This is a genomic window from Rhizobium sp. Leaf311 (assembly GCF_001423445.1).
Classification (GTDB): domain Bacteria; phylum Pseudomonadota; class Alphaproteobacteria; order Rhizobiales; family Rhizobiaceae; genus Agrobacterium.
Window position 1 is genome coordinate 346,258 of sequence record NZ_LMNZ01000001.1, and the last position, 56,848, is coordinate 403,105.

57 protein-coding genes and 1 pseudogene (1 of these 58 cut by a window edge) are annotated in these 56,848 nt (G+C 54.5%); 29 read left to right on the top strand and 29 right to left on the bottom strand.

What is annotated here, in order from left to right:
* Positions 1-516: 516 nt before the first annotated feature.
* A complete protein-coding gene (locus ASF69_RS01610) occupies positions 517-1,035 on the top strand; it encodes a GIY-YIG nuclease family protein (protein ID WP_082469592.1) in 519 nt (172 codons plus the stop codon).
* A 325-nt stretch (positions 1,036-1,360) separates the two neighbouring features.
* Positions 1,361-2,875 carry a Shedu immune nuclease family protein gene (locus ASF69_RS01615; protein WP_062584658.1) on the top strand — a complete coding sequence of 505 codons (1,515 nt, stop codon included), beginning with the start codon at positions 1,361-1,363 and terminating at the stop codon, positions 2,873-2,875.
* 689 nt (positions 2,876-3,564) lie between these two features.
* Here ASF69_RS01615 and ASF69_RS01625 read toward each other — a convergent pair.
* The gene (locus ASF69_RS01625; RefSeq protein ID WP_062584663.1) at positions 3,565-4,446 is read right to left on the bottom strand and encodes a hypothetical protein; all 882 of its coding nucleotides are present in this window, start codon (positions 4,444-4,446) and stop codon (positions 3,565-3,567) included.
* Between the two features lie 394 nt (positions 4,447-4,840).
* Here ASF69_RS01625 and ASF69_RS01630 point away from each other — a divergent pair, with 394 nt between their 5' ends.
* Positions 4,841-5,488: a hypothetical protein gene (locus ASF69_RS01630; protein WP_062584665.1), complete on the top strand. Its 648-nt coding sequence runs from the start codon at positions 4,841-4,843 to the stop codon at positions 5,486-5,488.
* A gap of 232 nt (positions 5,489-5,720) precedes the next feature.
* Here ASF69_RS01630 and ASF69_RS01635 read toward each other — a convergent pair whose 3' ends face one another.
* Complete coding sequence (locus ASF69_RS01635; RefSeq protein WP_156461954.1) at positions 5,721-6,548, bottom strand: hypothetical protein; 828 nt, start codon at positions 6,546-6,548, stop codon at positions 5,721-5,723.
* Between the two features lie 214 nt (positions 6,549-6,762).
* The gene (locus ASF69_RS01645; protein WP_062584670.1) at positions 6,763-7,935 is read right to left on the bottom strand and encodes a hypothetical protein; all 1,173 of its coding nucleotides are present in this window, start codon (positions 7,933-7,935) and stop codon (positions 6,763-6,765) included.
* Positions 7,936-8,324: 389 nt separating this feature from the next.
* On the opposite strand from ASF69_RS01645, the gene ASF69_RS01650 reads away from it, so the two are divergent.
* Both ASF69_RS01650 and ASF69_RS01655 read left to right on the top strand, forming a co-directional pair.
* Positions 8,325-9,449 (top strand): DNA cytosine methyltransferase, encoded by a 1,125-nt coding sequence (locus ASF69_RS01650; protein ID WP_062584672.1) that lies wholly within the window; start codon positions 8,325-8,327, stop codon positions 9,447-9,449.
* Positions 9,450-9,523: 74 nt separating this feature from the next.
* Positions 9,524-10,456 carry a NotI family restriction endonuclease gene (locus tag ASF69_RS01655; protein WP_244475380.1) on the top strand — a complete coding sequence of 311 codons (933 nt, stop codon included), beginning with the start codon at positions 9,524-9,526 and terminating at the stop codon, positions 10,454-10,456.
* 29 nt (positions 10,457-10,485) lie between these two features.
* On the opposite strand, the gene ASF69_RS01660 is transcribed toward ASF69_RS01655, so the two are convergent.
* The 4 genes from ASF69_RS01660 to ASF69_RS01675 all read right to left on the bottom strand — a co-directional run bounded on the left by ASF69_RS01660 (position 10,486) and on the right by ASF69_RS01675 (position 12,987).
* A complete protein-coding gene (locus tag ASF69_RS01660; protein ID WP_062584675.1) occupies positions 10,486-10,986 on the bottom strand; it encodes a hypothetical protein in 501 nt (166 codons plus the stop codon).
* A 406-nt stretch (positions 10,987-11,392) separates the two neighbouring features.
* A complete protein-coding gene (locus ASF69_RS01665; protein WP_156461955.1) occupies positions 11,393-11,863 on the bottom strand; it encodes a hypothetical protein in 471 nt (156 codons plus the stop codon).
* A gap of 157 nt (positions 11,864-12,020) precedes the next feature.
* Positions 12,021-12,161, bottom strand: a complete 141-nt coding sequence (locus tag ASF69_RS22660) for a DUF982 domain-containing protein (RefSeq protein ID WP_082469593.1) — start codon at positions 12,159-12,161, stop codon at positions 12,021-12,023.
* Positions 12,162-12,423: 262 nt separating this feature from the next.
* A complete protein-coding gene (locus tag ASF69_RS01675) occupies positions 12,424-12,987 on the bottom strand; it encodes a hypothetical protein (protein ID WP_062584679.1) in 564 nt (187 codons plus the stop codon).
* 123 nt (positions 12,988-13,110) lie between these two features.
* Between ASF69_RS01675 and ASF69_RS01680 the strand changes: the two genes are divergently transcribed.
* From ASF69_RS01680 to ASF69_RS01700, 4 genes are all read left to right on the top strand, one after another.
* Positions 13,111-13,443, top strand: coding sequence for a DUF3768 domain-containing protein (locus ASF69_RS01680; protein ID WP_244475361.1), 333 nt, complete (start codon positions 13,111-13,113; stop codon positions 13,441-13,443).
* Positions 13,443-13,919 carry a thermonuclease family protein gene (locus ASF69_RS01685; RefSeq protein WP_062584683.1) on the top strand — a complete coding sequence of 159 codons (477 nt, stop codon included), beginning with the start codon at positions 13,443-13,445 and terminating at the stop codon, positions 13,917-13,919. Before ASF69_RS01680 ends, ASF69_RS01685 begins: the two co-directional genes overlap by 1 nt.
* Positions 13,919-14,578: an abortive infection system antitoxin AbiGi family protein gene (locus ASF69_RS01690; RefSeq protein WP_062584685.1), complete on the top strand. Its 660-nt coding sequence runs from the start codon at positions 13,919-13,921 to the stop codon at positions 14,576-14,578. The genes ASF69_RS01685 and ASF69_RS01690 overlap by 1 nt, the downstream gene beginning before the upstream one ends.
* A 247-nt stretch (positions 14,579-14,825) precedes the next feature.
* Positions 14,826-15,356, top strand: a complete 531-nt coding sequence (locus ASF69_RS01700) for a hypothetical protein (RefSeq protein WP_062584689.1) — start codon at positions 14,826-14,828, stop codon at positions 15,354-15,356.
* Here ASF69_RS01700 and ligD (ASF69_RS01705) read toward each other — a convergent pair.
* Together ligD (ASF69_RS01705) and ASF69_RS01710 are read right to left on the bottom strand one after the other, a co-directional pair.
* The gene (ligD, locus tag ASF69_RS01705; RefSeq protein WP_062584691.1) at positions 15,342-16,421 is read right to left on the bottom strand and encodes a non-homologous end-joining DNA ligase; all 1,080 of its coding nucleotides are present in this window, start codon (positions 16,419-16,421) and stop codon (positions 15,342-15,344) included. The two genes, ASF69_RS01700 and ligD (ASF69_RS01705), sit on opposite strands and share 15 nt — an antisense overlap.
* A 242-nt stretch (positions 16,422-16,663) precedes the next feature.
* Positions 16,664-17,602, bottom strand: coding sequence for an SIR2 family protein (locus ASF69_RS01710; RefSeq protein WP_062584693.1), 939 nt, complete (start codon positions 17,600-17,602; stop codon positions 16,664-16,666).
* Positions 17,603-18,644: 1,042 nt separating this feature from the next.
* On the opposite strand from ASF69_RS01710, the gene ASF69_RS01715 reads away from it, so the two are divergent.
* From ASF69_RS01715 to ASF69_RS01740, 6 genes are all read left to right on the top strand, one after another.
* On the top strand, positions 18,645-19,094 hold the full coding sequence (locus ASF69_RS01715; RefSeq protein ID WP_062584695.1) for a hypothetical protein: 450 nt from the start codon (positions 18,645-18,647) through the stop codon (positions 19,092-19,094).
* Positions 19,095-19,329: 235 nt separating this feature from the next.
* The gene (locus tag ASF69_RS01720; protein ID WP_062584697.1) at positions 19,330-19,632 is read left to right on the top strand and encodes a hypothetical protein; all 303 of its coding nucleotides are present in this window, start codon (positions 19,330-19,332) and stop codon (positions 19,630-19,632) included.
* Positions 19,629-20,156 carry a hypothetical protein gene (locus ASF69_RS23015; protein ID WP_156461956.1) on the top strand — a complete coding sequence of 176 codons (528 nt, stop codon included), beginning with the start codon at positions 19,629-19,631 and terminating at the stop codon, positions 20,154-20,156. The genes ASF69_RS01720 and ASF69_RS23015 overlap by 4 nt, the downstream gene beginning before the upstream one ends.
* A 348-nt stretch (positions 20,157-20,504) precedes the next feature.
* A complete protein-coding gene (locus ASF69_RS01730; RefSeq protein WP_062584701.1) occupies positions 20,505-21,023 on the top strand; it encodes a hypothetical protein in 519 nt (172 codons plus the stop codon).
* Positions 21,020-21,223 (top strand): hypothetical protein, encoded by a 204-nt coding sequence (locus ASF69_RS01735; protein ID WP_062584703.1) that lies wholly within the window; start codon positions 21,020-21,022, stop codon positions 21,221-21,223. Before ASF69_RS01730 ends, ASF69_RS01735 begins: the two co-directional genes overlap by 4 nt.
* On the top strand, positions 21,223-21,516 hold the full coding sequence (locus tag ASF69_RS01740; protein ID WP_062584705.1) for a hypothetical protein: 294 nt from the start codon (positions 21,223-21,225) through the stop codon (positions 21,514-21,516). The genes ASF69_RS01735 and ASF69_RS01740 overlap by 1 nt, the downstream gene beginning before the upstream one ends.
* 560 nt (positions 21,517-22,076) lie before the next feature.
* Here the strand turns inward: ASF69_RS01740 and ASF69_RS01745 are convergent.
* Entirely contained in the window at positions 22,077-22,505 is a 429-nt protein-coding gene (locus ASF69_RS01745; RefSeq protein WP_062584707.1) for a hypothetical protein, read from the bottom strand.
* A gap of 239 nt (positions 22,506-22,744) precedes the next feature.
* Between ASF69_RS01745 and ASF69_RS01750 the strand changes: the two genes are divergently transcribed.
* Complete coding sequence (locus ASF69_RS01750) at positions 22,745-22,963, top strand: hypothetical protein (protein WP_156461958.1); 219 nt, start codon at positions 22,745-22,747, stop codon at positions 22,961-22,963.
* 7 nt (positions 22,964-22,970) lie between these two features.
* Here ASF69_RS01750 and ASF69_RS01755 read toward each other — a convergent pair whose 3' ends face one another.
* The gene (locus ASF69_RS01755) at positions 22,971-24,809 is read right to left on the bottom strand and encodes a hypothetical protein (RefSeq protein WP_062584711.1); all 1,839 of its coding nucleotides are present in this window, start codon (positions 24,807-24,809) and stop codon (positions 22,971-22,973) included.
* A 348-nt stretch (positions 24,810-25,157) separates the two neighbouring features.
* Between ASF69_RS01755 and ASF69_RS01760 the strand changes: the two genes are divergently transcribed.
* From ASF69_RS01760 to ASF69_RS01795, 8 genes are all read left to right on the top strand, one after another.
* A complete protein-coding gene (locus ASF69_RS01760) occupies positions 25,158-25,700 on the top strand; it encodes a metallophosphoesterase (protein WP_062584712.1) in 543 nt (180 codons plus the stop codon).
* Complete coding sequence (locus ASF69_RS01765) at positions 25,697-26,086, top strand: hypothetical protein (RefSeq protein ID WP_062584713.1); 390 nt, start codon at positions 25,697-25,699, stop codon at positions 26,084-26,086. Before ASF69_RS01760 ends, ASF69_RS01765 begins: the two co-directional genes overlap by 4 nt.
* The gene (locus tag ASF69_RS01770) at positions 26,076-26,897 is read left to right on the top strand and encodes a hypothetical protein (RefSeq protein WP_062584714.1); all 822 of its coding nucleotides are present in this window, start codon (positions 26,076-26,078) and stop codon (positions 26,895-26,897) included. Before ASF69_RS01765 ends, ASF69_RS01770 begins: the two co-directional genes overlap by 11 nt.
* Positions 26,887-27,360, top strand: coding sequence for a hypothetical protein (locus tag ASF69_RS01775; RefSeq protein ID WP_062584716.1), 474 nt, complete (start codon positions 26,887-26,889; stop codon positions 27,358-27,360). The genes ASF69_RS01770 and ASF69_RS01775 overlap by 11 nt, the downstream gene beginning before the upstream one ends.
* Positions 27,357-27,749, top strand: a complete 393-nt coding sequence (locus ASF69_RS01780) for a hypothetical protein (RefSeq protein WP_156461959.1) — start codon at positions 27,357-27,359, stop codon at positions 27,747-27,749. Before ASF69_RS01775 ends, ASF69_RS01780 begins: the two co-directional genes overlap by 4 nt.
* Positions 27,746-28,546, top strand: a complete 801-nt coding sequence (locus tag ASF69_RS01785) for a hypothetical protein (protein ID WP_062584723.1) — start codon at positions 27,746-27,748, stop codon at positions 28,544-28,546. The genes ASF69_RS01780 and ASF69_RS01785 overlap by 4 nt, the downstream gene beginning before the upstream one ends.
* Complete coding sequence (locus ASF69_RS01790; RefSeq protein WP_062584725.1) at positions 28,543-28,962, top strand: hypothetical protein; 420 nt, start codon at positions 28,543-28,545, stop codon at positions 28,960-28,962. The genes ASF69_RS01785 and ASF69_RS01790 overlap by 4 nt, the downstream gene beginning before the upstream one ends.
* A gap of 181 nt (positions 28,963-29,143) precedes the next feature.
* On the top strand, positions 29,144-29,440 hold the full coding sequence (locus tag ASF69_RS01795; RefSeq protein ID WP_062584727.1) for a hypothetical protein: 297 nt from the start codon (positions 29,144-29,146) through the stop codon (positions 29,438-29,440).
* Between the two features lie 45 nt (positions 29,441-29,485).
* Here ASF69_RS01795 and ASF69_RS01800 read toward each other — a convergent pair whose 3' ends face one another.
* On the bottom strand, positions 29,486-31,108 hold the full coding sequence (locus ASF69_RS01800; protein WP_062584729.1) for a hypothetical protein: 1,623 nt from the start codon (positions 31,106-31,108) through the stop codon (positions 29,486-29,488).
* A gap of 767 nt (positions 31,109-31,875) precedes the next feature.
* Between ASF69_RS01800 and ASF69_RS01805 the strand changes: the two genes are divergently transcribed.
* Positions 31,876-32,898, top strand: coding sequence for an acyltransferase family protein (locus ASF69_RS01805; protein WP_156461960.1), 1,023 nt, complete (start codon positions 31,876-31,878; stop codon positions 32,896-32,898).
* Positions 32,899-32,972: 74 nt separating this feature from the next.
* Here the strand turns inward: ASF69_RS01805 and ASF69_RS01810 are convergent, their stop codons facing one another.
* The 8 genes and pseudogenes from ASF69_RS01810 to ASF69_RS01850 form a co-directional block, all read right to left on the bottom strand.
* Entirely contained in the window at positions 32,973-35,225 is a 2,253-nt protein-coding gene (locus ASF69_RS01810; protein WP_062584733.1) for a glycosyltransferase family 4 protein, read from the bottom strand.
* Positions 35,222-38,464 carry a glycosyltransferase gene (locus ASF69_RS01815; protein ID WP_062584734.1) on the bottom strand — a complete coding sequence of 1,081 codons (3,243 nt, stop codon included), beginning with the start codon at positions 38,462-38,464 and terminating at the stop codon, positions 35,222-35,224. Before ASF69_RS01815 ends, ASF69_RS01810 begins: the two co-directional genes overlap by 4 nt.
* Positions 38,465-38,529: 65 nt before the next feature.
* Positions 38,530-39,597, bottom strand: a pseudogene (locus ASF69_RS01820) (glycosyltransferase); the annotation flags it as partial.
* A 189-nt stretch (positions 39,598-39,786) separates the two neighbouring features.
* Positions 39,787-40,953 (bottom strand): glycosyltransferase, encoded by a 1,167-nt coding sequence (locus tag ASF69_RS01825; protein WP_156461961.1) that lies wholly within the window; start codon positions 40,951-40,953, stop codon positions 39,787-39,789.
* A gap of 69 nt (positions 40,954-41,022) precedes the next feature.
* The gene (gene catE / locus ASF69_RS01835; protein ID WP_062584738.1) at positions 41,023-43,173 is read right to left on the bottom strand and encodes a catalase C; all 2,151 of its coding nucleotides are present in this window, start codon (positions 43,171-43,173) and stop codon (positions 41,023-41,025) included.
* Between the two features lie 191 nt (positions 43,174-43,364).
* Positions 43,365-43,973, bottom strand: a complete 609-nt coding sequence (locus tag ASF69_RS01840) for a general stress protein (RefSeq protein WP_062584740.1) — start codon at positions 43,971-43,973, stop codon at positions 43,365-43,367.
* A gap of 60 nt (positions 43,974-44,033) precedes the next feature.
* Positions 44,034-44,384, bottom strand: coding sequence for a PepSY domain-containing protein (locus tag ASF69_RS01845; protein ID WP_062584742.1), 351 nt, complete (start codon positions 44,382-44,384; stop codon positions 44,034-44,036).
* Positions 44,385-44,576: 192 nt separating this feature from the next.
* Positions 44,577-45,653: a catalase family protein gene (locus ASF69_RS01850; protein ID WP_062584745.1), complete on the bottom strand. Its 1,077-nt coding sequence runs from the start codon at positions 45,651-45,653 to the stop codon at positions 44,577-44,579.
* Between the two features lie 217 nt (positions 45,654-45,870).
* Here ASF69_RS01850 and ASF69_RS01855 point away from each other — a divergent pair, with 217 nt between their 5' ends.
* On the top strand, positions 45,871-46,665 hold the full coding sequence (locus ASF69_RS01855) for a Ku protein (RefSeq protein ID WP_062584747.1): 795 nt from the start codon (positions 45,871-45,873) through the stop codon (positions 46,663-46,665).
* A 13-nt stretch (positions 46,666-46,678) separates the two neighbouring features.
* Here the strand turns inward: ASF69_RS01855 and ligD (ASF69_RS01860) are convergent, their stop codons facing one another.
* Genes ligD (ASF69_RS01860) through ASF69_RS01870 form a run of 3 tightly spaced genes read right to left on the bottom strand, consistent with a single transcriptional unit; the run spans position 46,679 to position 50,264 of the window.
* Positions 46,679-49,159: a DNA ligase D gene (gene ligD / locus ASF69_RS01860; protein ID WP_062584749.1), complete on the bottom strand. Its 2,481-nt coding sequence runs from the start codon at positions 49,157-49,159 to the stop codon at positions 46,679-46,681.
* Positions 49,160-49,161: 2 nt separating this feature from the next.
* Positions 49,162-50,001: a Ku protein gene (locus ASF69_RS01865; RefSeq protein ID WP_062584751.1), complete on the bottom strand. Its 840-nt coding sequence runs from the start codon at positions 49,999-50,001 to the stop codon at positions 49,162-49,164.
* Positions 49,998-50,264, bottom strand: coding sequence for a hypothetical protein (locus ASF69_RS01870; RefSeq protein ID WP_244475362.1), 267 nt, complete (start codon positions 50,262-50,264; stop codon positions 49,998-50,000). The genes ASF69_RS01865 and ASF69_RS01870 overlap by 4 nt, the downstream gene beginning before the upstream one ends.
* Before the next feature lie 397 nt (positions 50,265-50,661).
* On the opposite strand from ASF69_RS01870, the gene ASF69_RS01875 reads away from it, so the two are divergent.
* Positions 50,662-52,125 (top strand): HWE histidine kinase domain-containing protein, encoded by a 1,464-nt coding sequence (locus ASF69_RS01875; protein ID WP_062584755.1) that lies wholly within the window; start codon positions 50,662-50,664, stop codon positions 52,123-52,125.
* Positions 52,126-52,129: 4 nt separating this feature from the next.
* Positions 52,130-52,501: a response regulator gene (locus ASF69_RS01880; protein WP_244475363.1), complete on the top strand. Its 372-nt coding sequence runs from the start codon at positions 52,130-52,132 to the stop codon at positions 52,499-52,501.
* 69 nt (positions 52,502-52,570) lie between these two features.
* On the opposite strand, the gene ASF69_RS01885 is transcribed toward ASF69_RS01880, so the two are convergent.
* Positions 52,571-52,774, bottom strand: a complete 204-nt coding sequence (locus ASF69_RS01885; RefSeq protein ID WP_062584757.1) for a CsbD family protein — start codon at positions 52,772-52,774, stop codon at positions 52,571-52,573.
* A gap of 175 nt (positions 52,775-52,949) precedes the next feature.
* Between ASF69_RS01885 and ASF69_RS01890 the strand changes: the two genes are divergently transcribed.
* Positions 52,950-53,171: a hypothetical protein gene (locus ASF69_RS01890; RefSeq protein ID WP_062585571.1), complete on the top strand. Its 222-nt coding sequence runs from the start codon at positions 52,950-52,952 to the stop codon at positions 53,169-53,171.
* Between the two features lie 55 nt (positions 53,172-53,226).
* On the opposite strand, the gene dps is transcribed toward ASF69_RS01890, so the two are convergent.
* The 5 genes from dps to ASF69_RS01915 all read right to left on the bottom strand — a co-directional run.
* On the bottom strand, positions 53,227-53,727 hold the full coding sequence (dps, locus tag ASF69_RS01895; RefSeq protein ID WP_200939028.1) for a DNA starvation/stationary phase protection protein Dps: 501 nt from the start codon (positions 53,725-53,727) through the stop codon (positions 53,227-53,229).
* Between the two features lie 100 nt (positions 53,728-53,827).
* The gene (locus ASF69_RS01900; protein WP_062584760.1) at positions 53,828-54,091 is read right to left on the bottom strand and encodes a hypothetical protein; all 264 of its coding nucleotides are present in this window, start codon (positions 54,089-54,091) and stop codon (positions 53,828-53,830) included.
* Positions 54,092-54,226: 135 nt separating this feature from the next.
* Complete coding sequence (locus ASF69_RS01905; RefSeq protein WP_062584762.1) at positions 54,227-55,744, bottom strand: tripartite tricarboxylate transporter permease; 1,518 nt, start codon at positions 55,742-55,744, stop codon at positions 54,227-54,229.
* Positions 55,745-55,837: 93 nt separating this feature from the next.
* The gene (locus ASF69_RS01910) at positions 55,838-56,332 is read right to left on the bottom strand and encodes a tripartite tricarboxylate transporter TctB family protein (protein WP_062584773.1); all 495 of its coding nucleotides are present in this window, start codon (positions 56,330-56,332) and stop codon (positions 55,838-55,840) included.
* On the bottom strand, positions 56,329-56,848 hold the 3' portion of the coding sequence (locus ASF69_RS01915) for a tripartite tricarboxylate transporter substrate binding protein (protein ID WP_062584784.1). The gene runs 425 nt beyond the window's last position; 520 of the gene's 945 nt are visible here — the last part of the coding sequence; its start codon lies beyond the right edge, outside the window; the stop codon is at positions 56,329-56,331. Before ASF69_RS01915 ends, ASF69_RS01910 begins: the two co-directional genes overlap by 4 nt.

Sequence of the window (56,848 nt, forward strand, 5' to 3'; positions counted from 1 at the left end):
ACTTCGAGTCAAACATAGATTGCGCCTGGAAATCCAGGGTTAATGGCTACGCATTGGCAGCTAAAACATCGTAGCTTCCAACGCCTCATATGCAGCGGAATGACCTATAGCGTCCAATAACATTCATTATCGGACATCAAATCATGGGCTTATTGAGACAGGCTCTGCAACTTTCTGCATAAAGGGGTTGGTTGGGCGAAATGACACTTTAACGGGCGAAGTCCGCTGTTGGCCGATGCTGTAGAAAAACTCCAGCAGGCAGCTTTTCTTTCGGGCTCACTGAAATAATATTGCGCATGCCAAGCTACCCGAAGGACATCAGACGCAACGTGGTTCCATCTCTTACGCATCGTCGGAAAACTATACCTAACAATCCGGGCGAGGAGCCCATTAGACGCTAACGAGAGTTTTTCAACAGTATCGACCCTCTGCAGACGCTGGTGCTTGAGCCCTCTTGACCACCGCACACTTTCATCCACTGTTTAAAAAATGATTCTACACATATCGGATGACTAGGTGGCAGTATATTTTTTCGCTGAGCGGGACCCCGGTGGCGACTGGCGTTATTCGGTCAAGGTTGGCTATTCGAATGATATCCCAAGAAGGCTGCGAAACCTTCAGACAGGTAACCCTCGGGAGATCGCTGTCATGGGGTTCATTCGCACAAAGGACCGTGCGGAAGATCGGCGAGTTGAGTCCGATCTGCATAAGCGCCTCAAAGTCGATGTGGTACGTGGCGAATGGTTCAGTGTGGATTCAGAGCAAATCTTCGACGCACTCCATAGCCATTCTACCAACGCATTCCTTGCAACCGAGGGCGATCCTTTCGAAATCATTGGTCTCGATAGCGATGCCATCCCGATGTACGCAAGTCCCTGGCATTGGGGCGAGTTCGAGGTAGACGAATTCTGCCCGCGCTGTGGCTGGGCTTGCGGTTGGACAGAGGTTGAGACCGCAGGTGGAATGATGTGCCTAGAATGTGGCGCGCACGAAGCACACTATGAGGATAGGGGTGACGAGCCTGACTGGGACTAAGGCACTTGACGTGTTGAGATGAGATCAAGCGGTGTAGTACGCGGCGATAGGTTGCTGTTGCAGCGAAGGTTCGAAACTGCATGTTGCGCCGCAACATTCTAGATGCGGCGTGGGCACGACTTCGCAAATTCTGCTTTCTGCGCAAACTTGCCATGGCACTTGCTCTTAGGATGTTTCTTCGTTCCATCTCACAGCGGAAGTCTGCAGAATGCCCGGTCGCGATTCGTCAATGTGCAAATTAGACACCGCTTTCTGTGTTTCGGGCGCGCATAGTATTTTTATCATCCCCTTTGTTCTAATGATGAATTTAACGAAGGAGTAGTAGATGGTTCCGTTAGAAGAGCCGACGGTGAAGCAAGTCCAGGTTAGAACAGAAGATGGCTCGGCCATATCGCTTTACCAGTACGGCGATGGCCGTCAGGTGCTAAAGATCAAGGTTACCGATAAAGTTCGGAAGCACGTTTTCGATCAAGAAAATTCGCACGTCTTTCAGTCCGGCACTCACGAAATACTTCTCGCTGAGTACGAGCCGAAACATGAGTTGCTCATCACTTATCCGACAACACTCCTCCCCCAAAGCCCATACTTCGGCACAGATAAGTATCTGCTGGTGCAGCGTATCTCATTAGAGCGTGCGCGTCCGCTTTGGGACCACGAAGAGGACAATAGTATTGTTGGAAGTTTGCATCGACAGTTCCCATCTGGATTTGTCTGTGATCCCTTCGATGGCTTCGGCCTCATTTTCATGCTTCGATTTATCGTCGATGCCATTGAGGAGATCACGGAAGTGGAGGAAATTCGGCTATGCAAAGATAAGACTACTTCCTTTAGTAATGGAATTTTTCGGTTACCAATATCGATGTATGAGCGGATGCGGAAGACTTTAAATCGCACGCACAGGGCTGCGGTTGAATTTGCAAACGAGGAGAAACGCGCGTTCCTTCGCTCCGATCTTGTCTTGCCCTACCTTCCGGATCACAGTGGGAAGCCTGTGTTCAGGAGAACGAAAGCGGACCTGAAGGCTGTACTCGGTAGTGCCATTAATTCTCCCGGAAGGCGCTCACAAACACATCCAACCAATGAGTCTGCGGCGGTCAGGGTTGTGAAGTCCTCAGCTAAAGAGCTGATTGCAGAGAACCGTGAGGAAATCCTCGAACTAAATCGAGAGATAGAACTGGTGACCTTAGAGGACGTGATTAGCAAGTTTGAGGCTCGATTGGCAGATCGTAGCTTGAAAGAAGGTAGCTGGCAAAAATTCCTCTCGGTGAACCCATTCATTTTGCGTCTTGCATTCGGTTTGCCAGCAGTCGTTTTTAAAGAACAGATGCCTGTGGGTGGATGGGACTTTGACAACAAAGGCGGTAAGCTGGCTGACTTCGTAATGAAGAGCGGCGCTGTTGGTAATTTGGCTATCGTTGAGATCAAAACCCCAGAGGCGAAGTTACTGGGAAAGACAGCTTATAGAGGCGGAATTCATGCGCCATCTTCCGGCATCGCGGGTGCGGTTACACAGGTACTCGATCAACGTTATCTGCTACAGGACCACATTTCACAACTCTTGAGAAATTCGCAAGAGGAAGCGCATACTTATGCCGTTGGATGCATAGTAATTATCGGAACCACCCCTACTGTTGAATCCTATAAAAAATCCTTCGAACTGTATCGGAACAACCTCAACGGCGTTGTGGTCATCACCTTCGACGAGTTGCTTGACAAGCTCAAGGCACTTCACGCCTTCCTAGTTGAACCTCCTATTGAGGACGCAGCTGAAGATGACGATGTCAGCGAGATAAATCACTATGACTTCGACTTAGACGAGGATGAGGATGGCGACGAATAGGAAGAACCGAGGGGACTTCGTTCGTGTACTGTTGGCGTTCAGCCGAAGTCGGCTTCCGGCCTAAGCGGCTATCAGGAACGAGTTCCACCCGTGGATCGTATCGCGCGTTCCGAATCGCGATGGACTTCCCGAAAAGCGTCGCGGGCCTTGTCGTATTGGATGGGCTTCCGATTTATGAGGTATTGAGCCGGATTGGCGTTTTGCGAAGAGCTAGTGGCATTGGTTCTTCTTTGCACAAAGTGAAAAAGCGGAAGCTGCGGTTCAGGCCGACCCTGACCTCTGGTATCCTTCGGAGGCAGCTCGTGGCCAAGAAAATAATCTGGACTACCTGGCCGCCACTCGAAGCCCAGGAGTGGTGCGCGGCACGCTTGCGGATTATCGAGTTGGGCTGGAGTTCGACTATGATGATGCCAGACGCGACAAGGAGGACGGCCGACGTCTGCACTGTCCCTTGGGCGTTCTTTGGTCACTGCACGACGACATGGAAAGCCTATACGGCGACCCGGCAAATCCTTGGGCGGACTGGAGCGATTAGATAGCCCTAAAGCAGGGCATCCTGAGCGGACTCTCCAGATGACGTTGCCCATCAAATCAGAGCCCTCTTCGCACGGGGATAATGAGCGTCTGCTTCTGGCGCAACGATTCCAAGGCGGCAGTTAGCCCTAAGTGGACCTCTAAATTCAGCTGCCTCAACCTGAAATGCTTTCTAAGTCTTCCCTAGTGAGGTTAGAATAGTGATGGCCCACTTCACCACCGAACCTTTCGAGCTTCAGGCCGAATGAACGGCAGAATGTGGCGTACTCGTTCTCATCGCTAGGGCGGGAAACTGGGCGATATAGACTTGGGATCGCGGTGAAACTATTTTCACCCGAAACAAAGCCGAAACCCGTCCTCGCGCGATAAAGGAAATAAGCAGTCTCGCACGCCCACACACGCTGCGCTGTGAATGCCCTATCGATTTGATCCTGAACTGACATGGCCAATATGACGCTTCGGTGATAGTCATACAGGGCACTGACATTCGACGACGCCAGCTCGCCTCTGTCATAGAGAGCGACAAATAGGACTTCGTTGCCCAGTTGAAAGAACATTGTCCCGGATTGCATATTGTGTACGAAATCGAAAGATGAATTTGGTGTAAGGGCCTTGAATCGAAGCACGGTGCCGAAAGGATCGGGAGAAATTTCTCCTTTTTGGGACCAAGTTTTATAGAGGCGCTGAAACAGCCAGATTTCGGAGCCAAAATCACCAACCTCCCAGAAGAAGGGGGATGTTGGAGAACGGATATCCACTTTGAGGGACGCGTTTCGGTGAATTAAACCGACGTGAACCTTGAAGGCCCAAAGATAAATTTCCTGTAGTGTAGCAGTACCACGAGACAATTTTTCTTCAATTTTGCCGAATCGAGCATTATGTTCTTTTGCAGCCGGGACAACGGCATTCTTATAAGAGATGGTGGTCCCATTCGGTATATTGTAGGTTTCTTTGTTTAATCCGTATCGCTTTTGCATCCATCGCGGGAGGACGTGCTCCTCTGTAGACGTCTCTTCTCCACTAAACATGCATTTCATTGCTTGCCCCTGTGTTTATTGGTGTTGATCCTCCTTTTAGAAGACAAGTGGCACGATGCAATACAACAAGTGGCTGCATCCTTTCCGCCCACATTCCATCCGAGCAGTAGTTGATGGAGCGTTGCCAATATCCGCTGTTGGCGCAAAGCGGCCAAAGTCGCCTTTTTGCCCAACGCAATCATTGGTGAGGTGACGAAATCACTGTACTTCAGGGCGATGGAATGACGGCTTTTGGTCTACATCGCGTCGGCACCCCCATTTGCGGTCCACTATTTTCAACGGAAAAGTTAGTCAGCGAAAATCAGCAGCGCAAAACATGAAATAGATGGCTGAAGTGGGATGTTAAGCTTCCGCATATAGCAGAGCGGGCGACAAAGATGGCAAAAGGTTCGTTATGAAAAGACTGTTATTCACTTATATAATTCCAACTATTGCCGCTGTTTTGTTGCTTCCATTCATCGTCTATCGTGTCTCTCATATTATCGATCCTGATTGGACATCCGATACACTTACCGGAATGAAACAACCAATGCTTTGTCAGAATGGTAACGATATTGTCCTCAATGGAGATTTGTCCAACAAACTTCAAGAACAGTGGGCGCAGCTCCTGATCTCTCACGCTGACAAGAAGCAGCTTCGCCTTTTTCTGAACTCCCGGGGAGGAAGCAATGACGTGGCGGAATCTATATCCAATGATGTCAAGAGACTTGGTATCACCACAGTCCTACCGGACAATTCCATATGTTACTCGGCTTGCCCTCTTATCTTTATCGGCTCCGAAAACCGCATCGCTGATCCGACCGCAAAATTGGGCTTTCATAGTCCAAGTTTTAGCTTTTTCTTCCATAGAGTCGGCGCAGGCTACGAGGATCGCGTTGAAGTCGCCATGAAAAGGTTCCCAGAATCCTCGAAATGGCTTGCGGACATCGATGCGTTCAAGTCTGACGAAATCAAATGGCGAACTGCGAAAATGATGCAAAGTTACGATTTAGATTTCGCTGTCATCCAAAAAATAGGGCCTATGCCTGCTTGCAATGGATGACGGAACTCTCAGAGCGAATGACCGCTCTTGGCGCAGGCTGCCAAATGCGAGCTGTCCCAGATGAACTTAAGCCTGTTTGGGAAGGCAACGAGGTCATGCAAACCAAGACTTTCCGGCACCAAAATTAACAAGGGTTCAATTGGGACAGTAGAGCGGTGGCTTTCAGTGTCATTTTGCCCTCAGCCTGAACCAACCCCATAAACACCTTCCGCGCCACACTGTGACGTGGTGCTCATGGAAGAGAGGTCAACTCCCACGGCAAGGATTTAGTGAACAATCCTAGGCTGTCCAGCATGTGTTCGACCATCCTTGGCATAGCAACGATAGCTTCGTCTCTTATATAGTAAATCCAAGGACGACTGTTGGTTGTCGAGGAAGTGAAAAACTTGCCCCACCCGTTTTTCTCGATTTCTTTTTCGAAGTTATCACGACGTTCGAGGCTCCATTCGAAGCCGCCGTGAAACATGTAGTTGCGATATCTGAACATCGCTTCGAACCAGGTCTTGAAATCCTGCGATAGAAACTTGTCGAGCCCACACGCTGAGGACAGTTGGGGCAATCCCCTGAAGATGTCGTTGTGCGCTTCCATTTTGCTGTCGAAATAGAACTGACAATTCCATCGATGTTTGTGTCCTTCAGCCCGCTTCCACCTCTTGTGACTGCCAGGATGTATGGATTTGCTATCATACATATCGCCAAGGGCAGTCAGAGCCTGCCCAATCGTACTTTCGACCATCGGGGCTATCATACCGATTGCAGCCATACTCTCTGCGGCGTCGCTATATGACGATTCAAACTTCATATCGACGTGACGGTTTTCCCAATGATGACGGTGCGGGCCATTGTACGCATCCAGCTCTGCAGCATCATCCTTGATGGAAGCAGAGAATGCCTCGCCTGCTTTCCGATTGCGGGATATCATTTGTCGCACAGCAAGAAGCTGTGCTTCCCAGTCAACATTACGAAGGAGTGTGTGGAGGTGATCTCTGTCATCAAGGAAGTTGTCGAAATATCCCGGCTCAAAGGCTTCAAATTCGCTTCCATCGAGGGATTTCACCATCGCTCTGTCACCTGAGTTGAATATATGATTGTTGGCTTAGCGCAGTTGTGAAGCATTGTCGTCTCCGGCCGAGAAAGCTGCTTTGGCGAACTGGTTTTGTCAGGTGGACCCTATCAACGAAAAAGGAACGAACAATCCGTACGTTCTGCTACCACCAGCTATTCCGAACCTCCAACAAGGGTTTTAAGGATGCATGTCTGGGAGGATAGGCAGATTAGATGGCTTTCAACGTCTCAGCTAAACTCAGCCGCCCGAGTATCCGCACACCAGTGGTGAATTCACGGAGAAAGTTAGTTTTCTCCATGATGTGGCTTAATTCACGCTTTAGATCGCTGTGACGATATTCCTTCTTTTTTCCCCCTAGGAACTCTTCATAGCTTTCCGAGTAATCACGATTCCGCGATAAATAGAAGATGGTCTCGGCATCTGCTATCTCATCCGAAGTCATCGTCGCTAAGATATCTTCCATGATGCTACTTTCTTTCTGACGACGGTCTTTCATTGCGTCAAAATCGCGAGCGAAATAGTCTAACCCTGTCCCGTCGTTGTCGCGAGGCGGATGCAATTCTCGCCATTTTTCCGAAAGAAAGATTGCTTTCTCATCACTAAGATGAACAAGCGGCGTCTCAACGCCGAGCATCGAATTCAGCTCTCGCTTTTTTTGAATTGTCTCCAGTGCGATTGTAAACTGTCGGTTTCCGATTTCGAATTGATGTTTGACTGCGGTCTTACAAACGTCAAATTTCGGCTCAGACCATTCTGTTCTCTTTGGGAGCATCCCAGCGATCACGAATAAGTCTGTTCTTGAGAGGTGGTTGGTGTGTGTGCCCGTTCTATGCGCGTCGCATAAAGCGGCGGTCCGATATTTCAGGTCCTCTAGGGTTTCCTTGAGAACTTCTAAGCTGTCACGCATCACTACGATATTCACGAGCACACGGTCTTGCATGCTTCGCTTACCGTCTCGATTTGTGTAGTATCGTAGCTCTTGGCCGTCATCATCGACTTTGGTGAGGCTTTCAACGAAAGGTTGAAGGACGTTCAGAAGACTTCGCAATGTCGCGTCGGGAATTTTGCGGTCAATCAAATGCTTCAGGTGAGATGCGATATCGTGATTTGGGACATGTCCGGAATCCAAAATACCAACTTTGACTAACTCGCCAATAATCAGTTTGAGATGAAGCTCAATAGAGTGCCGTGCGTTGTAAAGAATAGGGAGGACTAGCGTGTCCCTTTGGCTGTACAATCTTTTTTCGATAATCAAATTCGCTAAGTCGAGTGCCGCCTCGATGTATCCATCAGCGTAGTTCGCGAAATTGCCTTGTCTGCCTATGAAGGCGTTCCAGTCGCTATCAGCGTCGCGGAGATTAAAAAATGGATCATCGTTCATTTTGATAGCGTTCTCATGGTAACTGCACTATTCGACAGCTTTTTAAAAGCCATGTAAATGTACGAATAGCCATGTAGAATGAAGCGATCATTTTCTTTGCTCTGCGAGCATAAGCTGCTAACAGCCATTATGGCTCTACTCTGCTGTGACACTCCCGCGTACTTGGCTGGACGAATTCGTTGCCACCAGCGCCGTTATTAGAGCGATAATAGCGTGGCCGGTCGTGTTCCGATTATGAGCTTGTCCGAGGCTTTCGTAATTTTGGAAAACTTTTCTTACGGCGTCTCCCGCCATTCCAGCGACTCATTTCTTCGTATAGGCTTCTTCATTAATGTTCTTGGTTTGTACTGGTTTTGGAACATTGAATTTGTTGTAGAGGTTTGGTTGCCATGAGCCATGGAACGGTTGTCGATTTGTTTTGCGGTGCGGGCGGACTTAGCGAAGGCTTTCGTCAGGCTGGCTTCAGGGTCCTTGCTGGATGTGACTTTGATGATACGGCTGGGAAGACCTTCGCGGCTACTCACCCTGAGGCTACATTCTTAGGCGGTCGTATACAGGACGTCACTGTTGCACAGCTTCTGCGGGTTACTGGACTCAAGCCAGGCCAACTTGACGTGTTGGTGGGTGGTCCGCCCTGTCAGGGCTACTCCGTGTATAATCATCAGCGTGGCGTAGACGATCCACGTGCGGGCCTTTTTCGCGAATATTTACGCCTTGTGAAAGGACTGAAGCCGCGATGGCTGGTGATGGAAAATGTTGCCGGTCTCACTTCTATAGCTGACGGTGGCATTATACGTGAGATCGAGGAGGGAATGACGAGTCTCGGTTACAAAGTCGACTACAAAATTCTAAAAGCCGAGGAATATGGTGTCCCACAGGAACGCCGTCGCATTTTCTTTATCGCGAATCGCGTGGGCGCACCAATCGAGTTTCCCGTGCCAACACATGGGAAGAATTTGAAGCCCTTTGTCACGATCTGGGATGCTATCTGCGATTTGGCTCCTGTTGAAAATGGTGGCAAGGAAGAGCCCCAAAAATATGTTGCTGCACCTCGCAACCCCTATCAAGCAGAGCTACGCGGAAACCGAACGACTGCACCCAACCACTCCGCGCCAAAGCTTGGCAGCGTTAATTTGGAAAGATTGAAGCACATTCCTTCTGGCGGTTCTTGGCGCGACATCCCGTATGATCTTCTTCCAGAAGGCATGAAAAGGGCGAAGCGCTCCGATCACACAAAACGCTACGGAAGGCCTCGCAAGACTGACCTTGCATGCACGATCCTGACCAAATGCGATATCCATTGGGGTGCCTTCATACACCCAGAGCAAGATCGCGCGATTACAGTTCGCGAGGCCGCTCGCCTCCAGTCATTCCCTGATTCATTCGAATTTTCAGGATCGCGGACAGAGCAATATACTCAAGTTGGCAACGCCGTCCCACCCCTTCTCGGTAGGGCAGTCGCGAACAAGCTCATCGATATCGATGCGCTGAAAGCTGACAAGGCAGTTGCCTGATGGCGCGGCGGCCCCGGGTTGTTGATCAAGCGAAATACGGTATCGCGGAATGGTATGGGAAGCTTTACCGTAATATGGGCTCCTCCGAGCGCCAGTCGTATCTAGCCCCTGACTCGGTTCCTGAATGTCCATTTCTTTCCTCTACGCCCGAACTAGCTCCACGCGGGAGTACCAAATGCAACAAGAAGGGTGGCGTCTGTTCGATCAGAAATTTCACTGTCGGTGATGACGGTCAGGTCAGGTTCGGCCCCATAACTTCAACGTGTCCTAATCGCTTTCTCGAACAGCGAACGGTAATTCAAGGTATCGGCGGCACACTTCTGGGAACCCAAGACCCCCTAGTGGCAAAAGAAATCGCCTTTCTACAAAGGGTGACGGCGGCTCCTGTAGTCGGGGAGGATGCTGTCCTCGTGGATGAGGTTGCCGGTGAGCAGACCGACAACGAGGATGTTGGAAAAATTGACTTGGTTTTCGTGCATCCAGATCGCGCACCCATGGATTGGTGTGCGGTGGAAATGCAAGCTGTCTATTTTTCTGGCGGCTCGATGGCGCGAGACTACGACGCGATCAAGCGATATCTCGGTAATGGTATCCCTATGCCAGGTGCCGCTAGACGACCGGATTTCCGAAGTTCTGGCCCCAAACGTCTTATGCCGCAACTACAGATCAAAGTGCCCAGCTTGCGTCGTTGGGGTAAGAAGATGGTTGTGATTATTGACAGGCCTTTTCTCGATGCCATGGCTCCCATGGAGAAAGTCAGTCATGTCAGCAACTGTGATATTGTGTGGTACGTGGTCAACTATGACGAGGACGTCGAACCAGGCAAAGCAAAACTCGTGATCGACACTGTACTATACACGACGCTTGAAGCGTCTGTTGTGGGGCTTACAGCGGGTGTCCCGACCACTTTGCCAACCTTCGAGCAAAAGCTTGCTCAAAAAGTCGCAGCGCAGAAGGCTCAGCGTAATGCTGTCGTGACTCCAAGTGATCTTAAACTAGACCTGTAATTGGTTTTGAGCGTCGCAGTTCGTTCTCATCAACGCTTCACAGGCTCAATGTGATATCGCTTTTCGAACTCAACGAGAACCATTTCAAGCGTGGCCTCAAAGGCGCTTTGATCAAACAGCATCGCATTCTTTGCCTCATGGAGATAACGCCAGTCGAGGAAAGCATCCTTGTGCTGATGTAAAATGTCACAAATGCTGTAGTCGGCATGCAGAATATTGGGATAATGAGGAACGACCGACCTCTTGAACTCCGCGTCAAGTCTCTTTTGGCTGTCAGCCTTCAAACTATAAAACAGCTTCGAGAGATTATGGGATTTCATCACCTTTGGATCATCGTGGTCGAAAACAAACCAAGCTTTCAACGCCAATTCCATCGCCAGTGCCAAAAGCATAGGCTCGACGCCGATGTGCTCGCGTTCTTCAGGGTATGCTCGCATTCCTAAGCTGTTCTCTGGGAAGCTCCGAGTTTTTCTGAGGATCGCCTTTGCTGCTTTTCCAATTCTGATGGCGACCGTCAGGCGTGCACTCATGGCATGTCCTTGGAAAGGCCTCGTGATTGGCTTCTGCCAGAAAAAACAGTCCTCGCGTCGGCCAAGTTATTCGGAGTGTGAGTTTAACGGCTACGACTGCTATAGGCAAACTTGGCAGAGCGGATTTTCCGGGTCACTGGTTTGCCAAGAATTGACAGGGTTGCCGCAATGCAAACAGGTTGTGTCTTTGTCCTGCTCAGTCATGTCGACGGCATGTCCATCTGTATGCTGCCTAGCTCGACGGTCGAGATCAGCTTTTATCTCTTCTGCAGTGAAGCCACCCATCCGGGAAATCCCTCTTATTGTCTGGAAATTCAGCCATAATGGTCAAGATTCTGCCAATGGCCTTTCCCGACCCATCGCGGCATAACATCGTTTGCGCCCCAGTTCATCCGGTTATCCAGTTTTACTCCTCGTAACCCGGCAACCCTTTCTTTATTGCAGTAATTTCGCCGCTACGGCAGGGCCCGGTATAGGCTTTAGAACCACGCATTTTAAGGTCGTCAATCACAACACCCGCTCCAAGTGCCAGAGCCATAACATTCGTAGTCAACTTGTACCCATCATCTGAAACGTAGATTATAGAACCGCCTTCATTCTTCCCAACGAACTCATATCGCTTACAGCTCATTGCTTGGCGATCTCTCTTTCCTTCGCCATCGCACAACTGCGCTGACTTTCCAGATATGAGCGCAAAATATTCAACCTGTTCTTCTGTCTTTTTTTTCTTTGTTTCGGTGACCTTGTGATCAAACTGACAGACCATTGCCGTCCCGCTCTGGATTGCAACGTTCAAGTTCAACTTCGGTGGCTCTTCGGCTTGAGAACAGGCTGAAAATCCCATCAACGCAATCAGAAAAAGTATCGTGCGTTTCACTTTGCAATTCCCCGAGATGCAGTTGCAGCGCTGACCTTGAGTAACGCTTCCACCACAACTCAACCACACGGATCTAAAGACTCTGTTCCAATTTTTTTGCTAATTCTTTGCGATTGAATCAATATCTAAATAAATCCGGGTTGTGGCAGAACCGTCTTCAGAAGTCAGGCACGTCATCTTCACCTACAATGAACAATCCTGCCTCATGTGCCGCCTCCACAAAGGCAGCACGCGCGTCGTCCGGCGTATCATCTTCACTACCATTCAACACTGCATCGCAGACCATCATGGCGGTCAAATACGCCTCCCCATCGTTGGAGCTGGCCACAACCGCATAAGGCAATCAGCCAAGCTTACCGGATCACGTTTAGTCAAACCCTTGCTTTGGACGCCGCAAAAAAGCGTTTCGGCGTCGTTGGCTCAGTACAGATCGCTACCCTTGGAGTTGCGGGCCGTCATCAGAACATTCCACCCGCGCCTCGACAGCTGCCAAGCCGCATAGTGGAGCGCTGCGTTGCCTGTGACTTGAGAACTTTTCACGTCCATTGGATGTCTTCCTCTCAGTCTTCAAGATTAACGGCTCTACGAGGACCGCGCTGACGCTCAGCTACCCGATCTCGTTCAACCCCAGCCAGCCAGTTGATCGCAGTGTCGAGCGTCATCCATGCCACTTCCTTCGCCTGATCAAGGCCATCCTGCCATCGGGGCCAGGAAGGGGAATAACCGGAATCGACGTGCATCATATGAACTTTCCATCGACCCTTCGATTGCGGGAGTAGAGTGATGACGAAGCCATCTGTTTTGGTTGTCCAGCTGCCATCAGGCAGTCTTGTCCAGTCGAGTGCGTCATAGGTGCTTTTCAGGCGGCGCTTGTAGTGCCCTTCCAGTTTCACCAACGCCAGCAGTTCACCAGGCACCTTGATGTCATTCGCCAGTGCTCGATGAATGCCGCGAAGGATTGTCTTGTACGGACGGTAGTCACCCAACGAAGTCATGCGATCAGCCAGCTCGACCGGCGTCCAGCCCAACTCGTCCAGTCCCTTCTTCATTTCCGCCGACAGCTCCTCGGACGTCCATTCGCGTTCGCCAAAAATGCTTTCGATTGTCTCTTCATTTTCTTCCATGCATCACCTGCGTTCGTTAATTATGTCTCGACGATATAGACATATAATTTATATGCAAGAGACATAAGCTCTTGCTTTAGTGCTCATTGTCCACTAATTTGCGGAAAACGATGGTGAAATATCGTGGACCCTAAAATCTATCGCATTCGACACCTCAACGATGAGCTTCGCACCGAGGGCAGTTGCCGGAACGGGCGCATGGTCGCAGCCGGTCGTTTGGGCCAGGAATTCGAGAAGATTGGAGCCATAGGTGCTGCAGTCGCGGCCTTTGACGACTGGAACGAAGGGGACGATCCTTATGGCGAGCACGATTTCGGAAAGCTCGATGTCAACGGTGAGGAAGTAATCTGGAAGATTGATTATTACAGCCTCGACGAAATGCACGGCTCCGATCATCCCGAGGACCCGGCTGTAACCGTTCGTATCCTGACACTCATGTTTGCAGAGGACTACTAATGCCCTTGATCTCACTCTTCGCCGGGCTGGTCGCAGCCTCGACATTCGTCTCGCCCGCTCCGGCGCTTCCAGTTGTTGAGATCGCATCTGCGTTTGATACGCAGTCATTCACCGTGACCGACGGGGATACCATCCGCCTCGACGATGGCACCCGCGTTCGCCTCAATGGCTTCAACGCTCCGGAATCCCACAAGCCTCAGTGTGACCGCGAGGCAATCCTGGGTAATAGAGCAAAAGAGCGTCTTGAAGAACTGTCAGCCACCGGCAGGACGCAGGTGATTCAGGTGCAATGCGCTTGCAAGCCTGGCACAGAGGGGTCAGATAAATGCAACTATGGCCGCTCCTGTGGCATTCTCACGGTCAACGGCAGGGATGTTGGGGAAATCCTGATTTCTGAAGGGCTGGCGGTCCCATTCGTTTGCGGCAAGACCGGTTGCCCGCGCACACCAACGCCATGGTGCAACAAGGAGAACTGATGGCGAAGCTCGTAGGAAACTGGAGTGACGACTGGCTGGATATGTCGCCCTTCGTGGTACACTTCGCTAAACCGTCAGAGAAGTCCACTGCTTATGACAATTGCATGAGTATCCTGGCGGCTCGACGTATCGAAGCGCGATCTAAATTCGGCACTGGCAAAAATCACCCGGCCGCTCCGAAATCAGTATGCTTCAGCGAAATACCGCTTCACCATCTCAGCCGTTTGGCGAGCAAACGAGGCCCTTACGGAATTGGTTTTCGCAAAGAATTCCTTGTGTCACGGAATGGAGGGCCGATCATGTATGCTTATAAAGATACGGCTCATGCTTCCACAATGACGCACCTGGTCTTAAAGGCAAAAACCAATCCCTCTGATCCCATATGGGATGTGGCACCCTTCGTTGACCAGCCCGGTAAATATGGCTCGGTGGAGTATTTCTATGAGTGGGAACGCGAATGGAGGCATGTCGGCCACTTCGACTTCAAAGAGACCGATGCAGCATTTCTGATAATTCCAGAGGACGACCACTCCGTAGCTCGCGAATACTTTGCAGAAGCGGAATATGATAATCGTGGCCCGAATTACCGATGCCCCTACATAGACCCGTACTGGACAGATGAGCAGGTGAAGGCTGCATTCAATGAAACTCAGCCGTGACAGAATAACGTACGTCGGCGTGATCGAGCAGCCAATGGAAATTGCTCTCGATGACCTGCAGGAATTTGTAGCTTTAGGCATCGTGTGCAGGCTCTGTGATCGGGAAGGGTGGATTGACCGCTACGCAGTCCGTCGTAAATGGGGAAATGCCATCCTCGGCTCGATCCAGTCACGGCTTCGGTGTCTTGGATGTGGAAACAAAGAAGGTAATCGATGGATCGAAGGCAGACTGCCGAGGTGAACATAGATGACTATAATACAAGCCCAAGATGCCATCGCTGATCCGGAACTGGCACTACTTACCAGACTTCTGGCTATCGTCGATCTGGAACTAAAAGCAGTCCTAACAGACATCGATATTTCGAATGACGCGGAATCCGACGGCCTACTTGATGTTGGCGAGTTTCTCATTGGGACCGGCTTTGTTGCAATCCAACGCTATATAACGTCGATCCACACTGGATTGGGAAAAGACAGAGGCAGAGCACTTACCTCGCAGCCGCACATCAATGACGATGTTCCTCTCGCGCAGTTGCTGAACGCGACTGCAAATTACTGGAAGCACAGTGATGAGTGGTACGAGACAACGCTCCTAAAGAACAAGCACCTTGGCGACCGCGCTTTGGATACCATCTCGGTTATCGAACGTGTCACGCCGGTAGCTGATTACACCTGTTCCAACGTGCTTGCTGCAATTCTGAATAAACGCGATCTCGCATTATCCGGCTTGCTACCCATGCTGATGATGTGGAGAAACGAAGTGCTAAAGCTCAGCTGACGACAGATTGAAAACGTCTGCGTTATCTTGCTGCTCTCTGAGCCCTTTATATGCAGCGTGACGCAGCTTTCCATCAGCCGTCCACGCCCGATACTCGATTTCCGCAATCAAGGTAGGCTGCAGCCAGGTCACGCTGCGTTTCCCGGCGTAGAGAACAGGAGGGGCTTTTCTCTTCCAAAGCAGCTTGTCCATCGTCTTCCGAAGCTGCTCTGAATCACGCTCTTTGAAGCCGGTCCCAACTGATCCGACGTACGTCAGCTGGTCGCCTCGATAGGCGGCAAGTAGAAGAGATGAAAATCCTCCCCTCGATCCTGTCGAAGCCTCGTAACCGACGATCATGAAACTATCGCTCTGCACGCACTTGAGCTTGATCCACTCGCCAGTCTTTCCGGGCCTGTGTGAGCTATCGCGATCCTTGCCCACAATTCCTTCGAGGCCGAGACGACAGGCATGCTCCAGAAGGGCAGCAGGATCGGCCTCTACCTCTTCCGAAATCTTGATCGCGCCATCTTCGTGACCGGCGAGCATATCTTCCAGGAGATGCCGCCTGGTCGAGTATTCAGCTCTCCGGAGGTCGTGACCATCGAGGTAGAGCAAATCGAAAGCGTACATGATGGCAGGGCTGATCTCTTTGCCCTGCCGTCGCCCGACCGCGCCCAGGCTCGATTGCAGGAGGTTGAAATCGGAACGCCCCTGTTCATCGAGAACGACCGCTTCACCATCAATGATCATGCTGGCAGGCCCAAGAGCTTTCACGGCTTCGACGATAGCGGGAAATCTATGTGCCCAGTCGTGTCCACCCCGCGTCATGACCGCGACACGTCCTTGGTGCGAATGAACGGTGATCCGATATCCGTCCCATTTGACTTCCCAGCCCCAATCTTTGCCGTCAGCAGGAGGCTTCTGCCGCAGATCGCAGAGAGCTGGTTCCACGCGCTCCGGAAAGGGATCGAATGGCAGAGCTGGTTGCTCAGGATTGCGCCTGCGGATCGGGCGCGACTGCAGTTGTGCAGTCTCATCCCGCAGCAGGGGCTTTGATCGAGGAGGGCGTGGCGGCTTTGTCATGCACACAGTGCAACAGCAAAACCTTAAATCACCGTTGACTCGTTCGGGAGAGAGAACATAATAGGAACATTCCGACCGTCAACCCGATTGTATTCCATGCAGCTTGCTCGATCCTCCATGCTCACGCCTATACCAGTCTCGACGGTCATCCGAGAGGTGAAGACGTTCGGCTTGACGGTCTCTGCAGGATTTCCCTCACGGTATACGACCCGGATGGCCGATCTCCCAATTGCAAGATCGTATTAGGGACGGACGGGAGCGGCACCAACATCCTGCTGCCTCCTCAGGTTTTCCTTGTTCCTGATCGATTCAAGTATTTTAGTGAGATCGGACCACTGACCAATCCATACTGGTTCGACGTTCAACGATGACAATTCGACCTTCAAGGCTGTCCTTTGATTTCGAGCCTTCAATCGCTCCGGACCGCTTGTCCCTTGTAGGGGGCTCTGGACAATGGCGAAGTGCTTATGCGTCAGCTTGAGCCGTCTGCAGGTGTCGAGAAGGCGGCGTAAATTTGGATCACGCACTGAACATCCAACGAACAGGCAGGAGCTACTCATCAGCATGGAGAGCTGTATCAGGTTCGCCCAGCTGTATGGGTCGGAATACAGCTGATTGAAATCGGTCTCATCGAAGACGATCTCGATCTCCTTGCACTCCTCCAGACTTGCCCCGGATGGGAGCAGCCCATGAACATGGTAGACGTTGACGCCACCATAATTACTGTTCACCGGTCGGCCTGGGGTAAACGAGTGGAACCCCACACCTTCGACTGTCAGAGCCTCTTCGAGGATGTCGTCGAAATTGTATGTACATATGCGATCAGCACCGAGCAATGCGACTGCAGTCACAGCTTCTGACAGATCATGAGTTGTCTCATACAGGCTCTGCCCCACGTCGTAGACGAAGCGCGTCCCCAATAGTTCTCGGATCACCCGGGTCTTCGTGACATTATCGAGCTTGTCAATGGCCGATAACTCGAACCTTAGGCTCTTCTTCGGAATTCGGGATGAAACACGTTCGATGAGCTGATCCCAGCCCGGAAGGCCACACCCTTGGCTGATACCGGCTCCTACGAACACCGACAGCTTTCCATGGCGGTTCAATTGTCGGAGATGATCGACCTGAACGTTCAACGCACGATTTGTCAAATGCTCCTTGCTCTTCTTTCGCCACTTCATTGTCAGTCGCCCTCTTTTGGTGGTGTTGGGTCGAGTTAGCTATCGATCTCATGACATCGCGTGGCCGCATCAAATCATAGTTGTTTCCTTTTTTCCTTTTCCCTCGATCATCCTTATCGCCATTTCTCCGCCCCGGACACTTCATTGCAGCTCGATCCGTCAGGGTCGGCAATGAGCCCTTAGTAGGAACGCTGCGCCCGTGCTCCCAATGCTCGCCACGATCTGCATGTGCTTGAGTAGGGTCATTGCGTTTAAATTGCTTCCATCCAATTGGGCTTTGGGTTCGAATTAGGGGCACCAAAGTCGGCCGTACGGTTCCACCTACCGCTTCAAAAAATTAACCATAAGAACGTTCTTTTCGAGCGAAAAATGCTCGGTAATGAGGGCGTTGGCCGTAGGGTCGCGATCAAACGGTGAATTGTCCATAAGATATTGTATTCATTCACGTATCTCCCCAAAAATGCGGAGAGTGCAAGAAATTCTCAGCTAAAAATCAATTTTCTATCATTACTGGCTGAGGCTATCTAATTGTTTTATCGAGATTATTTTCGAATTTTTTTGATGCGAACCCGATTTCCAAAGGAATTCCACAAGGATTTTTCCTCAAATTCCAATAGAGCATCTAATTGAATTTCGGCAATAATTCCTTGCTGTATCAATGGCTTAGTGAATCGGTCCCCACTTGCAATTCCCATCTCGGTGGATCATGTTTGGGAGACGAGAGCGAGACCACTGAGCCGAAACCGGCGGGGCTTCGAACTTGGCGCGGACAACTGGTCAACGTCCGCGAGTGAGTGTGACCAGCAACGATCAGGTGAAAATGCAACCTGCCAAATGGCGGGAGCGGAGAAGCTATGGCTGAGGATCACCTGCAACGCGGAAGAGGTATGTAATGCGTATACAGCTGAATGGAATGAAAACATCGAAACCCCCCAGAACCAAGCTGGCCGGGCGAGGTCCATGGCCCCGCTTCCAACATGTGGCAGACACCGATGCCGAAGCGGTGGCTGCGGTCGCCCAGCAGCGTGCTTGAGAGGTGTACATGAAGAAGATTGCACATTTGACTCTCTTTACAGGTCACCTTCGCAATAGTCCGCGCAGTGAGGTTCACTGGGACACGATCAAATTTCTGAGGCCCTATGTCCTCGGTGCTAGCGGTGAGATCGGAGACACAGGCTGGACCGTAAGAATGGTCGAGGGTATCACTCAAGGCTCTTGCGGCTTTACCCTTCACCATTCCGGCCTTTGGCTCTTGTCATGCTTCATGGCATGGACTACTGCGGCTGATAATCCGATGTGGGGCGTGGTTGAGAAGGTCTCCAAGACATCTGTACCAAAGCCGGACCTGGTGCCGTGGCTGGCAATTCACGCCATGCCAGATTTTTTTTGGTTCACTGATCCTCATGCGATCATGGAGGCTGCCGATCTGGAGCGTTGCATCGCATGGACTGTCATTGAGACAATGGCGGGGCACTCCACCCGAGCAATCTGAGCCAAGCGCTCAGCCGAAGGTCAATCGGCACGTTGGTCGCACCAGCGGCTAATTCCTTGAAATCTAACTTGTAAAGCGTCCGCGTGCCGCAGGCGGCGGAGCTTTGCCAAATTTCAGAAAGGACTACCATGAGAGACATTTGTTTGGACACTATTCACCTGCCTGTCGCCAAGGAGCAAGAACTCAGGTGCGGGGCTGAGCCTGCGCAGCAGCGACTGCTGAAGGATACGATCTGATGGCAGCGTTGCCACCTGATTTTGATCTTGCCAGGAGCAAGATCATCACTCGGTTCTCAATTTATCGGAGCCGATACAAGCGATGCAGTCTTTGCATCATCCCAAGCATCGTCAGAAGGCAGGTTTTAGAAAACTGGCAGCAAGCCGTGACTGATAGCGAGCCATTCACAGTGATGGATGCGAAAAGAGTCGGGTCGGCAAGGTGCGGCGATTGCAGTCTGAAGGGATGGCCGAAAGTCTCGCTGGAGGACGGCACCCTGTTTTTACATTTAGCCAGCAACAACAGAAGGAAGATGAAATGAATCAGCGCTTTATGGAATTGAGTCGTGGAGGACAGTATCCGTATCCAATTGCAGGCCGAGAGGGAGCGTCAGCCCAATTTCTCATGCACGGTCATGATTTCCTGCAAGTCTGCATGCCGAACATCACCAAGACCGAAGAAACACAGATCAGGAAAGGCATGCTGAAAGCTGGGCTGATCCAAGATGGTCCTTTGATCTTGTTGCTGTTTCAGTTCGGCGACAAACTGATTTTCGAATGCCCATTCGACGTCCGCCTGATCGCTCCTGGTCGGCGTAACCTGCCTAACGTCACCAATGACAGGCAGCGATTTTGCTTCGACATCCATCTTGTCGATACGGCTACGAACCGAATTCGTGGCTTGAGGGCAATAACGCTGCCGACTGGTTTGACGGTGAAGTTCTTCGCAGCCGTCCAGGACCAGCTGGTTGACCGGCGCGGGCAGGATGCGTTCATCTGCAAATACCAACAGATGCCTTTGCCATCGCTTGCACAGTTGGCAAAGCTCGAAGTTTGCGGCCTTTAGGCCCACTTAACCCAAGCCAACAATTCAACAAACTTGACTGACGCAGCACGGGGTACCGTGTCGTCATAACGACGGAGCATGTCCATATGTCTGGTATCAGATTGAGGGAAATCGGCGCGAACGTTTTGAAGACGCCGGGGATTAAGGAACTGCCTGGCTCATTTCGCGTGTGGCGCGGTTGTGCCATCGAGACGTTCGTTTTCGACAAGATGGCATCTCGGCCTTCTAATTAATGTGGCCTGGGCTCAACAGACCAGGCCATAACTCGCACCCTCCAAATTTAAAACCTCGCAAAGCGTCCGCGTGCCGCAGGTGGCGGAGCTTTGCCCAAATCTAGAAAGAAGTAACATGAGAGAGATTCGCTTTGACGCCATGTTTCAGCAAGTCGCCGCCAAGGTCGAAGAACTCAGGTGCGGGACCGCGCCAGAGGAAATCAAAGGATCGACGACCGTGCGTGCTGCGACAGGCCTGATTGTCGGCATCAGTCTGAACAAAACGACCTTCACGGATGAGGGCGCTTGGTCCATGCTGGACGAAATCCAGAAGCGGACGGTCGTGCATTTTCGCCCCGTGTCGAAGTATGCTGCATGGCTTGAAAGTGACCTCGAAGACAAGAGGCTGCGCGAAGTTGCTGAGACAGACGAGCAGCGCTCGTTCCGGCAGTACATCGAATGGCAGGCTGAAACCACCTATTGTATGGAATTCGAACTCAAGGCTCGGCTGGCAGAGGCGATAGCCGTACTCGCCAAGCGTTCTTCGGTCGATGCGATGAGGGCCTTTACGAATGACGACGAGGAGGCCTTCCGAATGGCCTGGGCTCTTCAAGAGGTAGGCTCCGCGCTTAAAAAAATGGGGATCAAGCCATGACGCGCAACGATGAGACTCGCGAAATGGTTGACGTTGAAGACTTCCTCGCACGCTGGCGGGCGGATCGCGTAGCCGAGCGGGTCGCAGGGCAACCGTCGGAATTCTGGGCGGCTGTCAACAGAAGGCTCGAAAGTTCTTCTGACGGCACGATCAACATGGACCAACTCATTGGGTTGTTGCACATCGAGGGCTCGGATTGATGTTCATGCAGCTTAAGGGTGATGACCGATCCATCCGTCATGACAGCGTTTATCTGGAAATTGGGCGTTGCGTGGCCGCTGTTGCACGCGGCATGTCCATCCATGACCTCGAATGCTCATCTACCATCCAGATGGCCACGGCCTTCATTGTTGGCACTCGCTGCTGGAACAAGAATTGGAGCGACGAAGCAATCTGGAACCTGTTGGATAGGTGGCAGCGTCTCGCGGTCCTTGATCATGGGGCTCACCATGCGATGAGCGCGGTGGCAGTTGATGACACCTTCGGCGTTTGATCGATTGACATCGACCATCGGCCATTTTTGCTTTGACCTGTTTGGTAGCGCAGTCGCCCCACGTAATTTAGGGGCACGAGTGTTTAGCATGAGCAACAAATGGTGTTGCACGTTGATCAGCTAACACGGGCAGAGCCGCACGAGAGTCATTGCAGGTACCCGCTTGCGATAGGAGTAGGTTCCTGTCAACTGCTGAAATGCCAAGCCTTTTTAGATACCGAGTTTGGGCTGCGCAGGTCGAGGCTGATCGACAAGGTATCTTGGCGGCAGCTGTCGACGGTATTTCCTTGCCAATTTCAGGAGGACGATGGCCAGCATTTCATTTCGATGAGCTGCGACAAGCGACGCTCTAGCTGCCCGATGGCCGATGGTGGTGTCAGACTTGCTAAAACCAGCTCCGTTTGCATCTGCTGCGTGGTCCCAATCCTTGGCGGCGAACCATTTGACTGCGTTCCACGCTCTCGTCAGCTGGTCAGCGTCACATTGTGCGATCTGATAAAAAAGATTCGATCCGCGTTACTTTCGATCCAAAAGTGCGAAGTAATGGGGGGAGTGACCTTTCAGTCATCATAGGCGTCCTCGTCTGTCGGGTCGTATTCACCCTCGTACGTGGCGTCGAAATCGTGCTCCATGATGGCAGCTTCCGGGTCAGGAGGACCCAGTTCCCATCTGCGCTTGGCCTTTGCCGACGCATCTGGGTAGCGGGAAACCATCTGCAGATAGAAGAGCCTGTTTTCCGCCCGGCGTATGGCCTCATCACCGCAATAGCCAGCATCCTGCAAAGCCTTGCCGATCAGCCTCACCATGCCATCTGCAGCTTGCTGATGCTCCATGAGCCCCGACCGCTGGTAATGACCGATGAAAGCCGAGAATGCTGACGCTATCGCGGTGTCTAAGTCATCCGTCTCCGGAATGCTGCGACGCTTAACCGCGGCCCTCCAGCGAGCCGTCCGAGCCGCTCCTGCGCTGACATATTCCTGTGCGTCCATCGTCGTCTCCCGTCACATTGTGAGTTACCGTCACAGTGTGATTGTTCACGACGCAAGAAACCCGGGCTTTCCCGTCGGCCAAATCGAAATAAATCTTATCGCCAGCAAGATGAGTTGTTTCAAACTATTTTAACTTGCGTTTACCGTCCCGAAAACAAGCTTTGCCCAGGCAATTCAATAACTTTGACAATGTTGACATCATGGACATTAACTCAGGTTTACATCTAAAGGAGCCTGAGTTGTCCGATCTCTCCGCAGCAACCGCCTTCAAGAAGTTCGACGTCGAGGACGGCTCGGTTGAGGGCGCTTGGCTATTGTCTCCGCTTGAAGAACTGATCCCGACAGGGGCGTACGAAGGCAACACCATGGTTGCGGCAGATGCCATCCTGGTGATCGCTGACGGGATCGAGCAGAATGGTGTGGCAACGTTCGCTCTGCGCCCTCCAGCTTCGACCTGATCTTGGGTCAACCCCGTTTCCGCTCTATAACGTCGAACGTGTCCTCAATTGTGAGGATGTCAGACCTTTTCCACGGTCCAACGATGACGTCACCTGGGAAATCATCATCTGAATTTCTCTCCTGAACACCTTGGAAATCAAGCGTTCGCGTTTCGAACGGTGTATAGTGCGTAGCCCCCTGTAAGGGGACGCCTTCTTTCCTTTCTTCCTTATTGGAGGATACCGTCGAAGGAGATACCGATGAAGGAGAACTGGAACTGGAACTGGAAACGGAATCAGAACCGGCAACTGTCTCCTGAACACCTTGGGAATCAAGCGTTCGCGTTTCGCACGGTGTATAGTGCGTAGCCCCTATGGAATAGGTCCCATCATTGATAGATACCTTAGCTTCCTGAATGGCATCGGATATATAGGCACGGGACCTACCAAGCTCTGCACAGATATCGGTAAACGACTTACCCTCATCACGGAGAACAATAGCCTGTCGACCGATTAACAGACGCTCACGACGTTGATCTTCTCTCGATGCCTTCTGACCCTTCTTCTCAATTCTCCATGCCTTGGCGCGAGCTGCTGACCGTTCTGCCTTGATGTCAGCCGAACACAGGTCTCGGAGACCGGCATCACTCATCTCGTCTTCAGAAATATCCAACCATTCGATGATCGTGGATGACCTGAAGCGATACCGGATATCGACCGGTTCTCCATTCCACTCGACGGTCTCACCAGCCAGAGCGTCCACAGCTTTGCGATAGGCGGTTCCCATGGCACCGTCGATAGAAGACTCCGTCCAGGTGCCGCCTGACCACTCAGTGGCCTTCTCGCGTATCACAGGAATGATTGCTTCTGGCTTAGTAGTATGGCTGAGAGCGCATGTGTAGATGAACAGGAATTTGTCCTGCATGCCCTTCTCGATCCGGCCATCAGGTGATCGATGTTTGATGAGGTTCTGGATGTCTTCCATCCTTGTGCTCCACAAACCCATGGCCAATCCGTCAGGCCGCTTGCGCTTCTTGCGTTTACCGGCATTTCGTTTTGCGCGCTCGTCGGCCATCGATATCAATTGGGCCTTCGTGTGAGGCAGCCAAGCATCAGCGAGATCGTTGAATCTATACCGGCGCAAGTTCGCAGGATCGCCCCACACCAGCTGAACTCTATTGCGGCTGTCGTCGGCTTTTGAATTGACGGAGCCTACCAAGCGAAAAATCCTGGCTGCATCGGCGGCGCTCTTGTCCGGATTATATCGAGCTAAAGGTTTTCCCAGTCGTTTTTGTACGGCGGCCCATTTCGAAAGCACCTTTGCCCCGAGCATCTCATGCAACCATACACACAGCAGGCCGCGCCCGGAAGAAAGGATGAAAGAGGGTAAAAGTTTACCAGCGTCTTGAAGGTCATGAATTACGTTTCTTGCAACGGCCTTTGGGCACCGGCCACAAAGGCTGGTCTTGTGGTAATCGAGATCGAGATAGGTGCTCTCGATGGTGCAGACTTCGGACGTCTCGCGACGACGCCTGAAAGTGGCCATCGATACGTACAAGTCTCTGCCAGCACCAGTGGTGAGATAGGACCTTGCCTTCTCGGCGGCATCCTCGGTCCGGCAATAGGTCGTCGACCAGTCGCCTTTGCCATCGTCACCATCGCCGACGCGATGAAGAAACGCGACCTGACCTTGACGCTTTTTGCCTGGAATTTTGGGGTGGATGGCGTTGATGTATTCTTCAACGCCAAAGCCGTTGTCAGGCTTCCATTCAGCTTTTGGCTCGAAGATTATGTCTAGAATATCTTCTCCAGACAGTTCCTTTTGGTCAATATATCCGTTGTAATTAGCTACGCCCGCAGTCATCATAATTGCATCTCCAGAAAGACCGACGCGAGAGGCTGCAACCTCAATGACCGTCGGTTTTTCTATGTTTGCTTTCGGCTGTAACCGGCACAAGACGCGCGGATATGTTGGCACCCCCAATCTGTTGACGAGCCCTTAACCTTGCTAATACTTCTAGAGGGAAATTTATTTTCTTCGGTCGATGCTACTTGCGGTACCCAAAAGGTACCGCTACATTTATCTCAACGCCAACCGCTCTTGGAGCCGCATCGAATGAAGGCCTTCACCATAAATCTATGATGCACCCCCGCATCGTCCGCCGGTCTTTCGCCGGTGGTCTCGGATCTATTGTGACTTGAAAGGGCCTTCGACGTGGCGTTCTGCACCCACTATTTCACCAGCGACCAGCATTTCGGCCATGCCCGCATGCTCGAAAACCGTCCGTTCGCAGACACCGACGAGATGGATCGTTACCTGATCGATGCACATAACAGCGTCGTCAAAGACAGCGACATTGTTTGGATGCTTGGAGATTTTTCCGCTCATCAGGACAGTCGGACGGCACAGATTTTCGCGCAGCTGAAGGGTCGCAAACGGCTGATCCTGGGCAACCATGATTTGGATCACAGCGGCAATGTCCGCAAAGGCATCGCGGCCTTAGGATGGGATCAACCGCCTACGCACTACGCTGAGGTCAAGCAGGGTGGTGATCGCATCATCCTGCATCATTATGCGCAGCGCACATGGGCGGCATCGGTTCATGGCAGCTGGCACCTTTACGGGCACTCGCACGGCCGCTTACCGCCCCTCGGCCGGTCGCGTGACGTCGGTGTTGACTGCCCGGATTTGGGATATGCGCCCGCGACTTTCATGGCGTTGACCGCGCCGATGAGGGATGCGGAGGTAGTGGCGTGAAGAAGGAACCAATCGATTTTTTCAAAGCCGACTACCCGCAGTGGTGGCACCTTCGGCTTGAGCAATTTCCCGTCGGCTGGACCGACCTTCTCACTGAATTTTTCAGGGCTCTCGACAGCCTGAATTCGGCTGTCAGTCAGCCAAAAGTGTGGGTTTCCGTTCATTTCGAACGGTCCGAAGTCGGACCGTGGACAGCCTACATCGCGCCTGCTGTGAGGATGAAAGACTGGTCTGCTGATGATGCTCTGCACGCACTGACAGCAGTCGAGAAAGTCAATTTTGCGATGAGCCGCACGTGCGAGATTTGCGGCGTATTTAACGGCATCCCGCGCCTGCATCCGAAGCCGGAGCGCATCCTTTGCGAGGAGCACCGCAATGTCGATTGATGACCTCCGCGCCCGCCAACGCCAGAGCCTCATCAAGGCCACGCACAGCACCCTGTGGCTGCAACTCTCAGAAGAGATGTCGATGCAGCAGGATCATTTCGACCGACTGCAGGCACTGCATAGCCGGTATTGCCACGGCACTGTCGCAACTCTGCCCGATGGCTGGACCGATATCGTCGGTCAGTTCCTTGGCGCTATGCATGATCTCGGTGATCTCGTCGATGCGGTTTCCCTCCGCTTCGAGCGCTGCCCCGACGGCGCACGCGCTTTCGTGTTCCCAGAGATGTCGCGCTGGCATCCGGATCAAATGAACTCATTGCGCATTGCACAGCGTAACCTCCTGCATGCGTCCCGGGAAACTTGCGAGCGCTGCGGCCTGGGTAACGCCACCCCTATATCCGTCGGCGAGCGGGCCTTCTTCCTTTGTCAGGAGCATACGGGGGAGGTTGAGAGCAAGCTGGCTTCATTGGACGAGGCGATGGATGAACGAGCCCGGTTCCGTGAAAAGGTCGCCGACATCCTACCGCCGACGACTGCACTCCTGATACGGATGACGGATTACAACACGACGATCATGCGCAAAGCTCTGCTCGACATTAAAGCAATCGTCGAGGATCAGGGGCTGGTCGGGCATGTGATTGTGACCAAAGTTGTTGAGAGCGAAGGTCAACTTTTCATGAGTGTTCGCTGCGGCCCTCAGGTCGACCTGGCAGCACAGTTTGAGGTGGCCGACATCATCAAACAAGCCGAGTGGGAAAGCGATCAGGTGCATCTGCAGTCGGGAAAGGAAGGTTTCGAAAATGACGCATGACGAATTCCTCGCCTCCATCCGCGAGCGGTACGCCGATCTCTTCGATCCGGACAATACGGATCAGGACTGGCGCTACATCATCACCGTGGGACCAGGCTGGTGGCCCTTAGTTGAAGAATACTGCGAGCGGGCACAGGCGATGCTGCGCGACCACGGTGAAGTAGGTCTCTGGTTTGTCCGGCAAATCAAAGAAAAAATCGGCGAACTGCGTATCTATGTCCGACCCGCAACTGAGCGCCTGAATGTAGATTGGTATCCACACGCCGTTCACGACCTCGATCCTCCACACTCGACAACCGTGCAAGAGTTGCTGAGCGACCTCCGCAGTCAGATCACTGAGCAGGCCAATCGCACATGTGAGGAGTGCGGTGATCCTGGTGGGCTGCGGGTCTTGGATGGATGGTATTCAACTTGTTGCAACAAGCATTTTCAGGAATGGCGGGCACGAAAGGAAAAACAATGATGGAGAATCTCAATCTGAAACGTGACCTGATCGCGGCATCCCATGATCGCATGATTGCCGCTCGTCAAAAATCCGCCGTTTACGATGGCGATCTGGCTCGCGCCCGGCAGGCCTACAATGTCGGTGCCGGGTGGCACGGTATTCTCGATGATCTCGTTAGTGAATTCGCCAAGATCGATGGTCTGGGATTTTTGGGTGCCCACGAAAAATGGGGCGGGCTGCGGATCGCGTATCTGTATTCAGGCGACCGGCAATCTGATGTCGATTCAGTCGTTCACAACGCCGCTGAAAGGTCACTAGAAACTTGCTGGCACTGTGGTCAACCTGGGAAACTTAACCGGGAACGGTGGTGGCGGGTGCGTTGCGACGAGCACTGGAGCGCAGAATGACTGATGTGATTGAGTTGTTCAAAAAATCGTATTCGGACGTTTATCGGCCAGATGAGGGTCAACACGCACGAGACCTGGAGATTCGCCCTGGCTGGATCGAAATCATCGAAGAATATTGCGACCAACTGCGGCAGTGGCATGCCGACGGTTGGTCAATCAATCTGCGCTGGGCCAAAGAAAAATTTGGCGCGTTGAGGATTTTCACGGACGACAATCGATATCATATGACACCGCTGCAATTGTATTGGCTCGACCGGGCTGGAGAGCGGGCACGGCGAAAAAGTCTGCGCATTTGCCAGGAATGCGGACAGCCAGGACGATTGCGGTGGGGGCATCGTGTCGCGACTGTGTGTGACTTACACGTCCAAAACATCGGCGGGCTCAGGGCTGAAGATGGGCTCATCATCGATGCAGATCGTCAAAGCATTCAGGCTGATGGGACAATGAAGGATTGGCCGGTTGAGCGTGGTGGTGTCTATGCAATGACAGACGCGGAACTCGGTCTCGATGAAGGCCAGTCGATGGACTTTGCTAAGCAAATGGAAATGCAATTCCGGCCATTTCTGGCACTGGACCTGCGCCTGGATGGCACCGACACCGAGCTGCTCGATCTGCGTCGCAAGCTGCTGGCGGTCGACGCAGCTATCGGCCGATACCACGAGGTTAAATTTCAGCTCCGCTCGAAGGGCTACGAGATCGCCATCGAACATCCTCGCTCGCATGCAACGATTGACGAGATCAAGCGCGATGCGATCATTGCAGAGATCGAGATGATCATGAGAGGAGAGCAGTCATGATCGCGAATGATAACCGCATCAACGGTCGTACCATCGACTATACCAAGACACTCGAATTTCTCGCTCATCACCTTATAGCACCAGGCTGCAGGGTGGTGCTTGATGAAGAGCAGTTCGAAATCCTTAAAGCGTATCTGTCTCACGTCGAAGCTGTCGGTGCAGACACAAATTTTCAGTTGGAAATGTGCGTCGACTATCGCGATGCCGAGAACACGGGTGGCTACAGCGTCAGCTGGGACAACGATGGCAGTCCCTACGAAGACGACCTGATCGATGCGATAATGGTCGACATGGTGCAAAATCTTGGCTTTGTCGCGGGCTCAATTTTCCGCGAACGCCACATCACTGCTCTCGCCGATATCGATGGCAGGATCGCCGAAATCCGCGCCGAGGTAGCCGCGAAACACAATACCTGACTTCCGAACCTAAGTCTGGTTCAGTTCAATTGCTTCGTCCAGGACGCCGGTTTTCGCAGTTCTTTCGGCACTTCTTTCCCGTCCAGCAACAACTCGTAGAACGTCCCGACATAGGACAAAATTCCTTTGTGCCGATAGGATTGGCCTGCACACTAATCGAAAAGGTTGGTGGCAGAGTAACATGGCAGAAAGAAAATGGACACATTATGAGGCGGCGCAGCTCATCGACATGGCTCAGGCTGGGCTTACGACAGATGAGATTGGCGAAGTGCTCGACAGGACAACTGGGGCGGTTCGCGTTAAAGCCACCCGGATCGGTGTCGACGGATTTTACCAGCGGGATACCGGCAAATTTCCTGAAAAGCGGCGGGATAAAAAGTTGCCATGCAAGATGTGCTCGCAGCCGATGATCTCTTCTTGGTCTGGTCATCGCATCTGTGACGATTGTAAAAAGACGGAGCTTTACCGGTATTCCTGAACTGCAGCAGTTCCGATGATTCCAGCACCGGAACTGCTTATAAGATTACTCTGCTGCCTCGCGGTATTCACCTTCGAGCAATTTCTGCCGGTCGTATTCATCCAAGATCGCGTTCGTCCATTCTTCCATCGCCAAGCTTTTGAGTTCTATGAACTGGCTCTCTGCGCCATACGCCGTCTGTGTAATTTTAGCCGCTCGTTCCTTTTGAAAATCCAAACGGCTACGATCTGCTGCCGAAGCTTTCAGGCGCGTATCGTCTTTAACTTCGTGAGCGAGGATCGCGGAGGCCCCTCCGGGCATGCGACGTTGTGACATATGATCGGTAACAGTGTTGCGCAGATCATGATGAGACCACCATTGGATGTCCTTGGCGGCAAGAAGGTCTCGCCTTTCGCTACGCTCAGGTGGTGTCCACTTGCGCTGGCCCTCAGTGGGACGTATGGTTTTTTTGTTCGGCATTTTCTGAGTGAGGGTGTCACGTCCTGCCAGCCGATAGATAACGCGATACGTCCCAGAAGCCGAAATATGAACTTCCGGCTTCCGATCCGAAGGGAAAGCCCATTCCTCGGAGCCAGCGGCTTTGCCTTTTTGCCTGAACGCGTCGACGAAATCCCACGCCCGCTTTGGTATTGGTAGCACGAAAGTCTTTCCGCCTTTCATGTCTAGTGCATCCCAAGACGCTAAAAGCCAACCCGAGCCGGGCCGTTCACCGTCTTCGACCACATTGTACGGGTGCAACGAAAGACCGGCATCGACGCGCTGGCATGTAAGAACAATCCACCAAAGAGCCGCCAGAACACCATGGCTGGCTCCGTTGGTGCTGAATGCGCGGCCAGGGAGGGGTTTCGTCAAATATTCCTCAGCAAGGACCATCGTCTGCACGACTTCTTTGATCGACGGCTGACGGTCGCGGGCTTCGATTTCGTACGGCGCATCCAACATCTCCCACCAACGCTCGACAGTGGAGAGGCCTGACTTCGAGTGATATTTCCGGCAGAAATTGAGTACCGACCGGGTGTAGGTAATGACCTTGATCGCAGGTGAGGAACCGATATTCTTGTACACCTCATCTCTGACCGCCTCGATATCTCCAACGGTAAGCGACAGAACGGGCTTGCGCATTGCGGCTTTGAAAGCGGGGCGGTCGAAGGTTCCTCGCATGTCCTTCACGGTATTTGCGGTAATCCTGATCTTCTTTTTCGCATCCGGGGCGGTCTTCATCTTAATGGCGGCGTCGACACAATCGCTCAACGTCCATGCGTCTACCGCAACAGTCGCCTTCATTGATACAAGCGCTTGCTTTGCAGTGCCCATCTTGTTCTTCGACGTGTCTCCGGCCCGCTCGTAATAGTATGAGGTCAGGTACGACGGCACCTGATCCTTGTCTCCATTTTCCAACATCGTCCGAACAACTCGCGCCAGCTCTTGGACTTTTGACAGCGCAGAGATGTGACGGGGTTCGTCTTCTGGATGCGCGAAGGCAATCGTCGCGGTGTCGTTTTTGTATTTGACGACCCAAGCGGCTTTCTTGCCTTGGACCCGGAGCATCAGGCCCCGAGTTGACTTGTCCGTATGAACAAAAATCTTGCCGTCGGGAGTGCCAGTTCTGGTCATCCTGATCGCGGCTATCACATCATTCTTATCAATCGCGCTGCACTTGGACGCCATACTCTATTCCATACCTAAATCCATACCCTCTCCATACCCTGTTCTAATTTGTTGACAAGCGCAGTGAATGCGATGACTTTTGTATCAGACAGTTCGTATGCAGCTCCGGTAAATGTTGACATTTCTGTTGAGAACCAACAGGTTATTCACAATGGTTGCCGCAATTGCGATGCTTGTCAACAGGATTGGTTTGGTATGAATAGACCGAACAATAGGAATCATAATCCGCGTGTCGGGGGTTCAAGTCCCTCTCCCGCTACCAAATTTCCTTGTTCGTCCTGAAGAGAATGTGAGTTCCGTTTCGGTGAAGCACGTAGGTGTGTGTCTCCCGCGAAACCGTGCCCCGAGCAATAGGCAGCGACTTGTGAGACCTCTTGCCTTGGCCTTTTCCTTTAAACGGTGCTGTTACTCACGAGCGGCTGGTTGATAGCCTCATTTCGGCGGCGAGAACATGTCGGCTTGGCTTGGCAATTCTGCTTGTTGCTCCAGAAACGAACCTGACGATTGAAGAAACGGATTACTCAAAGCTGTCTTTGGTGCGTTTTAAACTTCGTTCACCGGAAATCTACGTGAGAGATTATCACCACATCCGCAGTGGTAATCACTGCAACTTATAGAAGAAAGTCCGCAGTTCTCACGCATGTATATCTAGTATCTAGGCCTAAGTGTTTACCTTAAAGCGCGGCGTATGCTTGACTGTGACGTTTATCTTAGCCTACGGGACGTCATCTAGATTATTTTGTTGTATTGCGTAAGAGATAATTTTTTTGAATAAACCAAGAATTGATTGGCTGGACGCAGTAAAAGGCGCATCTATATTGATGGTTTCAATGTATCATGTCGGCCTGATCATGGATGCTTATGGCTATTCAATCATATGGCTGATGAAAATCAACGCCTTGCTTACGCCGATACGAATGCCGGTATTCTTCCTGGCAGCGGGTTTTGTGGCGCGTTCATCCGTCAACAGACCCTGGCTTTATCTTTTTGAGAAGCGCATCGGTTTTTACGCCTATCTTTTCGTCCTCTGGTCTGTCTTACGATTCAGCTTTTTTGGAAACGTTGTCCCCAATCGGCTCGCGCCTTTGGAAGGCAACGACTGGACATGGCTGATTTCTTCGCTTGTCGCTCCAGAGACCGGCGCGTGGTTTTTATGGGCTCTCGCAATCTTCTATAGTTTGACGAAATCCGTCGAGTCTGTTCCTGCGCGTGTTGTCATCCCGATCGGGATACTGGCTTCTGTAATTGGTTTCTCAGGCATCGTTCCGATGCTGTTTTCCTTCGCCAACATCCTGCAGTATTTTGTTTTCTTTTACGTTGCGTGCCACTTCCAGCACCTGATTTTGCGTCTCAGCGAGATGCCTGCAAGGCTGATCGCATTGGGCACACCGGTGTTTGCGGTTTTGACGGTGCTGGCTTGGCGATCATCCTACTGGTGGATCGATGGCCCCGCAGAACTTGCGGCAGCTGTTGCTGGAGTGTTGGCACTGATCGGGATTGCGGTCAGATTGGAAAACAGTCTGCTCGGCTCTGTCGCGCGCTTCTTCGGGCATAACACACTGCCGATTTATGTGATGCATCTAACGATTATCAGCTCGGTCGCGCACATGGCTGCCCAATATAACTTGCCGGACCACGCTGCCAGCAGGCTTTTTCTGGTGGTGGTTCTTTTCCTGGCTGCTGTCGTTCTTCCCGTTGTTATAAAAAGATTTTTTGACCGTATCGGCCTTTCATTCTTTCTATTCCGGCTACCATGGTCTGGCGCGGCGAGGAAACCAGTGGTGGTGTAATTGGCGCGGTCCAATGTTGAGCTCGTCTAGCACCTTGCGTGTGGCGGGACAGCTTGAAAGGAGGGTTGCAGCAATTACCTCTCATCCACACTGGAAACTCCACGCAAGACCTGCGCAAGCGGCGCGTATACTTCGCGTCCCTCATTCACCAGGCCTGCCGATAGCAAGCCATTCTCACAGGCGCGGTCATCGTCCCAGCCGGGGTGGTTGACGATGGGGTAGAGGCAGATGCCTTCGATGGGGACGCCCTGTTTCATGGCCGCCTGGACCTCCGTGTGGATGTAGGTCATCCAGCTTGCGCGGCGGTCGCCTTCTATGCCGGTTTCGGCGATGAAGATCGGTTTGCCGTAGCGGGCGTAGGTTTCGACGAGGATCGTTCTGAAGGGCTTATAGAGCGGTTGGTCCATGTCGATGGGCGGGCCGCCGTGGATCCATTGGTTGTTGAAGTAGTAGTTGACGCCGATGATATCGAGATATTTGTCGGCCCCGCCGATCTGCGGCCACATGCGTCCTGACAGAAGATCCCAGCCTTGAAATTGCGACTGGCGGTGGCCTTCTGAGGTGGGCCGTTCCCACGGCCGCGACGGATCGGTGATGACATTGATGATGGGGTCGCAATGGACGAACCGCGCGCGTGGATCGACGGCAAGCACCGCGTCCATGGCTGCAATGGCCGCTCTTGCCAGCTGCACCTTGAGTTCAAAGCCGCGACCGTGGGCAAAGGGATTGAGATAGGCCGCATCGCCGCCGCCCCACGAGAAGAACGAGATTTCGTTGACGGGCGAATAGAAGGGAACGGCGTCGCTCGTGTCTTTCACGACCTGTGCAACCGCCGCTGCGAAGCGCGCGAAGCGTTCGACAAATTCCGGCGACCAGATATCGATGTCATCGGGCCAGCCATAGTGCAGCAGATCCCAGATGACCTGGGTTCCGGTATCGTTTGCCGCTTTCAACATTGGGGTGAAGCTGGACCAGTCATATTGCCTGGGTGAAAGCTCGATCAGGTGCCAGCGCAGGCCATCGCGAACCGTTTTAATGGCGTGGGAGGCAAGTTGCCGGTAATCCGCCGCCGTGTGAATATCGTGATCCGTGGCAGCAATCACATCAAGTCGCTTGCCCTTGTCCTGTCCCTCACGAGGGCGAAGCCTGTGGGTGGAGCATTCAAACCCGCCTTGGAGAAAGGACTGGAACAGCCCGGTGGGGCCGCGCGCCGGGCGCTCGCGCAGCACGGCCTCAAAGAGTGCTTCCCATTGCGGAACGACTGCGGCGGCGCTGTAGGCGGTTTCCACCTTGTGACGGAGAGCGCCGCCAAGGTTCTGCCGCAGGCTGGGTGATGCGATGAGCTTTTCCATCGCGCGTGCGACCGATGCCGGATCGTTATAGGGCACGAAAATGCCTGATACGCCGTCTTCGATCTGCTGCTTTGCGCCATTATCAGGCGTCGCGATGACAGGGAGGCTGGCTGCTCCGGCTTCGGCAATGACATGCGGCATCCCTTCGCCTCTGGAAAGCCAGACGAAGATATCGAGCGCCGGCAGGAGGGCAGGGATGTCCTTGCGATCTCCGAGGAAGGTCAGGGCGCTGTCCAGTTTTCTGGCTCTGGCCAGCGCCTGCAATCTTTCGGCATAGTCGGGCATGAAGGCATCCGGCCCGCCGATGACGACGAAGCGAGCGTCTGCATTTTCGGCATGGACCAGTGCCGCTGCCTCAATGAAGTCCTCGACGTTCTTTTTCGGATCGAGCCTGCCAACCCAGCCAATGAGCGGGCTCTGCGGACCGACCCCGAAGGATGCGCGCAGCTGCGCCCGCGTCGTGCGATCGAATTCGCCGAGATCGACCATGGAAGGGATTTCGATGACATTGTCGCTGCGTTCGGGCATGACCGATTTCGCTGCGTCGCAAATGGAGCGGCACACGCCGACATAGCGGCTGGTGAAGTGCTTCGGCCCGGCCAGCGCTTCGGAGACCAGACCGCCATGTTCGATCAATGGCGGGCGAAGGTGCAGACGCTCCAGCGCCGGGTAGATATCGGCAACGTTCTGGCACGAGACCACGATATCGTAGGCCGACACCTTGTTGGCGAGATAAGCGACTGTATCCTCGAAAGAGAGGGAATAGGGCGTAGTATCCACATCCACGCCAAGCTCCGTCAGTTGCTCATGGGTCTGGTGCGGCATGTTGGGCTTGTGGAAACAGGCCACCACATCCAGCCGGTAACGGCTGCGATCAAGATTGCGGGCGAGAAGCCGAACTTCGGTTTCCTCACCACCAACGACAAGCCATGCAAAGACGAAGAGAATACGGACGGGCGGTTGTTGGGGTATCATGCGTGGACCTTGAAGACGATCTGAAGGAATTCCGGGCGGTGGACAACAAGGTCCTCAAGAAATGCCGGGCCTTCTTCGAAGGGTACGACATGGGTGATCATATGTTCGCGGATGTCGGCACCCCGGCGTTTCAGAAGACCGACCGTCTCATGTGCCAGACGCCGCCTGTCCCATTGACCGGCAAGCCCCCTGGGGACGCGATTGATCTGCGCGCAGCGAATATTGAGCCCATTATGGTGGAATTCCTCACCCAGCCGCAGCCGGTCGGCGCCGCCCTGATAAAAGGCGAGGTCGATGACCGTGCCCTGCGGGCGAAGGGCCTTCAGCGCCACATGCAGGCTGTCCGAATGGGCTCTCGTCTGGAAGACGAAGTCCGCGCCGCGGTCCGTGCCGCCATTGTGCCAGCGCGACTTTGCATGTTGCCAGGCCGCATCTTCCGTCATGGCCATCAGGCCCATGGCTTCGGCCTTGGCACGCCGAAACTCCGAGGGATCCGCGATGATGACGGCTTGAGCACCGGCGTTTTGCGCAAACAGGGCGGTCATGAGACCGACGGTGCCTGCACCGATGATCATGACGTAGCGCCCGGCAATGCCTGCGCCAAATGACGTGACATTGCTGCCCAGCACATCCGCATCCGCGTGAAGAATGCCATTGGCCGCAATCGGCCCCATCTGGGCGACGAATACGCCCAGCATCGGGTCCAGGTCGTCAGGCATGGGAACTAGTACGTCATGGAAGGGATTGGCGGTGTGTCCGCTCTTGTGGGCATAGGTTGTCGCCAGAACCGCGCCGGGCTGGAAGTCCCGCGAACGGCTCTCTGTCACACGCGCCACTTCCATATAGCCGAGGAAGGGGACGGGATAATGCAGATCCGCCTCGTTCTCGATAAAGACCCCGCGCCCCGCATCAAAGCGGGAATGGAAATAGGGGTTCGTATTTTTCATGAAGGTGAGTTCCGTGCCCGCTGACAGGCCGGTGTAAAGTGTATCCAGCCGGACATGATCATCGCCGGGAGGACCTTCTTCATATTCGAAGAAGTAGGATTTTCCGGGTGCTTCTATGCCCAGCGAGCGGACCATCCGATGCCCCGGCGGCAGACCGTGGTGCACTTCGGGACGGGGCTGAAACTGTAGCGGTGCGGGCGGATTTCTGTCGAGGAGCGGCTGTTCCACCGTGACCGGCTTTCCATCCCTGGCGGAAGCAACGACGGCAAGGGCTACGCGGTGGGTGGCAAGCGCGTCCTCGTAGCTGCAGCGAATATGGTTTTCGCCACCTCTGACGGCATCGACGAAATCACGGTCCTCGCGCCATACGGGGTCACCATCGGCATGACGAACGGGACGTCCTGCACCCACATCCACCATGATGTCATGATCGGTCAGTTCGATTGCCAGCCGGTCAGCAAAGATATTGAGGCCAATTCGATGGCTCCAGCCGAGCAGGCAGGATGAGGAGATGTTGCCGATGACGCCCGACTGAAAGGTGAGGCTTGCGGTGGTCACGACCGGGACATCCAGGCCCGGAAATTCGGGGCGGTCCTTGAAACCTGCGCTGCCGTAGACCTGGGTGACTTCACCGACCAGATAACGGGCAAGATCGATGATATGGGTTGCCTGCTCGACCATCTGCCCGCCGGACATGTCTTCCTTCCACCACCATTGCGGGGGCGGTGTCTGGTCCAGCCAGTAACCGGAAAGCAGTTGCGCCGGATTGTCCTGAAGCAGGTTGCGCGCTTCTTCGACCGTATCGAGATAGCGCCAGTGATAGCCGACGCCGGTAATCAGATTGGCAGCTTCGATCGCGGCACTGAGTTCTTCCGCAACCCCGAGATCGAGGGTGATCGGCTTTTCGACGAAGAAGGGGATGCCGCGGGCGATCAGATCACGCTCCGCTTCACCATGGGCGAAGGGTGGAATGCAGACATAGACGGCATCAAGCGTTTCTGCGTTCAGCATCGCACGGTGGCTCTCAAAGGCGCGCGCGCCAAAGCGTGCGGCGGCCTGTTCCGCGCGGGAAAAATCCGGATCGGCAAAAGCGACGACGGCGACGTCTTCAAAGCCTGCGAGTATGTCCAGATGGCGGTTGGCTATACCGCCGACCCCGATGAAGCCGATACGTGTCTTGTCCATGGAAGCATGTCCTTGTAAATGCTGCGGTGCCTGCGAAAGCACGCGCGTGTAGATGCTGGCGGTTTCGTGCGCCATGCGATCAGCTGAAAACTGGGTCTGGAATCTTTGGCGTCCCGCCTCTCCGACGGCGCTTGCGTGAGCGTCGTTGTCGAGAGCCTCGATCAGCATGGAAGCGAGGGCATCGGCATTGCCGCTTTCAGCCAGGAACGGGTGGTCATGCCCCAGCGCTTCCACGTTGCCGCCGATATTGGTGGCGACGACGGGTGTGCCGATGGACATGGCTTCCAGCAACGCGAGCGGAAGGCCTTCAAAGCGCGAGGGCAAAACAAAGATATCGGCGCGCGCCATGAGGTGTGCGACATCCGTTCTGTGCCCGGCAAAGACGACATGGTCGGTCAATGACAGTTCCTGCACAAGCGACCGGACCGCCTGCATCTCCTCTCCACGCCCGACAAGCAGAAGGACTGTGGATGGATGGGCAGCCAGCACGCCGGGCAGGGCCCTGATGAGAGTGGCATGATCCTTCTGCCGGGAGAAGCGGGCGACGGTCAGAAGAACCCTTTTGCCCTCAAGCCCTTCGATCGCGTCCGCATCGGAAACGGCATCCGGGTCGAGCGCAAAGGTGCCATTGCGCACCACGCTTATCTCGCCCGAGGCTACGCCCTGATGCTCGAAACTGGCACGGGAGGCTTCAGACACGACGATGCGATGAGCAAGAAGCGCGCATTCGCGCTCATACTGTTCCTTCTGGTCGGGATCTGTCAGAAGATAGGGAAGATGCTCGGTTCTGATAACAGGGACGCCCGCAGTGGCACCGGCCCGCGACAGATTATGCCCCTCCCAGCCGATACCGGCGTGGACGTGAAGGAGGTCGACACCGGCCTTAGTCAGCCAGGACGTGAAGCTGTCCATCTCATCGATTGTCTTGATTGCGATGCCAAAACGGGCGGCCCTTGATGTAAGCTCGCCCGTATGTGTTTCGGGTGCGGCAATCACGATATCCCAGTCGGGCTGAAGCGCCCTGGCGAGGGCGAGCATGTGCTCACCCATGCCTGAGGGATCGAGACTTTCTGTCGCGAGAACAATCCGTCGACCCGCTCTGCTCATAGGTCGGTTGCAGCCACGGCGTTACCATGGGCAAGAGCGCTCACCTTTGCTGGTCTTGAAAGGGGTTGCTTGGCGGGAATGGCGGGGTAGAGATTGCGTAACATCACGTCTTCCATCAGGCCCTTCATCGAAGAGAACGTCCGGTCCCAGGATGATCCCTCAAGCCGCGCATCGACCGGTTTCAGCCATGCGCGGTCCTTCTCGCAAAGGCCAAGCGCCTCATCGCAGGCAGCGGCGAAGCCTTCTGAATCGGATGCCACGAAGACCCCATCGAGATCGCCATAATGGCGGATGACATCCTTGATCGGCGTGCTGACAACGGGGCGGCCCGCGGCCAGATACTCAGGGGTTTTGGTCGGGCTGATGAACTGGGTCGAGCTGTTCAGCGCAAAAGGCATCAGGGCCGCCTGCCATCCAGAAACATAGGCTGGCAGCTCATGGTAGTCCTTCTGACCAAGATAATATATATTTTCAGCGCGCGGCAGATCTTCCGGCGCGATCTTGACGACAGGACCGATGAAGACAAAGGACAATTTTGGTCTCGCGCGCGCGAGGTCCGCGATCAGCTCCAGATCCAGGCGTTCATCGATGACACCGTAATAGCCAAGCTTGGGGCCGGGAATGGCCAGCTGATCTGCGGGTTCGGTCCGGCCTTTGCGGGCGGAGTGGAAGTGATCCACATCGACGCCTGACGGGAAGGGATGAATATTGTCGTGCTGGTGGCGTTTGGCTTCGTAGAGGCTGAAGCCTCCGGTAAAGACGACATCCGCCTCAGCGAGAAGCTTTGCTTCCATTTCCTTCATTTCAAGCGGCGCAAACTTGAAGTTGGCCAACTCATCCATGCAGTCGTAAATGATGGCAGATGCATCGATGTGGCTTGCAAAGCTGTACATCGTCGGCGTGTAGAACCACAGAATGGGTCGGGTTGCACCATACATGGCCAGAAGATCGTCCAGCAGGTTCGAAAGCGCGCGCTCGCGGTCTGCGGCATTCCACCAATGGGGAACGCGGGGACGCACGGACTTGACCTTCGTACCCTCGAAGGGGTGGATCTCGAGATAGGCCAGATGGTGATCGGTGGGAATGTATTCCTCAAAGAAGAACACCGGCCTTTCCCTGGAAAAGCGCGCCATCAGATGCTGCGGCCGCTGGAGAACGAAATCCCACCTCAGGTGTGAAAAACATATGAGTGGCGTCTGCCGCTCGGATAGTGCGTGAGATCGTGTGGGAATCGAACTGGAAAGGTTCATTGGCGCATCCGCGTTTGAGGGACGGACTCAAACAAGCCGCGATGCCCAATGTTCCCGCAAATTTAAAACTTTCTAATATTCTTGGTTCGAAAGAATTTTTCGAAGCTTTTCAACGGAATGCGGCCATGTCCACCGATCCATGACAGCCTGCCGGGGCGTGAATGTTTCAAGCCGCTCAAGCATTGCCGATAGCCCCTCATGAAAGACATCGGCACGGGCCGTGAGCCCGGTCTGCGGCGTGATATATTGCAGGCCGCAGCTGAGTTCGGCATTGGCAAGAACGGGCAGCCCTGCCAGCATGTATTCCGTCAAAATGGCTGGCGCACCGTCATCGACACCGCAGACAACGCCTATTTTTGCCAGATTCATCAGGCGGTTGACTTCGGGAAAATCGACACCGGGCGGACCGATGAAATCCACGTCGATTGTCAGTTCCCGCGCGCGGCTGCGCAACTCCTCACTCAATTCTCCATAGCCGAAGACGCACAAGGCGCGGATTGAACGCGGCAGTCTCGCCATCGCATCGAACAAAATGTCATGTCTCTTGTAGGCCTGGGCGGCTGCGACATAGATGATGTCATAGGGTTTTGGCCCGCCCATGGGTCGGAACATGGTGTCGGAGGCAAATTCCGGCCCGATCGGTAATATGGCGGTCTTCATGCCCGGATGCCGGTCATTGACCACGTCGGATTGCCATTGCGCGCCGGTCAGAACGAGATCGAAATGCTGGCTGACGTCGGAGGGTATTCGCAAGGCGGGGGCGTCGATGGAATTATATATTTTATAGCTCTGCGAGCAAGCTTCCAGAATGTCCCGCGAGACGCCGAGGCCCCAGACGCAGAGAATATCCGGTGCGCCATATGTACGTATGTGGGCCAGCATGTCATTGGAGCTGAAGGGGGCTTCGGGACCATTCATCTGAAAGGAACGGCGGATGACGAGCGGCGCCTCCGCCAGATTGGCAGGCGGCACATCTTCACTGCGCCAATGACTCCAGATTTCCACTGCATCGACCAGACCTGCCTTGACGCAGGCCAGTGGCAGGCGCTCCAGATAGCCGCCTTCTACGTCGAAATCCGGCCGGGTGGGGCTTGCGGCGGGGGGAGCGCTACGCTCTCCGTTTTGCCATTGTCGCTCGAACTCTTCAACGGACGGGACATGCCCGGGAAAGTGACTTCCGCCTTGAAAATCACTGATGACGACGATGCGTCGGAGGTTGGATTGACCTGATGCTGACACGCTGTGCGCCACCCTGTGAACGTTAAAAAAAGGGCGCGTCAACCAATGACGCGCCCTTGCCGAAAGGTATCAGGACTTGGCGGGCGGAGATGCCTTTCCAAGCTTCACCGAGGGTTCGCGTCCCCAGACGCGCAGGTCGCCAAGCTTCGACACGAAGTCTTTGGTGTCTGCCTTCTTCGCCAGCGCAACGACGCCTTCGTCCATCGCACCGGCGATGCCTGCCTTTTCAAGCAGGGGCATCGCCGAATCGACGTAGCCGATGAACTTGCAGTGCTGGAAGGCATCGGCCACGAAATCCCGTGCCGTTGCTTCGTCCACGAGGTCTTCGACCCCTTCGGAAGATGTCAGCAGGGCCACCGCATCGAACAGGACAGACGGGCCGCCATCCACCATGTGATGGGCCTTGATCATCGTCCCGTCGGATGCCTTCACACCGCCGACCTTCGGAGCGATCAGCTCGACCACCGCCTTCTCTGCGGTGACGGCATCGATCAGCGCCTTGAGGGTGCCGACATCGACGCCATCGGTCACGAGAATGCCGAGTTTGCGACCTTCGAAACGCTTGGGACCGTTTTCCACGATGCTGAGTGCCGGGGAAGGGGCAAGATCCTGGCGCGTGGGCATGGCAGCATCTGCGGCTTCCGGCATGGATTGGAAGCCGAGCTTCTGCGCAACCGTATTGGCCAGCGTTTCGTCAATGTTGAGAAGATGGGAGACCATGCGTTCGCGGATCGCTGGTATCTCAACCTTGCTGAGTTCGAAAGTTAGAGCAGAGGCGATGTGACGCTGCTCTGCGCCCGTCTGGCTGATATAGAATTGCCGTGCCTGGCTGTAGTGGTCGGCAAAGCTTTCCGGACGCAGACGTGCCTTCTGGCCGCTTTCTTCTGCAGGGAAGTGACGATAGCCGCGCGACTGCGACTCTCTTGGTCCCTCACCATGGGAGTTCGGCTGGTAATTGGTGCGTCCAACAGGGTTGCGCATCGCCATGTGGCCATCCTGCTGGAAATGGGCGAAAGGACACTTCGGCGCATTGATGGGAAGGTGGGTAAAGTTGGGACCGCCCAGACGCTTCAACTGCGTATCCAGATAGGAGAAATTACGCCCCTGAAGCAGCGGATCGTTGCTGAAATCGATGCCCGGCGGGACGTTCTGCGTCATGAACGCGACCTGCTCGGTTTCGGCAAAGAAGTTGTCGGGCATCCGGTCCAGCACCATGCGGCCAATGGCTTTGGGTGGCAGGATTTCTTCGGGGATGATCTTGGTCGGATCCAGCACGTCGAAATCGAAGCTGTCGGCAAATTCCTGATCGAACAGCTGAACCTGCAGTTCCCATTCCGGGAAGTTGCCCGCCTGTATGGAGTTCCAGAGATCGCGGCGGTGGAAATCGGGATCAGCGCCGTTGATCTTCACGGCCTCGTTCCAGGCCACGGACTGCAGACCGAGCTTCGGCTTCCAGTGAAACTTCACGAAGGTGGACTTTTCGTCGGCATTGACGAAACGGAAGGTATGAACGCCGAAGCCTTCCATAAAGCGGAGCGAGCGGGGGATTGTCCGGTCCGACATGATCCACATGACCATGTTCATGCTCTCAGGCGTCAGGCTGATAAAGTCCCAGAAATTGTCGTGGGCTGTCTGTGCCTGCGGGAATGCACGGTCCGGTTCCTGCTTTGCAGCATGGATGAGGTCCGGGAATTTGATGGCGTCCTGAATGAAGAATACAGGGATGTTATTGCCGACGAGATCCCAGTTGCCTTCCTGCGTATAGAGCTTCACGGCAAAGCCGCGAACGTCTCGTGCCAGGTCAGCGGATCCCTTGTTGCCGGCCACAGTGGAGAAGCGCACGAAGACAGGGGTTTTTTCGCCCTTGCGCTGAAACAGGTCTGCCTTGGTGTATTGCGAAAGGGACTCGTAGGTTTCGAAATATCCATGAACGCCGTAGCCTCTGGCGTGAACAACGCGTTCGGGAATGCGCTCATGGTCGAAGTGGAACATTTTTTCGCGGAAATGGAAGTCGTCCATGACAAGAGGACCGCGTGCGCCAATCCGCAGCGAGTTCTGGTCATCAAGAACGGGGCCTCCCTGCGCGGTCGTCATGACGGGAGCGTCGTCTTCTGCGATCTGGTGAAGCTCTCCACCTTGTCCACGGTGCATTTTCTGGTCGTGTATCGTCACGACATCCATTTCAGGCATCGATGCGGGAGTAGCCGGTTTTTTGGCCATGGTGCGTTCCTCGTAGTGGCGGCTGAACGTCGTCAGCCTGAGCCGGATGTAGAAAAGCCGCCCTTTCGGGCGGCCCTAGATATGGTCACGACAGATCACGTTGTGCCTCTGACAGCGTCCATTGATGCGACCAATGGAGTTTGTTGCTTTGCCACTGCGATTGTCCTGACTTTGCTACAGACGATCGCGCCTTACAGGCCCGGACGGTTGTAGCGGGTGCGTTCTTTTTCGATCTGCTCGGCATTGTACGGATCTAGCGTATCGTCGAATTTTTCCCAGCCCTGCTCGTTGTAGGCGGTGCGGCGTGCAGCCGGATCAACCCAGTTCGAACGCTGCAGAATGGCTTCGGCTTCGGCAATCATGCCGTCATCGACCTTGGCGGTCACAATAGTGCCGCCACGACGTACGCCTTCGGCATAAACATGCGCATCTTCTTCAGACACGCCGGAGTCGGTCAGTGCACCAACGATGCCGCCGGCAGCGCCACCGGCAACTGCGCCAGCAACCGCACCTGCAGCTGTTGCCGCAAGCCATCCGGCTGCGACAACCGGGCCAACGCCTGGGATCGCCATAAGGCCAAGACCGGTCAGCAATCCGCCAGCGCCACCGACGACTGCGCCGATGCCAGCACCGGTGCCGGCGCCTTCAGCAGCCTTGGAGTCGTCATCATGATCGTGATGGTTATGGGCATTGTTGGAAACAATGCTGATATCCTTGGAGGGAATACCGGCAGATTCCAGGGCCGTTACAGCCGAGCGCGCATCTGCATGATCGTCGAATAGTCCAGTAATTGTTTTCATCATGTGTTCCTTAAAAATGGGGACATTTCCGGGCAGTTGCCCGAGGTCAGCGGTCGGCCATTATTTGGCGACGACGTTGCCCTGGTAGTCCATGGAGATCATGACGGACTTGCCGTCCTTCATTCCAGCTGCCATCCAGATACCCTTGTCGTCCTTCTTGAGGTCCTTGACATCGGTATAGCCAGCTTCCTGAATACGGGTCTTGGCCTGGTCTTCCGTAAAGCTGTTTGCGCCTTCGACCGGTGCTGTTGGATTTGTCGTCTCAGGCGATGCGACAGCGGGCGTGTTGCCATCGGTGCTCGTAGCAGGAGCAGATGTGCTCGGCGTTGTCGTTGCAGGGGCTGAGGTCTGGGCAGCAGCGGACAGTGCGGTTGCGCTAAGCAGCGCTGCCGCAAGAATAAACTTCTTCATGGTGATTTCCTCTCATGCGGACCGTTCTTCACAGCTCCGTGTGTAGCTAACCGTCATTGAGGTCATTCGTTCCATATTAGTTAAATTAAATGGATGCAGCCTGTTCCAGTCTCCTTTCGTCTGGAAAAGACGGCAGGTACGAAAAGGCGCGGCAATTACGCCGCGCCTTTTTCATCAATCGTGGGAGTTCGTTCAGGCGGTCGGCTCGTGCATGGGGCAGCGGTTGAAGGCCGCGCGAAATTGAGAAGAGTGCTCGTAAGTGTCCTTGCGCGCGCGGTTGATGTTGCCGAGCGGGCGGTGCGCGGCGAGCCCCGTCCAGACGCTGAATCGCATTTCCTCGTCCACCTTTTGCACGTTAGCGTCCGACCAGCTGTCCTGCGGCCCCGCCTTGATGCGGGCGACCGTAGTAAAGGGCGCTTCGTCTTCCTTCCATTCCACGGTCGGGTCTTCGATCGGCTGTTTTTCCAGGTCGCGACAGAGCTGGACCTGCAGCAACCATTCGCCTGCCGTGTCGCGCATTTCCGCCTGGACGGTTTCGCGAATGGCATCGTCGCTGACGCTGGTATCGATTTCGCGTCCCGTCAGTTCCACCAGCCCTTGAGACACGGGTTTCAAGCGGAACTTTGCGACGTAGTCTCCGTAAAGGAAAGGCGTGACGCTGAAATAGGTCTCGCCTAGCGGATCTGAGTTGGGTGCGCCGCCCAAGGACTGGACTTTGGAACTTTCGATGCCGACGGCCTCCAGAGCGGTGTTCACAGTCTGCAGAACGCTGGAGACGACTTTCTTGGTGCCTTCCATGCGATCCGTCGTCTTGGCCAGCATCTTGAGATTGCCGTGAAACTTCTTGGCATCTGGCGTCTGGAACACGGGGCCGTTGACCATGACGAAATCCTGCGTCGATCCTTCCGCACCCTCGATGCGAGGACCTTCAACGCCTACCACCTTCATGGCAAGGCCGCGCGGCAGGGATATCGCATCTGGCAGGATATCACCCGCATTGGTGGATAGACGCATGTAGATCTTGTAGCTTGCGGGTGTCGCGAAAAGGCCCTGTTGAAGCTCGGAAGGCAGATCGTTTTCAACCTCCAGCGTTCCTTCCAGAATGCCATGGGATTTTGCGTGGACGGAACGGACGGCGTGTCCGTAATCCTCGGCGGTTCTGTTGAGGATGGTGTCGAAAGTATCGTTGAGGTCGGCAATAACCTCCTGTTCGTCTGGTTTGATTTCCTCAAGGTCTGCGGAATAGCGGACGGGCTGTGGCAGCGTCATGAAACAGGTCTCCGTGTGGATGGAAGGTCGAGCAGTGACGTGTTCCAGCAAGCCAGATCGTCGCCTGTGTAACAGCGACATCTCGGGAATGGTTCCGCAGCCATGATGTGCGCCGGAAACGCTGTAACTACGCGGAAGTGAAGTTTTTGGCCGCAGCGGCAACGATGTCGCGGTTAGACCGTTTCATGCCTGATCCATCAACGCGGGAGCCTGCATCATGCCACGTCACGTTTTCTGGAAAGGGCATTTGCGCCTTTCACTTGTCACGGCAGCTGTATCTCTGACGCCTGCGACGACAGAAAGCGGGAAGGTCCGGTTTCATATCCTCAACCGTAACACCGGCAACCGGGTGGAAAGCATTTACGCCGACAGCACGACGCACCGGAAGGTGGCTGACAAGAATCAGGTCAAGGGCTTCGCCAAGGAAGACGGCAGCTATGTCCTGCTTGAAGATGACGAGATTGATGCAGTTGGCCTTGAGAGCACGCGCACCATCGACATCCAGACATTCGTTCCGGCAGGATCGATTGACTGGATCTGGTATGACCGGCCGCATTTCCTGAAGCCTGAGGACAAGATCGGTGCAGAAGCCTTTGGCGTCATCCGCGATTCCATGAAGGCGAACAATGTCGCAGGGATCGCGCGCCTTGTCATTTACCGGCGCGAACACGCGGTTCTGCTGGAACCAGCCGGGAAGGGGATCATCTTGTGGACCCTTCGCTATTCCGATGAGGTCCGAGAGAGCATCGATACGCTTGAGCCGAAAAAGAAGATGGACGCTGAGCTTATGTCTCTGATGCAAAAGCGGATCGAAAAGAACACAACCGAATGGAAGCCTTCGGTGGCGCAGGATACGGTCCAGAAGAAGATAAAATCCCTGCTCAAATCCAAGGAAAAGGGAAAGACAAAAGCTGCCAAGGGTAAAGAACCCGCTGCGCGCAAGAGCGGTGGCAATGTCATCAACATCATGGACGCGCTCAAGAAAAGCCTCGCTTCGGAAAAGCGGGGCTGACATTACGCCGCGGCTATTTCGGCAGAGGTTTTGCCGAGGAGAAGAAGCCGTCCCAGGGGTCGCGTTTCATGGCAGAGAGCCGCGGGCCAATCGTGTCGACCGTGAAATAGTCAGGGCCAATTTCATCGGTAAGCTCGGACCACTCTAACGGCATGGAAATGGCTGCGCCCGGACGGGCGCGGGTGGAGTACGGGGCAACCGCCGTGTTGCCTCGGCCATTGCGAAGATAATCGATGAAGATGCGGCCCTTGCGCTTGGCTTTCGTGGACACCGCCAGATATTTGTCCGGCTCTGCCTTGCCCATATCAACCGCCATGCGTTTTGCGAAAGCCTTGACCGCCGTCCATCCCGCCTGCGGCTTGAGAGGGCTGACGACGTGAAGGCCCTTTCCGCCCGACGTCTTGAGGAACGCGGACAGACCGACGTCTTCGAAGCGGCGTTTCAGCTCCAGCGCCGCCTCCATGACCTCGCCCCATTCCACATCTTCGCCGGGGTCGATATCCATGACGATCATGTCAGGCTTTTCCCAGCTGCGCGTGGTTGCGCCCCATGGGTGAATTTCAAGCGCTGCCGATTGTACCAGCGCCATAAGTCCATCGAAATCCGTGATGCGGATCAGAGGTTCGCCCTTCTTGTCTTTCGGGTCTGCAATCTGGCCGATAGCCTTGTTCGTTCCGCGCCATGGGTGCTTTTGAAAGAAATGCGGCCCGTCTATCCCGTCCGGGCAGCGAACCAGCGCTAGCGGACGGTCTACGATATAGGGCGCCATGAGGTGCCACACCTGCGCGTAATAGTCGGCAAGGCCTTCCTTCGTTACGCCATCCTTGGGCCAGTACAGCCGTTCGGGGTGGGTGAACTTTATTGTGGTCTTCGGCACGGCCTGATCCGACTTTTTCGTATCCTCGCGTGTGATTTCGCTGGCGCTCTTGTCTTCCCTCATTCCGCGAAAAGAGGCGTGGCGCAGATTGCCATCCGCCGACCAGGTGCGAAACTCCACCTCAGCGACGGTTTCCGGCTTGACGAAGACGAGATCTTTTTTCGCCAGAGCCGTGAGCTTGTCGGCAAAGGGACTGTCCTTCTGCGCTAGTGGCTTCAAGGTCTTGAACAGATTTTCGGCGACGGCTGCGGTAAATCCGGTTCCGACCCGCCCAACGTGGCGCAGCCCCTCCTTGTCGTGCACGCCAAGTGCAAGCGACCCGATTGCCTGATCCGATGTCGAAGACAGGGTATAGCCGCCGATAACGAATTCCTGCCGGCTGGAGCATTTGGATTTCACCCACTGGCCCTTTCGACCAGAGGCATATTTGCTGTTTTTCTGCTTGGAAATGACGCCTTCGAGACTAAGGCGGCAGGCGTGATCCAGGATCATGCTGCCGCTTTCCTCGAAATGCTCACTGTAACGCAGCACAGGGTCGTTGGAGGGCAGCAGCTTTTCGAGAAGCGCCTTCCGGTCAATCAACTCTGCCGCTTGCAGGCTGTGGCCATCAAGGTGAAGCATATCGAAGGCATAGAAACGGAAACGGTCAGTCCTGCCGTCGCTGAGATCCTGCTGGAGGGCGGAGAAGTCAGAGGCGCCGTTGTCGCGCTCCACGACGATCTCGCCGTCAAGGACGGCGTTCTCGACCGGCAACTTGGCAAAGGCACTGGCGACCTCCTTGCCGAATTTCTCGGTCCAGTCCAGCCCGCTTCGGGTAAACAGCGTGACCTTGCCCTTGTCAATATGGACCTGGATTCGATAGCCATCGAACTTGATCTCGTGCAGCCAACGGTCTCCTGCAGGAGGCTTAGGCTTCAACGTGGCGAGGGCTGGCGGCACGAATGCCGGAACACCTGCCTTTCGAGCCCCCTTTGGAAAATCATGCGCCTGCTTTTGCGGTGAGGCCGTCTTGGCCTTCTTGCTGACCGGTTTCGAGTTCCAGGTATCGTCAGGGTCTGCCGCGACATCCTTGACGCTGCGTCCGGTTTTGACGGAATCCGGCTTTTCAACAAGGATATCCGTGCCCTTTCCGGTGCGCGCTTCCTCATCCTCGACCTTCATCAAAAGCCAGTTCTCGCGCTTTTCTTCCGGCTTTCCATGCATCTTGACCAGATGCCAGCGCCCCCTCAGTTTTTCGCCCTCGAGCTCGAATTCGAGATGACCTTTCTTGTAGCCTTTTCTCGCATCTCCCACGGGGTGCCATGTGCCACGGTCCCACAGAATGACAGTGCCGCCGCCATACTGGCCCTTCGGTATAACGCCTTCGAACTCACCGTAACTGAGCGGGTGGTCTTCGACATGCACGGCAAGCCGCTTGTCATCCGGGTTGAGGCTGGGGCCACGGGTCACAGCCCAGCTTTTGTAGACACCGTCGAGTTCCAGCCGCAGGTCATAGTGCAGACGCCGTGCGTCATGCTTCTGTATGACAAAGGACGAGCCCTCGGTCTCGGCCTTGGTGCCTTCCGGTTCGGGTGTCTGGTCAAAGCGGCGCTTGGAATTATAGGTTTGTAGACCCATTTTCAGCTCGCCTTCTTCGTTGCCGTCTTGGCGGCTGGCTTCTTGCGGGTGGATTTGCCCGCAGCCTTTTCATCCTCGGCGCTGCGCCGCAGGGCTTCTTTGAGATCGACCACATTGTCGCGCTTTTCTTCGACGTGTTTCTTGATCGCGCGACCTTCGATCTTGGCCTGCACCAGTTCCGCCAGGGCGTCATTATATCTGTCAGGATAGGCGGAAGGATCGAAGGTGCCAGCGCGCTTCTTGATGATGTGCCCCGCCAGTTCCAGCATCTCGTCATCAAATTCCTGCTCGGGGATCGACTTGAAGGTGGTTGCCTGCGAGCGGACCTCATAATCGAAATTGAGTGTCGTCGCGATCAGTGATTTTTTGTGCGGTCTGATGATGAGGATGCGGTTCCGGCGGAACAGAACCGCTTCGGCAATAGCGGCGACGCCCTGCTTTTCCATCGCCTGTGCGAGCAGGCTCAGGGCGTCTTCTCCGTCGCCATCGGTCGCCGCCAGGAAATAAGGCCGGTCGAAATAGAGCTTGTCGATCTCGTCGCAGGCTATGAAACTGTCGATGCGGATGACCTTGTCGCTCTCCGGCATGAGTTTGGCGATTTCATCGCCTTCGACGACGACATAGTCGCCGTTATCGAGCTGAAAACCCCTGACCTGATCATCCTTCTCCACCTGATCGCCCGTGTCGCTATCGACATATTGGCGTTCGACCCGGTGCCCGGTTTTTCGATTGACGATGTTGAAGGAAATTTTCTCCGAGGAGGTGAGGGCAGAATAAAGACCGACCTCGCAGGTGAGATCGCCGAATTTAACGTGGCCTTTCCAGCTTGCCCGCCGCGTCATGAGTGCGCGCCTTTCTGCCCGGGTTCAGGTCTCATATGTTCGAGCGTACTCTCCACCATCTTCATATCTTCAGCGGTGATGACCGGTATGGGGTCTGATGCCATTGCTTCGAGAACCTCGGAAGACAAGCCACCATTGCGCAGCACCCATTCCATCGCCTCGCGTGTTTCCCGCTCGGCGCGCAGCTGTGCGTAAAGTGCAAGGATCAGCCGATCCCTAACGTCGTAGGCCTGATGGGCGGATTTTTTCAATGTACGAGACATGCGAGGTCCTTCCATTCCTTCCGCCAAGTCCGCCTAAGGCAAAATCATGCCTTTGTGAGGCTGGCGAGGTGCTGGCGATATTTGTGTCCTAACGCGTGCTTTGCCACGTCGTTCCACACGGCACTCGAAGGATGTTTGAGGATAGCGGCAAATGTAATCGGCAAGGGTTTTTGCCATTCGTCGCGGGGCGATGGGATGATCGCAGTTTATGGGATGTGTCCGCGTGTATCTGCAACTATAGTGCGTGGAATGGTCGCAATATTATTGTAAACAAACATTTGCTTTCACACGATATTCTTGCTGCATCGCCGTTGCTGGTGAAATCCTGCGATTTTTCATGGAACCAATTGCCTTTCTGGGCATTGGGGCGTGAGGGCGAGAAGAGACGGGGCAAGTTTTGAATTTTATCGGCGGCGGCGAATGCGGGGATTTGTTCCGGGGTTTTGCTTGGGATCAATGCCCGATTGGCACGCCTGATCGCTGGCCCGTCGAACTCCAAACGCTCGTCAATGTCATGCTCGGTTCACTGCAGCCAATGCTGATCGTCTGGGGCCCTCAACAGATCACCCTTTATAATGACGGATATTCCGCCATGTGCGGCAATCGGCATCCCCAGGGCTTCGGGCATCCGTTTAGAGATCTCTGGTACGATATCTGGGATGATGTGGAGCCGATTATCTCTGCCGCCTATGCCGGGCAGGGTACATCCATGGACGATATCGAATTCGTGATGCACCGGAAAGGCTACCCCGAGGAAGCGCACTTTGCCTTTTCCTACACGCCGGTTCGCGATGCTGACGGTACCGTTCTGGGAATGTTTTGCGCTTGTTCTGAAATCACCAGCGAAATCATGATGCGCCGGGAGCAGAAGAGCCAGCAGGAAAAGCTTCTGCAGATTTTCGAAATGTCACCCTCCGGCATTGCCACGTTGAGCGGCCCGAACCACATCTTCGAATTCGCCAATGAGGAATATTACTCGATGATCGGCCTTGGACGCGAGATCATCGGAAAGTCCGTTGCAGAGGCCGTTTCCGAAGTTGTCGGGCAGGGCTTCATCGACCTTCTCGACGGCGTTTACCGCACCGGGCAGACGTTTTCTTCCCGGGCTGTACCTGTTGACCTCAACCGCGGCCCCGATGGTGAACGCCAGCGGCGCATGATCGATCTGGTCTACCAGGCTCTGCGCGGGCATGACGGCGAGATAACCGGAATTCTGGTGCAGGCGCAGGACGTAACGGAACGCCTGGCTGAACAGAAGCACCGGGAGCTTATTTCTCACGAACTCGGCCATCGCCTGAAGAACCAGTTGGCCATGGTTCAGGCTATTGCTTCCCAGACGCTTCGTTCAGCGGAAGATGTTTTGTCCGCTAGAAAAACACTGGCTGCCCGCATCGGCGTTCTCAGCGCCGCACACGATACGGTCATACAGGGCGGTCTGGGTACATCCCAGGTACACAAGCTCGTTAATCAGATGCTTGAAATTCACGATGACCCGACAGCGACACGCTTTTCGGTTGCCGGTCCAAATCTGCGCGTCGGTTCACGCCCGTCGCTGTCGCTTTCTCTCATCCTCCATGAACTGGCCACGAATGCGGTCAAGTACGGGGCGCTTTCCACGCCAGATGGCAGGGTGGATATCGTCTGGCGTGTCACGGGCGAAGCAAAGGACAGGTTTGAGCTTGTCTGGAGCGAAAGCAACGGGCCCGCCGTTATCTCACCAGAGCGGGTGGGCTCAGGCTCGCGGCTGATCAAGGCCGGACTTGCGGGTGCCGCCGACAGCAAAGTCGATCTTCTCTACGAACAGGGCGGTGTGCGATGCATCATCGCTGCCGACCTCTCAAGCTTCCAGCAGGAGCACTAATTTCATGCAGCAAATGCCACGATTATTGATTGTCGAGGATGATGGGCTGATCAGGCTCGATCTCGTCGACATGGTCTCCGATTTCGGTTTTTGTGCAGAGGAAGCCTCTACGGCTGACATGGCCGTGAAAATGTTGGAGGCGGATAGTGATTTCGAGGCCATACTGACCGATATCGACATGCCGGGTTCGATCAACGGTCTGGGACTCGCCAATGTGGCTTACCGCCGCTGGCCGAACATACGGATCGTGGTGATATCTGGAAGGTACAATCCAGCCGATGGTGTGCTGCCACCCGGTGCCACTTTCCTGACCAAGCCGATCTGCGCCAATCACATCGAAGCTGCACTTTGCGGCCGCGATCTTGCTGTTGCGTAACCCGCGCATTCAACAAGACTTTAAACGCGAAAATGCCCGCACATGGCGGGCATTTTGCTGTTTGGGCGATTACCAGGTTTGGCGGTCGTACCAGGTATCTACATCCTTGCGGACATGGTCCTTCTCGACGCCGTAGCGCTCCTGGATCTTGCCCTCAAGCTGATCTCGCTTGCCGGCGATCTGGTCTAGATCATCATCCGTGAGTTTGCCCCACTGTTCCTTGATCTTGCCTTTGACCTGCTTCCAGTTGCCTTCTACGCGATTCCAATCCATGGGATTTCTCCTTGTTGTGACAAAGAAGTAACGGTCGGGCGCGGCCTGCGGTTCCCAAGAAAATAATCATTGAAAATTCGTTAAGATCAGATTCGACATCTGATTCGTTCCGGTGTAGAAATTAATTGTTCATGAAAATGAGTGTCGATATTTGGCAGTCTTGGGAGGATTAGCCTTGTCGTATGCGGCTTTTCAAAGAGTGGGTGCGCAGTTGTCGCCCCAGCAGGTCACAGACCTTCAGACGATATTCGATGGCGTATGTTTCGAGTGCCTTGAGGACCGTAGCAGTCCGGTTGCGAACGAATGCGCAGCCGTGCTGATCAGAAGTGCCCAGCGTGGCATTCTCGATCACGATATGCTGCGGGATATTGGCAAGGCCGTGTTACGGCGCCACTGATCGTCTTGACTTTCGAACGGTAAAAAGCGCCCGGTCTCCCGGGCGCTTTGTTGTGTCAGGCTTTTTCCTGAACATGTGCTTCGAGGAACCACAGTGCCTTGTCGAGATCGCGTGAGGCAGCTGTGAAAATGTCGGCTGTGTTTGCGTCACCGGCATCATCCGCTTCTTCAATAGACTTGCGCACGAGATTGGCGACGTCACCATACCGCTCGATGAGCTCAGCCAGATGATCCTGGATCTTGTAGATGTCGGTCGGATATGCCTTCAGCTTTGAGGTGGAAGACACCGTCTGGGTGGTTCCCAGTGCCGTCCCGCCGAGTTGTACGGCTCTCTCGGCAATCGTATCGCTGTGATTGTCCAGCTGCGTGCGAAACTTGTCGAGCAGTTCGTGGATGGCGATGAATTGCGGTCCCTTGAGGTTCCAGTGCGATTGCTTGGTGACCAGCGAAAGATCGATTACGGATGCGAGTGCTTCGTTAAGCAGGCCGATAACCGTGGCCTTCGCGTTGGATGGTAAATCGTTTCTTGTCTTATGTGTTCTCATTTTTCTCTCCAGAAACATCGATCAAAGTTTCGTTTTGAAACAAGTGGGAAAGCAACGAGTTGGGTGGCCAGTCGTTCCATCTCGCGACGGTTGAACGACGATTTGCCGAAACTTAGTTATCCGGCGGCACATCGCTCATGATGACGCGGTTGAGCAGAGTGAGAGATCGGTCCGGCTCTATGCGATAGGTCTCATAGGCGCGTCTGCCATCCGTCATCATGAAATCATGGTGGAGGATGCTGCCGACGGGAGATTTCTCCAGTTTCGTTCGCGGTTGACCACCATAGGTGATGCTACCGGGTATCGGATCGACAGCTGCCCCTCCCGTGGTGCAGGATGTGAGGGCGAGAACGAAAAGCAGGGGTGTCAGACGCATGGTACTATCCCAATATTGGCTCGTTGCCTGTTCTTAACGGGCTCTCGCCCTTTCCGTTCCGGCCATAAAGAAACCCCGCATCCTTTCGAATGCGGGGCTTTTTCATTTCTGATCGTTGAACAGACGGAGACGGGGTCAGTCTTCGTTTGCAGCAAGCTGGGCCAGAACCTGGCCGCGACCACGAATGCGCATGATCAGCGGGATGAGGAAGGCGGCAGCCGCGACGATGAAGAGACCCACCGCAATCGGCGATGTGAACAGCACCGATGGGTCGCCCTGGCCGATGGCGAGCGCACGGCGCAGCTGCTGCTCTGCCAGAGGTCCGAGGATGAGGCCAACGACGGCAGGCGCAATCGGATATCCGAAAATGCGCATGACGTAGCCGAGAATACCGAAGGCGAGCAGCATTCCGAGTTCGAACACGGAAGGGTTGGCGCCAATCGTGCCGAGCGTTGCGAACAAAAGAATGCCAGCATAAAGCCAAGGCTTCGGAATGGTCAGCAGCTTTACCCACAGGCCGATCAGCGGCAGGTTGAGGACCAGCAGCATGACGTTGGCGATAAAGAGGCTGGCAATAAGGCCCCAGACGAGCTGAGGGTTGGTTGCAAACAGAAGCGGTCCGGGCTGAAGGCCGAATTGCTGGAAGCCGGCCAGCATGATGGCAGCCGTCGCCGTCGTCGGCAGGCCAAGTGTCAGCAGCGGCACGAGCGTACCAGCCGCAGAAGCATTGTTGGCCGCTTCAGGACCGGCAACGCCCTCGATGGCGCCATGGCCGAACTCTTCCGGGTGTTTGGAAAGCTTCTTTTCCGTGGCGTAGGACAGGAACGTTCCGATTTCGGCGCCACCGGCGGGCATCGCACCAATCGGGAAGCCAATCAGCGTACCGCGCAGCCATGCCTTCCAGGAGCGCGCCCAGTCCTGGGCGGTCATCCAGACGGAGCCCTTGACGGCTTCGACCTTGTCCGGTCCGCCCTGGCCCTGCGCCACGATGAACAGCGTTTCACCGATGGCGAACATGGCAACGGCCAGCGTGGTCACTTCGATACCGTCGAGCAGGTCGGGGACGCCAAAGCTCATGCGGGTCTGGCCGGTGAGCTGGTCGATGCCGACAATGGCCAGCGTGAAGCCGATGAACAGTGATGTCAGACCGCGCAATGCGGAATCGCCGAATGCCGAGGATACCGTAACGAAGGCAAGCACCATCAGGGCAAAATATTCGCGGGGACCAAAGACCAGCGCCAGCTTGACGATGTAAGGCGCAACGAAGGCCAGCGCGATCGTGGCAATGAGGCCAGCTACGAAGGAGCCGATGGCAGCCGTTGCAAGCGCCGGACCTCCACGCCCTGCACGGGCCATCTTGTTGCCTTCAAGAGCGGTAACGATGGATGCGCTCTCACCGGGGGTATTCAGAAGGATGGAGGTTGTCGAGCCGCCATACATGCCGCCGTAATAGATGCCGGCGAACATGATGAGCGATCCGGCGGGATCGAGGCGATAGGTGACGGGCAGAAGAAGCGCAACGGTCAAGGCCGGTCCGATGCCGGGCAGAACGCCAACAGCCGTGCCGAGCGTAACGCCGATCAGCGCATAAAGGAGGTTCATCGGTTGCGCGGCAATCAGAATGCCTTGCAGCAGAAATTCAAAAGTGCTCATGGACAGTCGTCCCCCTGTCGGGCGAGACCCTCGCGGCGCGCAAAACGCCATCGCGAAGTCTCAGGTCTTGTTGTTTATCGAATGGATCGGCCGTTAGAATAACAGCCGTTCCAGAGGTCCGGCAGGCAACGAAAGTTGCAGAAGCTGCGAGAAGATGACCCAGATGACGAAACTGAATGCAATACCGATTGGAATGGAATACCAGAGCTTGCGTTTGCCGAAGGCGCGGGCCGTGAAGGCAAAGAGCAATCCGGTTGCAATGGAAAATCCGGCAATTTTCAGCAGAAGCATCTGTGCCGCCAGACCCGCGACAACCCAGAAGACAGGTCCCAATTCCTGTCTGTCACGGCTCGGAAACTCGTTGCGCCAGGCCTCGATGGCGGTCCAGATTGCCAGGCCGATAAGACAGATGGCAATGGCGTAGGGAACCGTTGCCGGGCCGACCGGAGAATAACCGGTGACGCTGGCAAGCCGCGCAGAATCCCAGAAGATGACGAGCGCGATGGCCACGAGAAAAACGGCGATCGCGAACGCCGCCCAATCAGGGCGGCGCTTTGTCGGTTGGGAAGGGGATGAACCCTGACTCATTTTACCAGTCCGATGTCTTTGAGGATCGTTTCGGTCGAAGCAGTGTCCTTCTCAAGCTGTGCCTTGAAGGCGTCGCCGGCGAGATAGGTGTCCATCCAGCCCTTGGTCTTGAGTGTTTCCTGCCACTTGGCCGACTTGGCCAGCTTTTCGATGTCGGCGCTGACAGCCTTTTCCTGCTCAGGCGTCAGGCCTGGAGGTGCTGCAACCATGCGCCAGTTCTGGATGACGACGTCGAGGCCGCTTTCCTTCAGCGTTGGTGCTTCGATGCCTGGGATCTTCGCTTCGCTGGAAATGGCGAGAAGACGAACGGTACCGGCCTTTACCTGGCTTTCGAATTCGCCATAGCTGGAAATGCCTGCGGTTACCTGTGCGCCGAGGATGGAGGCCAGAGCCTCACCGCCGCCGGAATAGGCGATGTAGTTGATCTTGGTCGGATCGACGCCCGCAGCCTTGGCAATCAGGCCGGCTGTGATGTGGTCCGTGCCGCCAGCCGAGCCGCCGCCCCAGGAGACGCTG

What these genes read in the sequence shown, in the direction of transcription:
- ASF69_RS01615 (WP_062584658.1), top strand. Translation starts at nt 1,361, where the DNA reads ATGGTTCCGTTAGAAGAGCCGACGGTGAAGCAAGTCCAGGTTAGAACA.
- ASF69_RS01625 (WP_062584663.1), bottom strand. Translation starts at nt 4,446, where the DNA reads ATGAAATGCATGTTTAGTGGAGAAGAGACGTCTACAGAGGAGCACGTC.
- ASF69_RS01630 (WP_062584665.1), top strand. Translation starts at nt 4,841, where the DNA reads ATGAAAAGACTGTTATTCACTTATATAATTCCAACTATTGCCGCTGTT.
- ASF69_RS01635 (WP_156461954.1), bottom strand. Translation starts at nt 6,548, where the DNA reads ATGGTGAAATCCCTCGATGGAAGCGAATTTGAAGCCTTTGAGCCGGGA.
- ASF69_RS01645 (WP_062584670.1), bottom strand. Translation starts at nt 7,935, where the DNA reads ATGAACGATGATCCATTTTTTAATCTCCGCGACGCTGATAGCGACTGG.
- ASF69_RS01650 (WP_062584672.1), top strand. Translation starts at nt 8,325, where the DNA reads ATGAGCCATGGAACGGTTGTCGATTTGTTTTGCGGTGCGGGCGGACTT.
- ASF69_RS01655 (WP_244475380.1), top strand. Translation starts at nt 9,524, where the DNA reads ATGGGCTCCTCCGAGCGCCAGTCGTATCTAGCCCCTGACTCGGTTCCT.
- ASF69_RS01660 (WP_062584675.1), bottom strand. Translation starts at nt 10,986, where the DNA reads ATGAGTGCACGCCTGACGGTCGCCATCAGAATTGGAAAAGCAGCAAAG.
- ASF69_RS01675 (WP_062584679.1), bottom strand. Translation starts at nt 12,987, where the DNA reads ATGGAAGAAAATGAAGAGACAATCGAAAGCATTTTTGGCGAACGCGAA.
- ASF69_RS01685 (WP_062584683.1), top strand. Translation starts at nt 13,443, where the DNA reads ATGCCCTTGATCTCACTCTTCGCCGGGCTGGTCGCAGCCTCGACATTC.
- ASF69_RS01690 (WP_062584685.1), top strand. Translation starts at nt 13,919, where the DNA reads ATGGCGAAGCTCGTAGGAAACTGGAGTGACGACTGGCTGGATATGTCG.
- ASF69_RS01700 (WP_062584689.1), top strand. Translation starts at nt 14,826, where the DNA reads ATGACTATAATACAAGCCCAAGATGCCATCGCTGATCCGGAACTGGCA.
- ligD (WP_062584691.1), bottom strand. Translation starts at nt 16,421, where the DNA reads ATGACAAAGCCGCCACGCCCTCCTCGATCAAAGCCCCTGCTGCGGGAT.
- ASF69_RS01710 (WP_062584693.1), bottom strand. Translation starts at nt 17,602, where the DNA reads ATGAAGTGGCGAAAGAAGAGCAAGGAGCATTTGACAAATCGTGCGTTG.
- ASF69_RS01715 (WP_062584695.1), top strand. Translation starts at nt 18,645, where the DNA reads ATGAAGAAGATTGCACATTTGACTCTCTTTACAGGTCACCTTCGCAAT.
- ASF69_RS01720 (WP_062584697.1), top strand. Translation starts at nt 19,330, where the DNA reads ATGGCAGCGTTGCCACCTGATTTTGATCTTGCCAGGAGCAAGATCATC.
- ASF69_RS23015 (WP_156461956.1), top strand. Translation starts at nt 19,629, where the DNA reads ATGAATCAGCGCTTTATGGAATTGAGTCGTGGAGGACAGTATCCGTAT.
- ASF69_RS01730 (WP_062584701.1), top strand. Translation starts at nt 20,505, where the DNA reads ATGAGAGAGATTCGCTTTGACGCCATGTTTCAGCAAGTCGCCGCCAAG.
- ASF69_RS01735 (WP_062584703.1), top strand. Translation starts at nt 21,020, where the DNA reads ATGACGCGCAACGATGAGACTCGCGAAATGGTTGACGTTGAAGACTTC.
- ASF69_RS01740 (WP_062584705.1), top strand. Translation starts at nt 21,223, where the DNA reads ATGTTCATGCAGCTTAAGGGTGATGACCGATCCATCCGTCATGACAGC.
- ASF69_RS01745 (WP_062584707.1), bottom strand. Translation starts at nt 22,505, where the DNA reads ATGGACGCACAGGAATATGTCAGCGCAGGAGCGGCTCGGACGGCTCGC.
- ASF69_RS01755 (WP_062584711.1), bottom strand. Translation starts at nt 24,809, where the DNA reads ATGATGACTGCGGGCGTAGCTAATTACAACGGATATATTGACCAAAAG.
- ASF69_RS01770 (WP_062584714.1), top strand. Translation starts at nt 26,076, where the DNA reads ATGTCGATTGATGACCTCCGCGCCCGCCAACGCCAGAGCCTCATCAAG.
- ASF69_RS01775 (WP_062584716.1), top strand. Translation starts at nt 26,887, where the DNA reads ATGACGCATGACGAATTCCTCGCCTCCATCCGCGAGCGGTACGCCGAT.
- ASF69_RS01780 (WP_156461959.1), top strand. Translation starts at nt 27,357, where the DNA reads ATGATGGAGAATCTCAATCTGAAACGTGACCTGATCGCGGCATCCCAT.
- ASF69_RS01785 (WP_062584723.1), top strand. Translation starts at nt 27,746, where the DNA reads ATGACTGATGTGATTGAGTTGTTCAAAAAATCGTATTCGGACGTTTAT.
- ASF69_RS01790 (WP_062584725.1), top strand. Translation starts at nt 28,543, where the DNA reads ATGATCGCGAATGATAACCGCATCAACGGTCGTACCATCGACTATACC.
- ASF69_RS01795 (WP_062584727.1), top strand. Translation starts at nt 29,144, where the DNA reads ATGGCAGAAAGAAAATGGACACATTATGAGGCGGCGCAGCTCATCGAC.
- ASF69_RS01800 (WP_062584729.1), bottom strand. Translation starts at nt 31,108, where the DNA reads ATGGCGTCCAAGTGCAGCGCGATTGATAAGAATGATGTGATAGCCGCG.
- ASF69_RS01810 (WP_062584733.1), bottom strand. Translation starts at nt 35,225, where the DNA reads ATGATACCCCAACAACCGCCCGTCCGTATTCTCTTCGTCTTTGCATGG.
- ASF69_RS01815 (WP_062584734.1), bottom strand. Translation starts at nt 38,464, where the DNA reads ATGAGCAGAGCGGGTCGACGGATTGTTCTCGCGACAGAAAGTCTCGAT.
- catE (WP_062584738.1), bottom strand. Translation starts at nt 43,173, where the DNA reads ATGGCCAAAAAACCGGCTACTCCCGCATCGATGCCTGAAATGGATGTC.
- ASF69_RS01840 (WP_062584740.1), bottom strand. Translation starts at nt 43,973, where the DNA reads ATGAAAACAATTACTGGACTATTCGACGATCATGCAGATGCGCGCTCG.
- ASF69_RS01845 (WP_062584742.1), bottom strand. Translation starts at nt 44,384, where the DNA reads ATGAAGAAGTTTATTCTTGCGGCAGCGCTGCTTAGCGCAACCGCACTG.
- ASF69_RS01850 (WP_062584745.1), bottom strand. Translation starts at nt 45,653, where the DNA reads ATGACGCTGCCACAGCCCGTCCGCTATTCCGCAGACCTTGAGGAAATC.
- ASF69_RS01855 (WP_062584747.1), top strand. Translation starts at nt 45,871, where the DNA reads ATGCCACGTCACGTTTTCTGGAAAGGGCATTTGCGCCTTTCACTTGTC.
- ligD (WP_062584749.1), bottom strand. Translation starts at nt 49,159, where the DNA reads ATGGGTCTACAAACCTATAATTCCAAGCGCCGCTTTGACCAGACACCC.
- ASF69_RS01865 (WP_062584751.1), bottom strand. Translation starts at nt 50,001, where the DNA reads ATGACGCGGCGGGCAAGCTGGAAAGGCCACGTTAAATTCGGCGATCTC.
- ASF69_RS01870 (WP_244475362.1), bottom strand. Translation starts at nt 50,264, where the DNA reads ATGTCTCGTACATTGAAAAAATCCGCCCATCAGGCCTACGACGTTAGG.
- ASF69_RS01880 (WP_244475363.1), top strand. Translation starts at nt 52,130, where the DNA reads ATGCAGCAAATGCCACGATTATTGATTGTCGAGGATGATGGGCTGATC.
- ASF69_RS01885 (WP_062584757.1), bottom strand. Translation starts at nt 52,774, where the DNA reads ATGGATTGGAATCGCGTAGAAGGCAACTGGAAGCAGGTCAAAGGCAAG.
- ASF69_RS01900 (WP_062584760.1), bottom strand. Translation starts at nt 54,091, where the DNA reads ATGCGTCTGACACCCCTGCTTTTCGTTCTCGCCCTCACATCCTGCACC.
- ASF69_RS01905 (WP_062584762.1), bottom strand. Translation starts at nt 55,744, where the DNA reads ATGAGCACTTTTGAATTTCTGCTGCAAGGCATTCTGATTGCCGCGCAA.
- ASF69_RS01910 (WP_062584773.1), bottom strand. Translation starts at nt 56,332, where the DNA reads ATGAGTCAGGGTTCATCCCCTTCCCAACCGACAAAGCGCCGCCCTGAT.